The organism is Planctopirus limnophila DSM 3776 (assembly GCF_000092105.1).
Taxonomy (GTDB): Bacteria; Planctomycetota; Planctomycetia; order Planctomycetales; family Planctomycetaceae; genus Planctopirus; species Planctopirus limnophila.
In genome coordinates this window covers 700,172-757,842 of record NC_014148.1, presented here as the reverse complement: position 1 = coordinate 757,842, position 57,671 = coordinate 700,172, and the positions used below count along the sequence as shown (strand labels likewise).

The 57,671-nt window shown below is 55.8% G+C and carries 26 protein-coding genes and 1 tRNA gene (1 of these 27 cut by a window edge); 12 read left to right on the top strand and 15 right to left on the bottom strand.

Annotated features, from left to right (window positions below; all coding sequences use genetic code 11):
• Positions 1 to 210: 210 nt before the first annotated feature.
• The 7 genes from PLIM_RS03115 to PLIM_RS03075 all read right to left on the bottom strand — a co-directional run bounded on the left by PLIM_RS03115 (position 211) and on the right by PLIM_RS03075 (position 6,321).
• On the bottom strand, positions 211 to 693 hold the full coding sequence (locus PLIM_RS03115; RefSeq protein ID WP_013108866.1) for a hypothetical protein: 483 nt from the start codon (positions 691 to 693) through the stop codon (positions 211 to 213).
• Between the two features lie 193 nt (positions 694 to 886).
• Complete coding sequence (locus PLIM_RS22310; protein WP_148226956.1) at positions 887 to 1,357, bottom strand: hypothetical protein; 471 nt, start codon at positions 1,355 to 1,357, stop codon at positions 887 to 889.
• 954 nt (positions 1,358 to 2,311) lie between these two features.
• Positions 2,312 to 3,139: a HEAT repeat domain-containing protein gene (locus PLIM_RS03100; RefSeq protein ID WP_148226955.1), complete on the bottom strand. Its 828-nt coding sequence runs from the start codon at positions 3,137 to 3,139 to the stop codon at positions 2,312 to 2,314.
• Between the two features lie 436 nt (positions 3,140 to 3,575).
• Positions 3,576 to 3,995, bottom strand: a complete 420-nt coding sequence (locus PLIM_RS03095) for a hypothetical protein (RefSeq protein ID WP_013108862.1) — start codon at positions 3,993 to 3,995, stop codon at positions 3,576 to 3,578.
• A 116-nt stretch (positions 3,996 to 4,111) separates the two neighbouring features.
• The gene (locus PLIM_RS03090) at positions 4,112 to 4,531 is read right to left on the bottom strand and encodes a hypothetical protein (RefSeq protein ID WP_013108861.1); all 420 of its coding nucleotides are present in this window, start codon (positions 4,529 to 4,531) and stop codon (positions 4,112 to 4,114) included.
• 783 nt (positions 4,532 to 5,314) lie between these two features.
• Positions 5,315 to 5,680, bottom strand: a complete 366-nt coding sequence (locus PLIM_RS24505; RefSeq protein WP_041401019.1) for a hypothetical protein — start codon at positions 5,678 to 5,680, stop codon at positions 5,315 to 5,317.
• Positions 5,681 to 6,234: 554 nt separating this feature from the next.
• A tRNA-Ser gene (locus tag PLIM_RS03075) sits at positions 6,235 to 6,321 on the bottom strand.
• 360 nt (positions 6,322 to 6,681) lie between these two features.
• Here PLIM_RS03075 and PLIM_RS03070 point away from each other — a divergent pair.
• On the top strand, positions 6,682 to 7,080 hold the full coding sequence (locus PLIM_RS03070) for a hypothetical protein (RefSeq protein WP_013108858.1): 399 nt from the start codon (positions 6,682 to 6,684) through the stop codon (positions 7,078 to 7,080).
• A 311-nt stretch (positions 7,081 to 7,391) separates the two neighbouring features.
• Positions 7,392 to 7,952: a hypothetical protein gene (locus PLIM_RS03065; protein WP_013108857.1), complete on the top strand. Its 561-nt coding sequence runs from the start codon at positions 7,392 to 7,394 to the stop codon at positions 7,950 to 7,952.
• A 126-nt stretch (positions 7,953 to 8,078) separates the two neighbouring features.
• On the opposite strand, the gene PLIM_RS03060 is transcribed toward PLIM_RS03065, so the two are convergent.
• Positions 8,079 to 9,107, bottom strand: coding sequence for a zinc-binding alcohol dehydrogenase family protein (locus PLIM_RS03060; protein WP_013108856.1), 1,029 nt, complete (start codon positions 9,105 to 9,107; stop codon positions 8,079 to 8,081).
• A 346-nt stretch (positions 9,108 to 9,453) separates the two neighbouring features.
• Here PLIM_RS03060 and PLIM_RS03055 point away from each other — a divergent pair, with 346 nt between their 5' ends.
• The gene (locus PLIM_RS03055) at positions 9,454 to 9,738 is read left to right on the top strand and encodes a DUF493 domain-containing protein (RefSeq protein ID WP_013108855.1); all 285 of its coding nucleotides are present in this window, start codon (positions 9,454 to 9,456) and stop codon (positions 9,736 to 9,738) included.
• A gap of 169 nt (positions 9,739 to 9,907) precedes the next feature.
• On the opposite strand, the gene PLIM_RS03050 is transcribed toward PLIM_RS03055, so the two are convergent.
• Positions 9,908 to 15,478, bottom strand: coding sequence for a protein kinase domain-containing protein (locus PLIM_RS03050; RefSeq protein ID WP_013108854.1), 5,571 nt, complete (start codon positions 15,476 to 15,478; stop codon positions 9,908 to 9,910).
• Positions 15,479 to 15,691: 213 nt separating this feature from the next.
• On the bottom strand, positions 15,692 to 37,408 hold the full coding sequence (locus PLIM_RS03045; protein ID WP_013108853.1) for a beta strand repeat-containing protein: 21,717 nt from the start codon (positions 37,406 to 37,408) through the stop codon (positions 15,692 to 15,694).
• Between the two features lie 615 nt (positions 37,409 to 38,023).
• Between PLIM_RS03045 and PLIM_RS03040 the strand changes: the two genes are divergently transcribed.
• Positions 38,024 to 39,040 carry a hypothetical protein gene (locus PLIM_RS03040; RefSeq protein WP_013108852.1) on the top strand — a complete coding sequence of 339 codons (1,017 nt, stop codon included), beginning with the start codon at positions 38,024 to 38,026 and terminating at the stop codon, positions 39,038 to 39,040.
• 218 nt (positions 39,041 to 39,258) lie between these two features.
• Positions 39,259 to 39,714 carry a hypothetical protein gene (locus tag PLIM_RS03035; protein WP_196349519.1) on the top strand — a complete coding sequence of 152 codons (456 nt, stop codon included), beginning with the start codon at positions 39,259 to 39,261 and terminating at the stop codon, positions 39,712 to 39,714.
• Positions 39,715 to 39,790: 76 nt separating this feature from the next.
• On the opposite strand, the gene PLIM_RS03030 is transcribed toward PLIM_RS03035, so the two are convergent.
• The 4 genes from PLIM_RS03030 to PLIM_RS03015 all read right to left on the bottom strand — a co-directional run bounded on the left by PLIM_RS03030 (position 39,791) and on the right by PLIM_RS03015 (position 46,715).
• Positions 39,791 to 41,344: a sulfatase gene (locus PLIM_RS03030; RefSeq protein WP_013108850.1), complete on the bottom strand. Its 1,554-nt coding sequence runs from the start codon at positions 41,342 to 41,344 to the stop codon at positions 39,791 to 39,793.
• A 70-nt stretch (positions 41,345 to 41,414) separates the two neighbouring features.
• Positions 41,415 to 42,740, bottom strand: coding sequence for a hypothetical protein (locus PLIM_RS03025; RefSeq protein WP_230849381.1), 1,326 nt, complete (start codon positions 42,738 to 42,740; stop codon positions 41,415 to 41,417).
• Positions 42,741 to 42,817: 77 nt separating this feature from the next.
• Positions 42,818 to 44,176: a DUF1552 domain-containing protein gene (locus tag PLIM_RS03020; protein ID WP_013108848.1), complete on the bottom strand. Its 1,359-nt coding sequence runs from the start codon at positions 44,174 to 44,176 to the stop codon at positions 42,818 to 42,820.
• Positions 44,177 to 44,258: 82 nt separating this feature from the next.
• Positions 44,259 to 46,715 carry a DUF1592 domain-containing protein gene (locus PLIM_RS03015; RefSeq protein ID WP_013108847.1) on the bottom strand — a complete coding sequence of 819 codons (2,457 nt, stop codon included), beginning with the start codon at positions 46,713 to 46,715 and terminating at the stop codon, positions 44,259 to 44,261.
• A gap of 442 nt (positions 46,716 to 47,157) precedes the next feature.
• Here PLIM_RS03015 and PLIM_RS03010 point away from each other — a divergent pair, with 442 nt between their 5' ends.
• The 4 genes from PLIM_RS03010 to PLIM_RS02995 all read left to right on the top strand — a co-directional run bounded on the left by PLIM_RS03010 (position 47,158) and on the right by PLIM_RS02995 (position 53,757).
• Positions 47,158 to 48,240 (top strand): NADH:flavin oxidoreductase/NADH oxidase, encoded by a 1,083-nt coding sequence (locus PLIM_RS03010; protein WP_013108846.1) that lies wholly within the window; start codon positions 47,158 to 47,160, stop codon positions 48,238 to 48,240.
• A gap of 63 nt (positions 48,241 to 48,303) precedes the next feature.
• Positions 48,304 to 49,335, top strand: a complete 1,032-nt coding sequence (locus PLIM_RS03005) for a zinc-dependent alcohol dehydrogenase family protein (RefSeq protein ID WP_013108845.1) — start codon at positions 48,304 to 48,306, stop codon at positions 49,333 to 49,335.
• A gap of 185 nt (positions 49,336 to 49,520) precedes the next feature.
• Complete coding sequence (locus PLIM_RS03000; protein ID WP_041401015.1) at positions 49,521 to 51,590, top strand: hypothetical protein; 2,070 nt, start codon at positions 49,521 to 49,523, stop codon at positions 51,588 to 51,590.
• A gap of 151 nt (positions 51,591 to 51,741) precedes the next feature.
• Positions 51,742 to 53,757, top strand: a complete 2,016-nt coding sequence (locus PLIM_RS02995) for an ArnT family glycosyltransferase (protein ID WP_013108843.1) — start codon at positions 51,742 to 51,744, stop codon at positions 53,755 to 53,757.
• 75 nt (positions 53,758 to 53,832) lie between these two features.
• Here the strand turns inward: PLIM_RS02995 and PLIM_RS02990 are convergent, their stop codons facing one another.
• Positions 53,833 to 55,173: an HD-GYP domain-containing protein gene (locus PLIM_RS02990; RefSeq protein WP_013108842.1), complete on the bottom strand. Its 1,341-nt coding sequence runs from the start codon at positions 55,171 to 55,173 to the stop codon at positions 53,833 to 53,835.
• Between the two features lie 324 nt (positions 55,174 to 55,497).
• Here PLIM_RS02990 and PLIM_RS02985 point away from each other — a divergent pair, with 324 nt between their 5' ends.
• The 3 genes from PLIM_RS02985 to PLIM_RS02975 all read left to right on the top strand — a co-directional run.
• Positions 55,498 to 56,484 carry an adenosine kinase gene (locus PLIM_RS02985; RefSeq protein WP_013108841.1) on the top strand — a complete coding sequence of 329 codons (987 nt, stop codon included), beginning with the start codon at positions 55,498 to 55,500 and terminating at the stop codon, positions 56,482 to 56,484.
• A gap of 168 nt (positions 56,485 to 56,652) precedes the next feature.
• Entirely contained in the window at positions 56,653 to 57,243 is a 591-nt protein-coding gene (locus PLIM_RS02980) for a putative metallopeptidase (RefSeq protein WP_013108840.1), read from the top strand.
• Between the two features lie 40 nt (positions 57,244 to 57,283).
• Positions 57,284 to 57,671 carry the 5' portion of a CoA-binding protein gene (locus PLIM_RS02975; RefSeq protein ID WP_013108839.1) on the top strand. 2 nt of this gene lie beyond the right edge of the window, so the window shows 388 of its 390 coding nt (coding positions 1-388); it begins with the start codon at positions 57,284 to 57,286; the stop codon is cut by the window's right edge — 1 of its three bases falls inside, at position 57,671.

Below are 57,671 nucleotides of genomic sequence, written 5' to 3'. Positions count from 1 at the left end.
GCCAGCGAGTGACTTACGTGCCAGAGGGAGAGCAGGCTTTCGTAACAACCAGCACGCCCTGCCCGTTGCTCGCATGAAAACATTCCTGATTCACAATTGCGGCAGGGCAGGAAGAATATCCCTTGTGGCTTCACCACCCTGGTAGAAATCAGATCTTCAACCGGGGCCACCCTGCGTCCACTTCAAAAACGCCGGATCGCGTGCTCCGGTTCACGGCTTGGTTCTGCCTTCAATCAGTGCGAGCCTTTCAGTTTCTTGGTCAAACCATTGAACCAGCGAGGCACAGGCATTCTGAAATCTAATAGTACTGCAAGTCGCGACAACAAATGGCCCCGGCTCTCGTTGACGTGCAAATGCGGAATGCGGTCGATGCAGAATCGTCGTTGTTTCTTCATCTTCTTGGATTATCACAGATGCAAATCCGTCGAATTGCTCACCCCAATTTGTGAGGAAATCAAAACGACGGTATCGCTGCGAGTCTTCGAGGATCGCCGACATGGTCCTGTCATCGTCCCCATAAATTGCATTGCGAACGAGATCGTGGATCTGCTCGAGAGATAGCCCATCAAATGATTCGTCCCATAGTCGAGCGCTCGTGTTGAGCAGTTCTTTGAACCCACAGTAAGCGCCGTACAGTCCACAATGTTCGTCCGAGAAATCCCCTAGCGTAACATCATCAATATGCAGACACATTCGGCTCCACACGGCCGACGGAGCTATCAAATGCGGTTCCGTCATTGCCTCGATCGCGAAGTCTTCTGGATTCCCGAAAATCATCTGGCGATTGGTATCCGATACTACTGCCGAACGACAGCGTTCACCCGGCCGCGGCGAATGACATTGATTTCAGAAACCGCGCGGCCTGCGGCTGCGGTTGAACCGATTGTTATGCGATGTGATATGTTTGTTTTGCGATTGCAGTCACTCGCTCTTGAGCATCGTCAAATGTCTCGAACAAGAGAGCTTCGGGGTTGCCCCGCATCTCCTCTTTTACGAGGCTGGTGAGTCCGTCTCGGTTTAGGTCGGAAACGATAGCGGCAAAGGGAAACTCAACTTCTTCATCGTTCATTGAAATGAGCTCATGCGGCGGCGCGAAGATCGCGGTCATCATGTCGCCCCATTCGTATTTCAGGCGTCGCAAATCAAGAATGAAGCATGAGGGATCCCACGCCTTAAATCCGGCGGCAATCATTCCGTTCATGTAGCAGGCATCAGCGTTGCTGCCCGAACCAAAGCCACATTCCCCGCTGAACTCGACAATGAGCGTTGGTAGGTGCTCAAGTCCAGGAATCTCCGCCATGAAGTACCGACAGCGGACGTTGCTGAGATCCTCAAGTCGAACTTCTGTGGTCTTCATGATATGTTCGCATAACATGTATTCGACCGCCGAAGTGCGGTAGAATTTTGCCGTACTTCGGCGGTGTAGTATGAATTTGTCGAAATTGATTTGTCACACCGCGAAACAAGTTACAACGGAGCGCTGACCGGATTCCCTTGCTACACCGCTCTAGACATATATGCTATGCCGCACTTTTGATAATCGCAATCGGAAACTCAGTGAGCTACACCGTTCCTCGCCAACCCGCCTGAATCAGAATTGCCACGAAGAGGAAACCAAACCTCTTTCTGCTTCACCACCCCGATAGAAATCAGATCTTCAACCTGGATTACTGGCTAAAACCAGGTTTTAAAACCCGCATCAGCTATGAATCCGGTTTACCCCTTGGTTCGGCGGTGTGGGACTCTGCGGCCTCCCTGACGGCTTTGCGGTCGCGCTTCGTTCCCCTCCTTGCCCGGAAGAGTGGAACTGCGACGGCAGCGCACGGGATCAGGAGCAAGGGGGACAACGCATAACCAGGAGGGACAACCTTCAGCGACATGAGCAGCAAGGTTAAAGTGGCAGCGCACAATAAGCTATAGAAAACACCCACCAGGGCGTCTGCGAGTACGGCAACCGGACGGAATCCAAACAGGTAGTAGATACCCAACACCAGAAACGCGATGCATAACCCGGATGCCAACGCGGCCGCCGTGCAGACCCACAGAAGTCGTCCGATGGGATCGGCTAGACCGACCAGTCGGGTGCTGGCAAGCAGACCAACGATTGCCGCCGGGATGACGGCGAAGGTAGCGATCTTTCGAGCCGCCTGATCTTCGGTCGGCCGGCCGTCTCGGGCCTCGAACAACTCTCGCAAGTCCATCGGATAAGTAATGTGTCTACCCTCCTCCGCTGAACGAAAACTTGAGAAGTTCGCAGCCAACAATCTCATCATATCACCGATCGCTATCGCGATTCTGCTCCAAGGCTATGTTATGGGGAATGACCATGCCGAAGGAATATGTCAGGTTTGCTCCGCTGAGTGGCGGTGTCAGCCATAAAGTCATCCCCTTTTTCCTTCCACCACTTCCGCCACTTTGCCAATTCTTCGCCTTCCCGTGGCTCGTACTCTTCCCACTGCGGACGATCCACATCGTCGACTGTATGCGTCAGACAAAGTACCGCCCACCACCGCACCCTCTTGTCCGGATCATCCAGAAGTTTCACCAATTCCGGAACGCACTCCTTCCGCTGCACCTTCCACGGGACACCGAAGAACATGTACAGCGTTTGATCATCCTTGCGTACCCACTCCTTTTTGATTCCCTCCCGCACGTATGTCGCGTAGTCAAAGTCCGGCAACCCGCGCTCCAGGAAAGTGTGACCCGCATCGCGACGCCAGATCTTCTCTCCCTTGTCGTCCTCCTGTGGCTCGCCGGATTCCTGATACCAGACCTCCATAATCTGCTCGTTGAACAACTCCATTACCCGCTTCGCATCCGGGGCGATTTTCATGCGATATAGCGCGATGACTCCAGCGCGCGCGGTTTCCGCATCCTTATCCTTTGCCGCCGCGATCACTTCTTCGCTCACCCGCCTGTCCCGAATTATTCCCATTTGCTCGATTGCCGCGATGCGCATTTTCGGATCATTCGACTTCCACATCGCCACCAACTCTGCTAACAACCGTTCCCCTGGCCTGGTTCCAAATGTCGGTTCGACGACCGCGTCTACCGCCTTAATCACTGCGAACATCTCGTAGGGCGAAGTCTTACCACGCAACATCACAACGTAGACTTCGCCTTCCTTGACCGTATCCATACCTGGATTATGTGGCCCATTCGCATGATGCCTGAACGTAATCTGCACCTGCTTCCCCAGATGGCCCTTTAAAGTCGCGAGTACGCTGCATGTCGCGTCACACAGTGTCCCGGAAGGTGAACCAACTTCCCGCTCGGTGATTGAGCCCATTTTCAGCTTGCACGCCAGTGACGCGTGCGGAAACTCCGCTGCTTCTTCAGAAGACCGCAGTACCTGACCCGATATCGATGCTGCTGACCCGCCCAACACAGCCGCCACCACAACCAACCCAATACCGACGTGTGTGCACACTCTCATAGATCCTCCTTACGAGGAACGGGCTCTCACCAGCCCCATAACACCAAAGAATACCCGGCAGCGTCCAGAACCTTTGATATCAGAATCCGCCCGATCCGCCGTTCGGTTTAACTGCCTTGTTCGCCGCACTCGAGAGCGACTATTTGTGTGTCGCACCGACCACCCAGCCAAGGAACCCACCGATCAGCATTGGAATCGGCAGAAGAACCAGTGTTGCAATCAGCAGCAGCCCAAGACCGATATTAGCACCACCGCCATTGTAATTCAGAGACGAGTACCAGATCGCCCCATACGGAATGGAAACGGCGAACAAGCCTCCGACGTATGCTCCGATCGTCACACGAAGTGGAATTCGCATTACGAGCGACAGGCCTGCCAGAATCACAAACGGCGCACCAGGAAGTATCCCCCAGGTAAGGATCGGGCCACCAGGACTCAGCTGATACGCCCATGCCGACATCCCGATTCCAATCACCGCAAGTAAAACGCAGGCAATAACGCGAGTGGGATTCTGAAAAAATGTCGTCGATGGAGCGTCGGCAATAGATCTATCGGACATTCGCATTTCCCTTTTTCATGCAGCTGACAGGCTCAGGGCTCGTGAATTCATGGTTTCTCTTCAGCTCACATTTCTGATGCCGAAAGCGATCTTGCAGACTCGACTTAGGAGACGATTCACTCCTTCGAGTCTTGAAAATCCAATGCGTGTCGCTGGCGTTCTATCAATCCATCGACATCCTGATCCTGAGTCCACTTTTCTTCTCGATTCGAGCGTTGTGAATCAAGCAAATACATGTTTTTCGCGGCCCTGCATTTTGAACAATAGGTGACCATCGCCATTTCGCCCTCAGAGTATGGATCGTCGAACGCACAGGGAAATAAAGCGAGACGGATTTTGTAGTATGACGGCATGTAACTTCCGCGTTCAAAATCGACGCTGTTTGTGGCCTCGATCAGCGGTTCGTCGTGAACAGGACAGCGTTCGATATCGAGGCGAATGTCGGAGATGATCGCGGGCCGGATCTCTTTCTGCATAGTGCACGAGCCAATTGTGAGCAGCGTAAGTATCAAAGCAAGTTGGGCGAGGCGTGGCATCGGGAACTCTGTTTCTCGCGGCTTGGCAACATAGCAATTGTTCGACCGCCGAACGGCTGCAGAGAATTAACTTACTTGGTCGGTGGGGATTGAACTCTTCAATTTTGATGAGTTCGACAATCCAAGGAGTTGCGACGGATCATCGAACGAACCTCCACACCGCATTGCACTTTTTGACACTACGCTAAGCCGCAATTTTGACAATCGCATTTTGGAACTCGCGGAGAGCGATCCTGTTGCTCCCTTACCAGTCTGAGTCAGAATTGGAGTTGCCCGGAAAGCATACCAGCTGTTGCTCCACCATTCCGGTCGAAATCAGAATTTCAACCGGGGCCAAGGCTGCGGCGACTGAGACGATTACTCAAATGGGAAGATCACTCAACCGAGAGGACCACTCAGCAGAGGGTCACTCCAGCACTCTGAATGAAGACCATCTCTTGGGGAATTGAGTCGCGAAGGCTTTGAACAGAAAGAAAGAACGTCCAGAACAGGAGAGGATCAGTGAACTGCAGTGGAGCAATACTCCTTGTCAACTGATCAACTGCTCTCATGCTCCACTGATCTGCGTTTTCGGCCGTGTGGGCCGAGAAAGCGGAGAGGACAGGACGCCAATTGAACTTTTTATCGCTGGGGTTCGGGGGTGGGAAGCCGATTGGCGGCGAGTCCTCACGGCTCCTGAGGAAGAGAACTGAACCATACGAACGGATAAGCACGGAAGTGTTTGTTTGGCCTGTGTCGCCAACGCCACCCATAGCGCTTCATCGTGGATGCGGGTTTGAGGAATCATCGCTCGTCTTCAAATTCTATTCCGACCATTCTGATCACCTCTGGTGGCGGGCGCATCCGGCTGATCACCGATTCAGTCTGATCGTTTAAAAGGCCAAACCCTCGTGTCACTTGCTTGAAAGGGCACCCAATAACTGCTGAGATGACTTCGCCGTGCTGGATACTCTGGCTGACCAGCACGGGTTGACCGGTGCACAGGATTACGAAGACCCCGCGATCATTCCCCTGATCCGAGTGCGCCGGAAGGTCGTAACAGGCGACTTCCGTCACGTCCGTCAGCGGCAACGTCCACTCGACGCGATCGAACCGCCATCGCTCGCGAAGGCAAGTCAGACTGCCGTGTTCGCGGTCAATCCAGAACACCCGTCGGCCTTTCTGGAGAAAACTAACTGCGAACAACGCAGGTAAGAACCCTATGCATGTGCAGAATAGGCCGGAAGATGCACCCTGGTCTGGAACCCTGCGTTCGAACGCGCTAACTGCCAAACCCAACGCTGTGGAAACGAACACGACAGTCCACAGCCCGACAACGATCACCAGAAAAGGGTACAGGAAGCGAGGACGCACAGACGGAGAACACTTGAGTACCGGCGAATTGCTGAGACTCATTCACGAGTTCCCTGAACCCACTCGCCCTCCCGGGGGCGCACGCCTTGCCTCCGTCACTGAATTTCTAATGAATCGATCCGCGGACATTGACGAGAACAGTCGGCACCCGCGTGTCAATCTACATTGGGCCATCGGATTGCGTTGAATCGACCCCGCTTTCAGATCTCTTGGTGGTCGTCAGGACGCAATTCTCGGCAAATGCGGTCAACATCGCCTTATGGAGCCCACGTCGTTTGATAAGTTCAATCGTACCTCGCCCCCGAAATCAACGCGGTCGCAACATGAACCCAATGCCACTGCAATAGGAGCGGAGAGGGGGGGATTCGAACCCCCGGTACCCTTGCGGGTACACCGGTTTTCGAGACCGGCACAATCAACCGCTCTGTCACCTCTCCACCGCGAAGGATATCTCAACAGTGAGAGCAGCGCCAAGTGTGACAGGCGGTTATCTTCGGAAGGTCTTTTTTTCCACGCCGCTGATCTCTTCCCAGAAACATGAGTTCGTCGACAAAGGTGTGCTTATGGCTCTGCACAGGATTATTCACAAATAATGCTTTTTGGTTTTCTGCGGGTTCACTGGTACAATCCCGAGGTAACTCCTGTGTGCGTGATAACGATCTCTGAAACCAAGACCGAAAAAGACTCTACCCCCCACGGCGCAAGTCTCTTAATTACAGTCACTTAAGGCGGTTTATCTGCGGTAGCTTAAACCCTCTTCATGAATTAATCCCGTTCCTTTCCCTTCGGAGTGAGCCATGTCAGATCAACAGAATCTTCCCACAGACGACACCTTGAGCTACGTGGAATCGCCCGCAGCCACGGCTCCCCGGAAGAGCCAGCCCTTTCTGCTCGTTCTCGCAGCCCTCGGGTTAGGTGTTGCAGGGACCTTGGCCTGGAGCGAACAGGCCAATATTGTTGCCGCCATCAGTGGCAAACCCGTTGAAAGTTCTCCCTGTTCCATGAAGAGCAGTGGCGGTTGCTGCCCACTGAGCCAGAACCACGAAGAAGCCATGGCCATGCTGGGGACGGCTGAAGAGCAGAGCTGCTGCAGTATGAAGGGCCGCGCTGCCGCACTGGCAACTGTCGAGATCGAGCAGCCAGTTTCGGCACTGGTTCCTGCCAATGCAGCTGCCACTGAATCCGTGACATTCTGAAATCTCGCTAAACTCCTGATCGAAAACACCTTACGAAGATCTCTCCTGAGATTTCGTCGAGTTTTTGTTCTTGAATCAATTTGGGTACGAAACGAGGGTCAGTCCCATAGGGGCTGGCCCTCGTTGCTTATGTGATTGAGCAGCCTTGCTTTGAGGTGATCTATCGAATTCCGCTTTGTTTCTCCTGGGAGATGCCTGCCGGTGGAACTCGTCTTGCTGGTTTTGGCCTTCTTTGCGAGATTCTGTGATGATTTCCCACAGTTCAGTCGCTTCGCAAAGGATCTGCCAGGCGGAAACGGAAATTGTTCAGCATGGATGCGACCAGATACTTCCTCGCGATTTGGGGTCTGCTACTGATTGCAGGCTGTGCTGGAGGTCCGCAGACAGCCGCCCAACCGATGGGCAATCCGCTGTTCGTCCGGGCTCAGAATGAAGAGCAGGCGTGGGAAACTACCGTCGATGTCGTACACGATTACCTGTTCGAAATCGAACGGGAAAGTCGTATCGATGGGGTGATTGAGACCAAATTTAAAACCGGCGCAGGGATTCTTGAGCCCTGGCATCGTGATTCGGCAGATGGCTACTCCCGCTGGGAAAGCACACTACAATCGATCCGCCGCAAAGCTTACATCAGCGTGACCCCTGCTCAGGGAGGTTATTTTATTTCTGTTGAAGCTTTCAAAGAGATCGAAGATGTCGCAGGGGCTGCGAATTTCGCAGGTGGCGCGACTTTCCAGGATCACACGCCTTTGCAGCGCGATCTGGATTTAGTCGTGGGTCAATCCTCACCCAGCGGCTGGATTCCTCGCGGCCGGGACGCTCCTCTGGAAAGGGCCATGCTGCTGTCGATCCAGAATGCCTTCCAGAGATAGCCGCCTGAATGGTTGTTCGTGGTGGTGGTTGATCCAGAGGGGAATTGGCACTCACGCCCCAGGTTGATCCAGACGCCAGGATTTTACAGCGCTCGGTGTGCCGTGCTGGCGGAAGCATCACTGGGATCAACAATCCAGATCAATCATGGCTTTGATTGCACCCGTTTCTGGCTTGGTGAAACGCTCAAACTCATCAATCACATTGTCAAACGGAATCGTGTGCGTGATCCAGGGCCGGGTATCAATCCGCCCAGCTTCAATATGATCAATAATGCGCCCAAAATCTTGAGGCATGGCATTTCTCGAACCCATGATCGTCATTTCCCGGCGGTGCATCAGGGGGTGCCCAAACGAGAGGACATCAGTCGTAATGCCTACATAAACGAGTCGTCCCGTATGCCCCACATACTGCAAGGCCTGCGACATCGATCGGGCTGAACCTGTCGCATCGATGACCGCCATCGCCAGATGCCCATCAGTCAGCTTTTCAAGTTCTTGCAGCTCTTTGCCATCCCCGGTGGATAGAATCGTATTACGAACTCCCATCACATCCCGGCAGAAAGCCAGCCGCTGGGCATTCATGTCCATCACAATCACACGCGCCTGCGACAGCTTCACAAACTCAATGACGGAAAGTCCAATGGGCCCGGCTCCAATCACCAGCACATCTTCCTGAGGCTGCGCCATCGAGCGATCGACCGCATGGCATCCAATCGCTAATGTCTCGACGAGTGCTAACTGCTCCCACGATAATTTCTGGGCAGGGTGCAACTTGCGGGCAGGAACAATAAATCGCCGCCGCAATCCGCCATCCGTGTGCACACCCAGAACCTTTAACTCTTCACAGCAGTTCCCCCGTCCTCGGCGACTGGCAAAACTCTCCGGGTTATTGATGTAAGGCTCGACCGAGCATTTATCCCCCGGCTTAACATTGGTGACACCCTCACCCACAGCCAGCACCTGCACACCCAGTTCATGTCCCGGTATGCGTGGATACGAAAAGAAAGGCATCTTCCCCAGATACCCACTCAGGTCTGTGCCGCAAATTCCCACACGATGCACTTCGACCACAGCTTCACCTGCACCCGGCTCTGCCACTTCAGGAATTTCAATGAACTGGAAAGCTCTCGGTTCAACAAGCTGGAGTGCGCGCATCATTCATTCCATTTCGTATTCAAGGTGTCAGTCGGCAGGAGGCATCTCAAAGTGAATCAGTCAAGGAAGACGAGGCCAGCAGCAGCCCTTCGCCCCACCTTCTATCGATGATCCATCTCAGGCGATCGTTCTTCGAAGCATGTTCGCATAGCCTACACCATGTTTGATTTTTACTGGAGTCTGTAAAATCAGAAATCATGGAAGTTCAGTATTCTGTTTTTCCCTTCGGCCTCGACAATAGAACGAAGGTCACCACAGGCCGAAACTCACGCCCGATCGAGAATCGCAGAGAACGGATCAACGGTGAGTGCCAGTGCCGCTTCGTTAGCAAAGGAAATCTGTACCCATGGAAACTTTTCCCGCTTTAGAGCTTCTGGAGGCGATGCACAGCTTTCCGTGCGTGTTCACCTTCAAGGTGATTGGCAAAGCCGATAATGATTTTCCCAGCCGTATTCTGACTGCCATTCAGTCCGAGTTGGATCATCCCGAGGTGCCCAAACATTCCATCCGGGAAACCAAACAGGGCCGACATGTCTCGCTGACTGTCGAACCTATGGTTCAAAGCTCTTACCATGTTCTGGCCATTTACCGGAAAATTCAAACGGTCGAAGGACTCGTCATGCTGCTCTGAGAACTGTGCAACCTGAAAAGCATGAGATGTCTCTCCTGCGTATGGGTGTCTGTCAGTACAAAAGCCCAGACACCATCACGAGGGGCGTCATGAACTCCGTCGCGGCATGCAACTGCACACTGGAGTTAGAGATCAGGCGCTGTTCCCTGCGTTGACCTTCAGCAAAACATCACTCTGCGGCAACCGTCTTGAGAAGTCCCTGTGCTTCTTTGGCTTCCATCGGTTGAGCAGTTTTTTCGATACCATTCTTCGCTTCATCTCGCCATTCACGAGCCAGCCAGATAATTGCAGTACCATCCCGGCTGCCCGTGAGAATCTGTCGGCCATCGGGCGAGAAGGCGACGCTCGTCACGTCCTGGGTATGACGTGAAAGCGTCAGAATCTCGTTCGAGGTGCGAGTATCCCACAGTTTGACGGTCTCGTCCTGACTCCCTGTCACTAGCCGGGTGGCATCTGGCGAAATATCGACGCTTGTCACGGGAGCTGTGTGCCCGGCCAGAACAAATAGTTCTCTCCCGGTGGCCACATTCCACAAGCGGGCGGTCTTATCTTCACTGCCCGTCAGCAGCAACTTTCCATCTTCACTCAAAGCGGCAGAAAGGACAGGCCACTCATGCCCCTGGAAGATCTGCAGACATTCACCCGTCGTCGTATCCCACAAGCGGGCGGTCTTATCGGATGATGTCGTCACAATGCGCGAGCCATCGTGGTTGAAAATGGCCGAGCGCACCCGCCCTGTATGCAGCCCCAGCACTTTGACGACCTTCGGTGGTGCGGCTTTCCAGTCCCAGAGTTTAGCAGTTCCATCGTCACTGGCTGTCAGAATCAGTTCACCATCAGGTGAGAAACTGGCCATATTGACGGCAGACGTATGCCCACCTTCCAACCTGACCATCGATTCGCCAGTCGCAGCTTTCCACACCTTCACTGAGTTATCCCAGCTCGACGTGACAATCCACTGATTATCAGGCGAGTACCTCGCTGAAGCCACCACTCCATTCGGGCTGAACGACATCATTTCCCGACCATCGCGCAGGTTCCATAAGCGGGCATCGGTGCCACCAATCGTCATTAATGTCTCAGCTTCCGGCCCAAAGGCGACTGCCCACAACAATGCCCCTCGCTTTTTCAGATCAACGACGGACCCTCCCATCTCCATGGGAATTCGCTTGAACCCAGGCAGTACCAGGATCTCGGCCTGCCGTGTTTCTGCATTCGCAATGGCCAGAAGACGCCCATCACGAGAAATTTCCAGCGAATTGACCATCCCTTCCGGCAGGCGATATTCACTTACCAGCTTGGCATCGGCCGTCGACCATAGCCTTAAAGTGTTATCTGCAGCACTGGTGACGAGCTGCTTGCCATCCGGCGAAAGTGCCATCGTCAACACTGATTCCGGATGCTTCATCACAGCCGGACGAATCTCTGCCATCGATCCCAGATCCCAGACCGCGACCGTGTTATCTGCACTGGCGCTGTACGCCTTACGCCCATCCGTCGCATAGATGATTTTCTGCACACGACGGGAATGACCATCCAGCTTTCCCAGAAGGCCGCCTGTCTCGCGAGACCACAACAGAATTCGGCCACGCAGATCCCCTGAAAGAATTGTCTTGCCATCGGGTGAGATCGCCACTGCTGTGGGCTCATGCTGATGACCGGTCAGCTCAAAGATTGTTTCCAACGTTGAAAGATCACGCAGTACGACCACTTTGCGATCACTTCCCGTGACCAGCCACTTTCCATCGGTTGAAATGTCAAAAGCGGCACTTCTCCCGGTGTGTTCGAGGAGCTTTGTCTGAGAACCGGTTTCGACTTCCCACAATCGCAATGTGTTATCGACTCCTGCCGTTGCCAGTCGTTTACCACCATCAAAGAAGATGGCCTTCGAAGCCAGGAACTCATGACCTTCTTTGAACTGCAACTGTTTATCGCCTGTTTCGACATTCCACGTACGCGCTGTTCGATCGCGACCGGCTGTGACAATTGATTGCTGATTGGGTGCCCAGGCGGCTGAAAGTACGGCATCTTCATGCCCTTCAAACACGCGACCATTCAGCACGCGAAACTCTTCGTAACGATCGGTACTCCATTCGCAAACAGTCGAATCGTAGCTGGCGGTCAGAATCTGCCGGTCACCCAGGCTGAAGTCGCAGGCCCGTACCCAGCCATCATGGCCTCGCAGCACGAGAGTGGCTCGCCCTTGCGGCAACTCCCATAACCTGGCTGTATTGTCCTGAGCACCACTGAGCAGCAAACCCCCATCTCTGGAAAAATGAAGTGCACGCACGGCCCCTTCATGGCCTTTGAGAATTTTCGCTTCAGAGCGTTGCTCGGCACTGATTTCGAGCACAGCTTTCTCGGAAGACTCCTGGACTTCTTCTGCCACTCGTCGAAAATCAAATGGCTGAATATTTTCCGGGCTCCAGAGTTGGATTGTGCGGTCGTAACCGCCACTGGCCACATAATTGCCCGTAGGATCAAATGTCGCGGTAAAGACCGGGCCCTCATGACCGGTAAATGGTGGCAAATGCCGACCACTCTCCACATCCCAAACCAGGACAATTCCATCCTGTCCTGCCGAGACAATCCGCTTCCCGTCCGGAGAAAATCGTGCGGACCACACCCACCAGTTGTGCCCTTCAAACGTTTTGACAACCTCGCCAGTTTCCACATCCCACAGCCGGATCGACTTATCGTACGAGGTACTCAAGAGCTGCTTGCCGTCCCGGCTGAATTCGACCGAGAGCACTCCATCGGCATGCCCTTTCAAAATGCGCACCCGCTCACCGGATTCAACACTCCAAAGCTGCAGATACGCTCCCGCTTCACTGCCACCTAAGGCGATCAGATCTCCCTGGGGCTGGAAGGCGACAGCATGTACATACTGACCCTGAGTTTTGAGAACATTCTTCGGAGCCCCATCTTTCAACTGAAAGATCCGTGCTGTTCCATCCCAGCCACCGGTGGCAAACAATCCTTTTTCATGCTGTATGTCCAGTGCATCCAGTGGCGAACCGGCTTGAATCTGTTTCGATTGCTGGCTGCATAAATGCATCAATCGCCCCCACTCCCAATTCCTCAGGTAGGTGGGGCAATCCAGTAACAATTCTTTGGCAGTCGCAAAAGCATTCTCATTGATCTTTGCCGAGGCCAGACCAATTCTGGCAATATAGGCTTCGTACTCTTCACTGGCCTTGGCCTTTTCGGCGGCCATGCGGGCTAACTCAGCTTTCGCCCGCTCCTTCTCCGAGACAGACTGAGCTTCACGGGCCTGCATTTCTGCCGTCTGAGCCGCTGTTCTCGCGATAATTGCCTGTTCTTTGGCCAGTTCCGCTTCTTTGCGACGAGCTTCGGCGTCGTCACGAGCCAGCTTCGCCGCCTCTTCATTCTTGACGGCCACATCCCGCTGTTTAGTGGCATCTTTTTCGGCAAGCATGGCTCGATTGGCTTCGGCTCGAATCCAGAAGAACGCAATGGTCACCACCACGACGACGGCACCCACGAGCACGCTGGCAGTGCGTCTCAATAAGCGAATGCGCTGCTGCCGACCTTCCCGCTCGGCCACTGCCTCGTCGATCAGTTTGATCAGCGGCTGATGTTCTGCTTCCGTCGGGTGCAAAAGCGACTTCGCGAGATCGTAATCACCCTTCTCAATGGCGAAGTTGGCATAAGCCAGACGGGCTTTCCGCTCGCCCTGTTTGGCCCGCAGGTTTCCATCCCAAAGCTCGACAGCTTCTTCAAATCCAAAGAGGGCTTTGGCAAACCCTTCATATCCCCCCAGGCGACCCGCTTCACTGAGATCATCTTCGGCCCGCACCGTCATCTGCACACTCTCCGAGTGTGACAGGTACTCGCGGATACTCGCCTGAAAATCCATCACCGACTGATATCGGTCATTCGGATCTGTCGCCATCGCTTTCAACGCAATGGCAATCAATTCCCCTTCCTGATCAGTCTCGACAATCTCATTTCTCGCTGCAGCCATGAGGCATTTCATAGCCGTCTTGCCTGCATGCGGCGGCATGTCAGTCAAGATTTCAAAAAGGATGGCTCCCAGCAGATACACATCGCTTTGGGGAGTGACTTTGGTGATCGGCCCTGTGGCCATTTCCGGTGCCATGTAAGCGGGAGTCCCGCCCATGGTCGTGTTCTCGACAATGCTGTCTTTCCGCCGGAAGGCCGCCGAAGGCTGTGCCAGCCCCCAGTCCATGACCAGCACTTCACCGAACTCACCCAGCATCACGTTTTCGGGCTTCAGGTCGCGGTGAATCACTCCCCGGGCGTGGGCAAATGCCACGGCATCGGCCACTTTGAGCAGGATCTCCAGATTCTCGATGAGTGACTTTTTCGAAATGACTTTCAGCCAGGGTGTCCCCTGAACTTTTTTCATCGAGTAGAAGAGCGAGCCATCTTTGGCCGATCCGACATCGTAAATCGGAACAATGTTCGGATGTTCGAGATCACCCGTAACGACCGCCTCAGCCAGAAACTTCTGCCGCTGACGCTCATTCTTGGCCGACGCTGATTTCAGCATCTTGACGGCCACTTCGCGATCCACCGAGGTCTGCCTGGCCTCGTAGACCACCCCCATACCACCTTCGCCAAGAATACGAATGACTTCGTACTCCGCCTGATCCGATCCAACTTTGGGCCCTGGCCCATGCGTCAACGAGCGATGTTTGATCACCAGCGTCTGGCGAGGACCAGGAATACGCTTAACTTCCCGACCCTTCAGGCTCGTCACAGGCTTAACGTCATTCCCGGAAGGTTCATCTCCCCAGACTGAGGCGATCGTTTTAATAATGGCCTCAGGAACATCATCCGAGACAAACGTCGCGGCGGTATCTCCTGATTCCAGATCGGCAAACTCCGGGCCCACATACGTCGCGCCCGCATCGGCCCTTTCCTGCTGAACTCGTTCTGCTTCATCATCAGCTACATACGTGGCCATGTAGCTGTCGTCGGCTTCTCCTTCCGGAGTACCAATCGCGAGCGTTTGAGCCGCCGGTTTTGCAGGCAGAAAATCGTCTGAAGTTTCACCATGAGCCGGGCCATTAGCCGGGTCTGGAAACTCATCAGAGATCATCGTCTGATCACCGGGTCCCGAAAGATCAACGGAGCCGGAAAGATCGATACTCTCTTCCGTCACCATGCGGACATCTTCATCGTCAGATGCCCGCGTCTGGCCGATTGAGGAACTGTCATCTGCAGAATCGCCCAGCGAACCGGAATCTTCTGGCAGGACGACAATATCTGCCGAGTCGGCAAAGAAGACCGAGCTGTCGGCAATCACCATCGTGCGACCGCCATTGTCAAACTCGTCGGGTGTCTCCCGTCCAGCCACCGGTGAACCTTGGGCTCCCGCATCTTTCTTCAAAGACTCAATCGGGGTAAATTCGACCGCACTGGCATCCAGAGTTCTTAACGGTGGCGAAATCGTTTCCCCTGGCAAAACAGGGGTCGCCATGGCCGAGTCCGATGGTTTTTCCGGCAGAGGTTTCTCAGGCTGTGCCAGCGATGCGGATGATGGGTGACCCGCTCCAGAAAGATCGAGCGAATCATCCGAGGCTGCCGCAGGCTCAACGATTCCCGGATCGGAAAGCATGGTGTCGAGAGTATCACTCTCAAGCTCAGAATGGTCGTTTTCATCACTCAAGCGGCTATGGCAGCGCGAACAGATCCCACTGACGAGATCTGCTCCCGTAACTCTCGTTCCACAGCTCGGACATCTCAACATGGCCCGCTAACCCCGGCTGATGATCTCGACCAGCATGATTCATTGAGTGGATCACCACTTGCGTAATGTGGCCTGCTTGCAATTCGATGCAACCTGGCCCTCACGACTTCCAACCACCATCTGAAATTACAATTCAGAGTATTCAGCGACTCTCAGGGAGTTTCCGTCACCTGAATCGCTTCTCTACTCAGGTTCTTCAGGACTCGAACTCAGCTATCTTCCCGATAATCTTCGCATGAGCCGACGACCTCTCGCCAGCGGCGAAACCTTATCAGTCAGAGAATTTGTGACAGCCACTCCGCCCAACATGATCGTACCGGCTATGGCGACCTGAGTGATCCAGTATCCTCCCGAATTTTCTTCCATACAGGCAATCTCGGTATCGATCTCCAGCGATTCCCTTCGTTCCATCGAGTCGAAATCTTCGTTCAGGGGAATTTCTGCCTCATTCACCTCCTTCATCAGAGGATCTGATACATCCGTTACGAGCGATAAAACCCTCATCAGCGAGGCATCACGGCTCGACTCACTGTTTTTGACTTCGAACAGAACATCCTGCCCTCGACCAGTCTCTTGCTCAACCGATTTCGCTCCCAAGGCTTCGTCCAGCCGGGATTGAATTCGCCACGAACGATATCCAAAACCCTGTGCGGCCTGCTGGTTTTCCTGGCCCTCTCTCGAGAACTGGGCCATCCGTTCACTCTCGCCAGCAGCACGATGGTTACCAGCCCCTGGCATATTCGCTTCCGGATTCACACCTGACGGGTTCCCTGTTTCCCGTGGGGGTCGGTCAAGATCCTGTTCCTGCTCGTTGACGATCCGTCCCTGACGCAATTCGACTTCAAGGACAGTTCTCTCAACAGGTTCACCCGGCTCTCGAACCACCACCTTGTATTGCCCGTCTGGCAACTTTTTGAAAATTTTCGGGAGATCGTCGAGCACACTCTCGTTCAAAGCCACGCTCTGGAGAACCTCTCCATCGGCACCAAGCACCTGGATCACAACCTGGATCTCATCGTCACCAACAGCTTCGCCGGCAGTACTTTCATCCTGCAGGACATCACTCAGACTCAATCCGACACTCTGCGATAAGAGCGCTTCATCAAGCCTTGTTTGCGCTGGTTCCGGTACGGGCCGCACCGGTGGCGTCAGATCGAACGGAATGCTTCCCGCCAATCCTTCGCCCGGCACGCTCGCGAAACTCGTAACCGTCGTCGTGTTCTGTTCCACCACGCGGGCTTCAAAGAAGCGGATGAGCGGATCCTGCTCGATCGTCACTGTAATCGGGATTGGTGAAGCCGGGTTGTTCGGATCCGGATTGCCGTTGTAAGTATGCTTGAACAGGAAGTTCCCCGGCTGATCAAAATAGAACGTCTCGACAGTCCCGTCGCCCCAGTCGACTGTGATGATGAAATTCTTCTCGCCCGGACGGCCAAAAGTCCCCGAGACCTGTGCCGAACCATCCGCCTGCACCTGTGGTGTCTGCACATTGATCAAGAGCGGCGGCACATCGGTCACCGCCCCCGTCTGGCTGGCCACCTGCACATTTGGTGCGAAGTTCACCAGACCACCGGCGACACCCACCACGCTCCCCGCTCCCTGAACTTCCACATCTGGCTGCGAACCCGTGTCGTTGAGATTGATATCCTCATCCGCATCCAGAGAGATCGAACCATTCCCTCCCTTGGCTGCCAACCGCTGGTTGAGAGTGATATCCCCGGTCAGCGAAGTGATCTCGATCGTCCCCCCCGCCGTATTGAGCACCGCCCCGTTGATGAAGACATCCCCTGACGTTACCAGCGACACCAGCCCGTTGGCCCCCGCGTTCGTGATTCCCGTCAGTCCATCCACTGTTGCGACATTCAGCCCAGCCCCAGCAGTGTTGTCGATCTGAATGCCACCGCTGGTCGTGTTCCGTGCAGCGAGCGTGGCGATGTTCGTCTCCAGGGCGTTGCCGGAACCAATACCTGTTGCGGCCCGCAGCACCACTGTCGGTGCGTCGATATCCACGCCGCCCGTGTCCCCCGCATCGGTGATCGCCCCCAGCCGCGAAGTGAGCGACACCGCCGCCCCCCCGGCATTCGTCGAGACGAGCCGGCTCACCGCGATGTTCTCGGCGGCGGAGAGCACGATCGTCCCCGCACCAGCATCGATCAACGAGCCATCCGCCAAGGCAATTCCACCCACGTTGTTGAGATCGCTGTCCGCCGCGATGACGATGTTCCCGCCCTGCGAAGCGATCGTCACATTTGCCGCTGCAGTGACATCCCCCCGCACGTTCAGGGTGATGTCGCCGCCGGTCGTGGAGACGTTGTTCAGCACCGTCAAATCCGCGTCGGCACCATTCACCGTGAGCGAGATGTCCCCCGTCTGGCTGCTGATCCCCTGACCCGCCGCGGTGATGATCGTGGCCCCGTTCACCACACCCTCGATCTGACCCGCTCCCTGTTGAGTCAGGCGTTCAATGTTCAGCCCCGTCGCTTCGCTGAACCGAATATCGCCATTGGTGCTGTTGATCGCATCCAGTCGAGCAACTTGCAGTTCCAGTGGTGCATCGGCACCGCCATCGGAAACGCTGCCGATCCCTGTCGCGGCCCTCAAGGTGACCAAGGCCCCTGCACTGTCGGCCTGAATATCAGCCCCACCACTTTCGCCGCTATCACGAATGCCACCGGTTTGCGAGGTGATCTGTACGGCACTCGTCGTCGCGTTTGTTGTCACCAGTCGCGAAATACTGACATCTCCATTAGCCGTCACGGCGATCGTCCCGGCTCCCGCATTCACCACCGAGCCGTTGAGCATCCGCACTGTGCCGTTCGTCGCCGTGATCCCGATGTTGCCGTTCGTCTGGATGGTCGTCACACCACTGAACTGCACATTCCGACCCGCTCCCAGCGTGATCGAACTCGTCGTCGTCGTGACCGAGCCGTTGAGCAGCAGATCGGCCGCCGCACCTGTCGCCAACAGCGAAACGAGACCGCTGGCGGCAGTCACATCAAAGCCCGTCAGCAGCGTCATCGTCCCAACCGATTGAACGGCGATGGCCCCCGGCCCCTGGTTGTCGATATCCTGCAGCCGCAAGGCATCGGTCTCGTCGATGCGGATGTCGCCGCTCGTGCGGTTGGTCGCCTGAAGCTCAAAAACCGTGGTTTCCAGGGCGGCATCGCTTGCCAGACCCGTCGCACTGCCGATCCCCGTGGCCGCATCGAGCCGCGTGATCGCCCCCGCACCGTTGGCGATCAGATCCGAGCCCCCCGTGTCGCCACCATCGATGATCGCGCCGTTTCGCGACACAACATCGATTGCCAGCCCACCCGTTCGACCGGAGATCACCTGACCGACAGTCACATTACCCGCCGCCGTGATCGTCACCAACTGCGTTTGCGATTCGACAATGGCGCCGTTCGTCATGGTGAACGAGCCGGCTCCATTCAGATCAGCATCGGCGGCGAGAGTGATCGTTCCACCCGTGCTCGTCACACGTCCCGCAGCCCCCATCGTGATGTTGTCGTCCGCGTTCACGACCAGCGCACCGTTCGTGGTGGCCAGCGTCCCGAAGACCGCCACATCGTCACCCGCATCGACCGCGAGTGTCCCCGTCCCCAGAACCGTCAGCGAGCCGTTCACTGTCACATCACCAGCCGTCAGCAGTTGCACCTCGGGTTGATTCATCGTCAGCGGAGCATCGGTGCCGACGGTGATTCCGCCCGTGTTGGTCGCCGTCCCGATAACGAGGCTATTTGAAAGAATCTTGTCGAGCTGGGCATCGGTGAAGTTCATCGCCGTGGAGGAGTTCTCCAGCCCGATGGCCGTCGCGTCGTCACGAGTCTGGAGGAACACAGTGACCCCGGTGGCTGTGATGCCATCGCCGTTCAGGTCGATATCGTTCGCCGTCAGTACGACATCCTGCCCGGTCGAGTTCAGCGAACTCCCCGCCAGCATGACGATCGCCTCGGCCGTCACATCCAGTCCATTGGCTGCGGTTGTGATCACATCACCAACAAAAGTGACTGTGCCTGAGCTGTCCGCAATACTCAGCAAATCGGCTTGAACATCGGTCAGCAACACATCTCCAGCCTCACTGATGACCAGATTCCTGAGAGGGTTAATGTCGCCCACGGAATTGTTGAAATCCACGCGGCCGTCATCCGTATCAATCGTCAGGTCGAATGTGCTGGCGACTTGCCCATTGATAGTGCTGTTGAATTCGAGATTCCCTCCGGCAGTCTCAATCGTGATGGAATCGGTCAAGGTCATGCCGCCACCGCCCGTAAGGATGTCTCCGCCATTCGTGAGTAGATCGGCACCCGTTGTGAGCGTCCCCAAAATGGTCAGGCCGCGTCCTGCACCGTTGAGTTGAACCACGGTATCGTTATCGAGCAGAACACTTGAGCCTTCGAGCAGCACGAAGCCGTCGGTGACCGTCAGCAGATCATCAACTCGAATCTCGCCGACAGTCGCCGTCACCACCACGACACTACCCGCGGTGACAGCCCCCACAAACCTCACATCGCCCGTCGTCGCCTTCACCGTGAGTGTCGTCCCCGCATCGAGCGTATCGCCGAAGACCGCATCGCGACCGGCGGTGACATCCACCAGTCCGCTGGTCGCCACCGCTCCATCAATCAGGACATCCCGCGAGGCATCGATTGTCAGCGAAGCGGCGTCAATTGTCTCCTGGGCCAGGAAGTCGTTCCCGGCAGTGGCGACAATCGCACCCGAGACATCCAGCGCCCGGTCGAAGTCGATGTCGTCGGCACTCTGGAGCGTCAGATCGCCGCCGGTGACCGTGAAGGTCTCTTGCGCGTTAATCGTCCCGCTGGTCAGTTCGCCGATGACCGCCGCACCTGTGATCTCCACCACGCCCACGAATGTCGTCGTTCCGTTGGCCAGCAGCTCCAACCCGCCGCTGACCACTGTGAACGTCGACTGGGCCTCGAAGTCGCCCGTCAGATCCAATTCCGACCGACCACCTGTTTCATAGGCACCGACGAATGTCGCATCGTTGGCCGTGATCGTGCTGGTCGTCCCGACATCGTAAGTTCCATTCACCAGCAGATCGCCCACCGCCGCGATCACGCTCGCATTGGTGACATCCACATCATCCAGCGTGATATCCGTCACGGCATCGAGATCCAGCGAGTCAGCCGTCAGTGGCCCCTGCACCTCAATCGAAGTTCCCGCGTCGGCTTCCAAAGTGCCGCTGGTCGTTACCGTCCCCAACGCCTGGATCAAACCACCGGCATCCAACGTGATCGAAGTCGGCGTCCTTGTGGCACCCACATTCCCCGCCAGCCGGATGTCGTCCGTATTGGCCGTTCCCGCCGTCAGGCTCAGTGCCCCGCCCACATCGAGCGTGCTGCCGAAGTCAATATCGTCGTCCGCCGTCACTGTCGCATTACCAACGACATCAGTAGCACCCGCCACATTGACATTCTGCCCCGCATCAAACAGCAGGTTTCCACCGACATCAACCGTGCCATCCAGATCAATGTCAGCCGCCGTCGTGATTGTCAGATCGCCTGCCACATCCAGCGCTGCCAACGCCTGCACCGTTCCGCTGTTCGTATCCCCGATGACCGCGTTGCCGACGACCGTGACCGTCTGACTAAACGTTGTCGTCCCGTCAGCGATGATCTCCAGTCCATCCGCGTCGACATCCAGCGTCGACTGGAACAAGACATTCCCCGTCGAAGCGATCTCCGTCCGTCCGCCCGAACGGTAGGTCCCCGTGAACGTCGCATCGCCGCTGGAGATGGTCGAAGTCGTCCCCGTGTCGAAGTCGCCACCGACAGTCAGCGTTCCTACCGATGTGAGGACTGTTGTGGTATCGACTGTCACGTTCCCCAGATCGATCGTCGTCCCGGCGTCGAGTTCCAGAGAACCCGCGTCCAGATCCCCCACAACTTCTATCGAAGTCCCGGCATCAGCCTCCAACAGCCCGCTGGTCGTGATCGAACCCAACGCCTGGATCAATCCCCCCGCATTCAGCGTGATCGAAGTTGGTGTCCGAGTGGAACCCACATTCCCCGCCAATCGAATGTCATCCGTATTGGCCATTCCCGCTGTGAGGCTCAGTGCGCCACCCACATCAAGCGTGCTGCCGAAGTCGATGTCGTCGTCCGCCGTGACGGTCGCAGCACCGACCACATCGGTGGCCCCGGCCACATTGACGCTCAGCCCCGCGTCGAACAGCAGGTTCCCACCAACATCGACCGTGCCGTCCAGGTCAATGTCACCCGCCGTCGTGATCGTCAGGTCGCCTGCCACATCCAGCGAGTCGAGTGCCTGCACCGTCCCGCTGTTCGTATCGCCGATGACCGCGTTCCCCGCCGTCACCGTGACACTGTCATTGAACGTCGTCGTCCCCCCCGCGATCGCATCCAAGGAACCGGTGTCGAACGTCCCGTTCACTTCGATGTTGCCGCCCGCCCGCAGCAGACTGCTCGTCGTCACCAGCACATCGTCCAGCGTGATGTCCGTCCCGGCATCCAGATCGAGCGCATTGGCCGTGAGCAGTCCCTGCACCTCGATCGAAGTTCCAGCATCGGCTTCCAGCGTGCCGCTCGTTGTCACGCGGCTCGAAGCCAGCACCTTGCCGCCGGATGTCAGTGTGATCGAAGTCGGGCTGGCCACGCCGCCAACCGCACCCTCCAGCAGGATCTCGTCGGTGGCGCTTGCCCCTGTTTCCAGTGTCACCGCACCCGTGGCATCCAGAGTCTGGGCAAAACGGATCGTGTCCCCCGCCAGCACATCCAGATTGCCATCGATCGATGCCACACCCAGCACTGTCGTCGTCGTCCCGCTCGTCAAATCGGCGGCAGCCCCCGTGGTCAACGTGCTATCCAGCGAGATCGCACCAGCGGTCGCCGTCGCGCTGAAGGTCGCCCCGGCATCGACTGCCCCCGTCACGTCGATATCCTGACCGGCGGTGAGCACCATCCCGCCGACCGTCGTGACCGACCCGTCGAAGAGGATGTCATTCCCCGCGTTCGTATTCAGCGAACCCGCCTCGGTGGTGCCCCGCACCGTGACATCACCACTGACACTATTCATAACCACAGCCCCGGTGACATCCATTCCATCGGTGAGCAGTCCATCTCCAATTGTGATGTCGTCAGCTGAGCGGACTGTCAGATCGCCCCCGACTGTGACGAGATCGTTGATCGTCACCGCCCCGGAAGTCGCCGCCCCGATCACCGCGTTATTCGTGACATCGACTGTCCCCGCGAACAGCGAAGTCCCGTCGGCTACTGCATCGAGGCTGTCTGCCTCCAGGTTGCCATTGATGTCGAGGTTCCCTGCCACCTCCAGCAGCACGGCCCCCGTCGCGTCGATGTTCCCCGTGGTTGTCCAGTTCCCCGTCTGCGAAGTACCGTCGAGCGAGGCGACCGTCAGTGCCTGGGTGGAGACGGCAGCCGCTTCGATGACGAGCGCGCCCAGTCGGGTCGTGTTGCCGACAGCCCCGCCCAAGGTCACATCACCCACCGCGTCGAGTGTCAGGTCTTCCGCACCGGCTGTTGTGCCGTTGATGGTCTTCTGGAAGGTGATCGTGCTCCCCGAGGTTACGACCACATCGCTCGTCAGCACCACATCTTCAGCAAAGTTGACCTCACCGCTGGTCGAAGTGATGTCCCCATGCAGACTCACATCCCCCGTCCCGATCTGCACCACTCGGCCTGCTGCTGTAATTCCGGCGGGATCGAGGATGGAGAGCAGCCCACCGTTGTCCAGTTCGACTTCGCCACTGCTATTCACCGCTCCCGCCAGCCGCATCGTTGTGCCACTGGTCAGAAGGATGTCGCTCCCCGCACCCGTCGTCGTGACCGCCTGATCGAAGTTCAGCGAAGTCCCGGCATCGGCCGTCAGAATTCCCCCCGCCGCCACCGTCCCCGAAGCGTCGATCAACCCACCTGCATCCAGCGTAATCGAAGTCGGCGTCCGCGTGGCACCCACATTCCCTGCCAGCCGGATGTCGTCCGTGTTGGCCACACCCGCTGTGAGACTCAGCGCCCCGCCCACATCGAGCGTGCTGCCGAAGTCAATATCGTCGTCCGCCGTGACCGTTGCACTTCCCACCACATCCGTGGCACCCTCCACATTGACGTTCTGCCCCGCATCAAACAGCAGGTTCCCACCGACATCGACCGTCCCATCCAGATCAATATCAGCCGCCGTCGTGATCGTCAGATCGCCGCTGACATCCAGCGCTGCCAAGGCCTGCACCGTTCCGCTCGTCGCGTCGCCGATGACCCCATTCCCCGTCGTCACCGTGACGGCTTCATTAAACGTCGTTGTCCCAGCAGCCACCGCATCCAGCGAACCCGTATTGAACGTCCCGTTCACCAGAATCGCATCGCCCGCCCGCAGCAGACTGTTCGTCATCACACTCACATCGTCCAGCGTGATGTCGGTAACGGCATCGAGATCGAGCGCATTGGCCGTCAAGAGCCCCTGCACCTCAATCGAAGTCCCCGCATCGGCTTCCAACAGCCCACTCGTGGTCACCGTCCCCAATGCCTGGATCAACCCACCTGCATCCAGCGTGATCGAAGTCGGCGTCCGCGTGGCACCCACATTCCCTGCCAGCCGGATGTCGTCCGTGTTGGCCGTTCCCGCCGTCAGGCTCAATACCCCACCCACATCAAGCGTGCTGCCGAAGTCGATATCGTCGTCCGCTGTGACCGTCGCATTACCCACGACATCAGTAGCACCCGCCACATTGACGTTTTGCCCCGCATCAAACAGGAGGTTCCCACCCACATCGACCGTGTCATCCAGATCGATGTCACCCGCCGTCATGATCGTCAGATCGCCTGCCACATCCACCAAGCCCACCGCCTGCACCGTGCCACTGTTCGTGTCGCCAATGACCGCGTTGCCAACGACTGTGACGGCCTGATCGAACGTCGTCGTCCCGTCAGCGATGATCTCCAGTCCATCCGCGTCGACATCCAGCGTCGACTGGAACAGCACATTCCCGGTCGAAGCGATCTCCGTCCGCCCACCCGAGCGGTAGGTGCCGACGAACGTCACATCGCCGCTGGAGATATCTGAGGTCGTCCCTGTGTCGAAGTCGCCGCCGACGGTCAATGTCCCCACACTCGTGAGAACCGTCGTGGTATCGACAACCACGTTCCCCAGGTCGATCGTCGTCCCCGCATCCAGTTCCAACGAACCCGCTTCCACATCACCCACGAACTCGATCGAGCCTCCCGCCTGCACCAGCAGGTGATTGGTGACATTCGTCGCACCGCTATTCGTGAAGTTGCCGTCCAGATCGAAGCTGGCACTGTTCGCTGTCAAGCCTCCCGCACCAATCGTGACATCACCTGTGATCGGCCCGATGTTGATCGTGTCGGCCGTCAGCGAACCAAACGACAGGCTATGAGCCTCTTCAATCACCAGATCGCCCGTCGTCCCCGTCACATCCCCCACCGAGAAATCACCGTCCGGCCCCGCGTCGATTGTCAGTGTGAACGTCGCCAGGTCGATATCGCCGGTGACCGTCACATCGGCCCCGGTGCCGGTGTTCGTGCTGTCGCTGTCGAACAGCACACTGCCCGTCAGCAGCACATTCCCCTGCACCTCGATCGGCTGATCGTCAGTGACGAGATTTGCCGCTGTGGTCAGATCGCCAATGATCGTGATACCGCCAGCCGTCGATGTCACATCCCCCGTCGCATCCAGTGTGATGCCGCCAGTTCCCGCCAGTGTCACCGCTCCACCCGATGTCAACGCCTGTCGCAGACGAACGGTGGAACCTGACGATGTGATCGAGGTCGTGCCCGTAATCCCCTGCGTTCCCTGAATATCGATCGCATTCACGGCATCCACATCGAGCAGGCCGCCGACCGTCGTGTTTCCTGTCTGCGTGAATGCACCCGCACTCGTCACCAGCAGATTCCCGTCCGTCGTGGCCGTTCCCAGCGAGAGATTGCCACCGGCGGTCGTCGTCAACGACAGCTGACCATTCGTCCCCAGGACCATCGCCGCTGCAACAGTCAGATCTCCCGCATTCGAAATCGTCGCATCGCCGCTGGTCGTCGACACATTCGTCACACTCAGGCTCTGACCACCCGTCTGCACGAACGAAATGTTGCCGCTTGTCGTTGCCTGCAGATTGCTCGCTGTCACAGCTCCCGTCGTGATATTGGAGGCGTTGGACAGATTCATGCCGCCATTTGTGCTGGTAGCGCTAATTGTCTTGCCGCTGAGTTCGAGCGTTCCCGCCGCCCCGCCGGTCGTGCCGATTCCCGTGGCAGCGGCGAGCGTGATCGAACCCGCCCCGGCGTTCAAATTGACCGTGCTGTCGGAGACATCCACATCCTGGATCGAACCACCCGTTGAAGTGACCTCGATCGTCCCCGCGACAATTTCCGCCAGAGTGACGTCCCCCACTGCCGTCAGTGTCGCACTGGTCGCCGTGATGCTGGTGCCGCTGGCCATGCCGATGGTCGCATCGCTTTCCAGCGTGACTGTCTCACCGGTGGCGTCGATATCGGCCTGCTGGCTGATTGCACCCACCGCATCGATCAGTACGTTGCCACTGCTGGTAATCTCTTCGGTGATGGTCACACTATTGGCGGCAGTGATCTCCAGGTCGCCACTGCCGTTCTGGGTGGTTCCCGTCACCGTCGAGGCCTTGAGGTTCACTTCACCCAGCGTGAGCGCCCGGTTCCCCTGATTGATGGTCACGCTACCCGACGTCCCGTTCCGCAGCGCCAGTGTATCGACCCGTGTGGTGAGGTTAATGCCTGTCTGCGCGACCAGCGCCAGGTTGGCGACGGTAATCACACTGGTCAGGTTCTGCTCAATTGAGCCGTTGGTGATGATCGCCAGCGTGGTGACATTCAGCCCATCGATATCGCCAACGCTCACATCTCCCGTATCAGCCCGGCCCACTTCCAGCGTGCCGGCGACAATCCCCTGCAGTTCAGCCTGCGACAAGTTGATCCCCGCCGCCGCACCGTTCAGGCTGATTGTCCGGCCCGCCGTGTCATTCTGCAGCAGAACCGTCTCCGTCCCTGCGTTGATTCCCGCGCCCAGCACATATTCGTCGGCCCGCAGCCTAATGTGACCGACATTCGTGGCGATCTGTGCCCCGGCCAAAGTGGTGAGCGTGTTGGCCGCCACTCGCAGATCGATCGCACCGCCCGCCGTCTGATTGACCAACCCACCGACGACCAGATCGTTGGCGATGGTGAGCCCCCCAGTGGTATCGACCAGCACGATGTCGCCACTGGTGCGATTGCGAGCAGAAAGACTGTCGGCATTCACCTGCAGATTAATCCCTGTCGCTGCATCGAGCACCAGGGTCGGCGTGGTGATGGCGAGCGTCGAGCCCGCATCCTGAGTGATCGCGCCGTCGGTTGTCAGGCGGGCTTCCTTCCCCGCGCCGCTCCAGCTCACATCCCCCAGTTCGATCCCCGCGTTGGTCTTGGTGGCCGATCCGACCAGCAGCCGGTTGGCTGTGATCTGATCCAGTTCCGACTGCGTCACTTCGTAGCTACCACTTCCCGAACCCAGCCCGAATGTCCCTGCGGCGGTACTGGTGAGGAGCTCGACCGTCCCCAGACCGACATTAACAGTCCCTGCCACATCCAGGTCGGCGGCGCAAAGTGTGATGCTGTCAGTTGCCAGCCCCGAAGTGACGGCCACATCCGCACCACTGGCAATCGTGATCTCGCCGTTGCTGCTGCCATCGGCATCGGCCTCGATGACGAGGGTGCCCGTCGCCAGCGTTACATCGGCGTTCACCGTCACATCGTCATCGGCCATCAGTGTCAGACTGTTCCCGCCCGCCACGATGAGCGAGTTGATAATCAGATCGCCCGTGTCCCCGCCCAGCGCTTCGATGGTCGTTTGCCCTGTCCCCGTCTGCACACCGGCGACCAGCGTCCCGCCGACCGCTTCAGCCAGCGAACCAATCGTCAGGCTCCCGGCCGTATCCTGCAGCACATGTCCCGTCACCGCATTCCCGGCACTTAACGCCAGCGTGGTGACATCGAAGTCGAGCGCCACCTGCCCACCGGCGACAATGGCCAGTTGACCCACTGAGACATCCGGCGAGCCATCGACCGCCCCCGCCACATTCCCGTTTGTCAGCAGCACCAGCGTCCCGATGTGCGGGGAAAGATTACCCGCTGCTGCGATCGATACATCGCCACCATCTGTCCGCCCGACAATCAGTTGATTGGTGGTGATATTGGCCAGTTCGGCCGCATCCAGTGAAAGATCCCCAGCGGCCAATCCCAGACCAATCGTCGCTGCAGCCGTCGATTGGCGGATCTCGACAAAACCAACTGGAGCGTTATTCGGGCCAAACGTTCCGGCGCCGCTGGCTGTCAGCGAACCAGCCAGCATGACATCACTCGCCGTGATACGAATCGCTTCGGACGTTGCTTCCACCGATCCGGTCGCTGTCACGTTGAAGACACCGTTAGCGTCGGCATCGCTGTCAGCGTCGAGAAGGATCGTGCCACCGGTGGAAAGGACATCTCCCGAGATTGTGATGCCGCTCGTGGCGTCCAACGTGATGTCGTCGGTCGTGTTGACGTTGCCGCTCACATTAAGCGCACCAGCGACGACGTTGACGGTCAGATTGACTGCCGACGCTCCCGTGAAGCTCTCGAACGTCACTCCGCCGATTTCCAGATCGCTGGCGTTCTCCAGGAACACATCGCCGCTCGTCGAACGGACGGCCAACCGATTCACATCCGTCTGGAAGAACTGCAGCCCTGTACCAATATCGCCTGCCGCGAAGAGGCCCAGATTGTCCGTGGTGATCGTGGTTCCCGCCAGTTGTGTGATCGCACCGCTGGTCGCGACCACCAGCACCGACTCACCCGCTTCGATGTCGCCACCCAGATCGACCGCATCGCCCCGCAGTTCAATGGTCGAAGAGAGTCCCGAAGTGGTGATGGCCTGCGTCGTCACATTGCCACCGGGCAACGTCCCATCCGCATTCGCAACCATCTTCACACTCGTGACGGCGGTCACATCGCCATTCAGCGTGACATCTTCATTGGCGGAAAGATCGACACTCTCGGCATCGATCGCCTGCTGGAATAGAATGTTGCCACCAGCCGCCACATCGATGAGGTCGTTCACAGTCGCGGTGCCGTGATTGGTGAAGTTACCCACCAGATCGATGGTCACCGTCCCCGCGGTCAAGTTCCCCGTGCCCACCGACGCATCCTGGGCATTCGTGATCACGAGTGCGCTCAATGGCGTCCCGGTAACGAGATCCGTCGCGAAGTCACCGACAAACCCGGCATCGATGGTCAGCGTGAACGCGCCCAGGTCAATGCCCCCGGCGCCACTCACGGTGATATCCGCCCCGCCACCCACGCCGTCCGATGAGTTGCTGTCGAACTTGGCGTTCCCCGTCAGCGTCACATCGTCGTTGATCAGGATGGCCCCATTATTGGTGACCAGATCGCCAGCCGTGGTCAGGTCGCCCGTGACAGTGATTGTGCTCCCCGCATTCGTTGCGGCCACATCACCATTGACGCCAAGAGTCACGTTAGTGCTGCCAATCAACGTGATATTGCCACCTGCCGAAACAGCCTGCTGAATCTCAATGGCATTGTTGGTCGATTCCAGGTCGAGCGTGGTGCCAGCTGTGACTGTCCTCACCGTGAGCAGAAGACCATTCGACTGAATGTCAATCAACCCGGCCGCTTCAACGTTCCCATTCTGGGTATAGCTCCCCACAGTCGTGACTCGCACATCGCCGTCGGCATCGATGGCTCCAACTTCGACATTACCTGTGGTGAGGGTGGTGAGCGTGACATCTCCACCCGCCGAAGTGCTGGTTGTGCCCGTGATGGTGAGGTCGCTATTGGCAGTGGCTTCGACTTCAGCGGCGTTGAGGTTCCCTGTCAGTGTGAAGCTGCCCGCTGCGATGACCTTCGCCAGACCGGTGATGTCCACATCTCCCGTGGTATCCCAGTTGCCGCTACTCGTCGTCTCACCATCCAGGGCGGCAGCTGTGATCCCGGCCGTCGTCACCGTCGTGCCATCGATGGTCAGCACACCGAGTCGCGTTACCGCTCCGACAGCCCCGCCCAAAGTTACCGTCGTGGTGGCATCAAGCGTCAGGTCTTCACTACCGGCAGTGGTCCCGTTGATTGTCTTCTGGAAGGTGATGCTGCTACCAGAAGTAACAACCACATCGCTCGTCAGCACGACATCTTCAGCGAAATTCACCTCACCACTGGTCGAAGTGATGTTCCCATGCAGGCTGACATCTCCTGCCCCCGCCTGCATGATTCGGCCAGCCGCCGTGATGCCTGCCGGATCAGTAATCGACAACAGGCCGCAGTTCTCCAGCCGCACTTCCGCCGAAGCATTGACCGGCCCAGTCAACGTCATTGTCGTACCGCTCGTCAGGAACAGGTTGCCGCTCAGCCCCGTCGTGGTGATCGAGCCAGCAACATCGATCAGGTCACCCGCTGTCAGCGTGATGCCGGTGGGTGTGCGAGTAACGCCGATATCCCCACCAATCACCAGATCTCCCGTCCCATCCCTGCCGGCATGAACCACCAGGTCGCCACCCACATCCACCGTGTCATCGAGCAGCACGTTGTCCTGGCTGTTGATCGTGAGCCAGCCCGTGACATCGACTGGACCCTGGGCCTGGACTGTCCCACCGGTGAGGGAATCTCCAATCAGGGCATCTCCCACGACAGTCACTGCGGCGTAGAAAGTCGTCGTCCCGGTGGCGAAGAGTTCCATTCCCCCGCCATCGACATTGAGCGTCTGCTCAAAGAGGACATCACCTGTCGATGTGAGTTCCGTACGATTTCCCGAACGATACGTCCCCGAGAACGTCGCACTCCCCGTGTTGATCGTCGTCGTGGTCCCCGTGTCGAAGTTCCCGGTGACTTGCAGAGCACCGCCACTTGTGAGACTGGTCGTGGTATTCACATCGACCACACCCAGTGTGATGCTGTCGAGGGCGGTGGTTCCCGCCGTAAGATCGAGGGCGTTGGCGGTGATGGTGCCGTCGATCTCTATCGAGGTCCCCGCCTCGGCCTGCAACAACCCGTTGGTCGTCATGGAACCAATGGAGTCGATCTTCCCGCCGGCAGTCAGGGTGATGGAAACTGGCTGATTTGGTCCACCGGCCCCACGCAGATTTCCGCCAAGGATGATGTCATCCGCCGTGGTCGTCCCGGCGGTGATGACGATCGTGCCGTCGGTAATGATCTGGTTAGTCGTCGTCACACTCTGAGCACTGATGATGGAAATGGCACCACTGCCGCCACCAGAACCGACAAGACCGGCCGTAATGCTGCCGGATGTCGTTGTTAAGAGTGATATACCACCTGACGACGTCGTAGTATTATTCGCGTTCAAATCAGCGCCGTCGTTGGAGAGCGTGATATTGCCGACAGTCGTCGTGGCTGAGGTGACTGTCAGCTCTTGACCACCCGTTTGGGTGAACTGAATGTTTCCGCTGTTTCCCTGCAGGATAGCCGTCACTCCGCCTGTCAGTACAGAGGAGTCATTCACCAGGAAGATGCGGCCGGAACTTGCTTTCGCATCGATATTGTTCGATGCCACCTGAATGGTCGATATGGTGCCAATCCCTGAAAGTGCATCCAGTACCAATGTGGGTGATGTAATCGTTCCGGCTGTTTGATTGATGCGGTCGCCAGCAAAAATCGACACCAGAGATCCGGCATCGATATCGCCACCCAGGCTGATGTCTTGCCCATTGATACGGATTTCGCTCGTCAGGCCGGTCGCAGTCAATACAGCTGTGGTAATGTCGCCAATAGTACTTTCAATGGTGATGTTGCTGGCCGTTGTGACACTTCCCGTCAGTAGAATGTTACTTAGGGCCTGCAGATCAACATTTCCATCGGCCTCGACCGCCTGCTGAACTTCGATGCCGCCATTGGTCGATTCGAGGTTGATCGTGGTACCAGCGGTGACTGTTCCCTGGGTGAGCAGCAGATCATCCGACTGTATGTCAACCAACCCGTCCGCCTCGACATTGCCACTTTGTGTATAGCTCCCCGCGCTGGTGATGTTCAGGTCGCCCGTCGCATCGGCAGTCCCCAGTTCCAGGTTGCCCGAGGTAATGGTGCTCAGGGTGATGTCGCCATCCGCACCCAAAGCCTCGGCCGTGGTGACCGTAAGGTTCGCCCCCGTGTTCGAGATCACGATATCGCCGTTGTTGGTTTCAGCGCTCGTGATCGTGAGGCCTTGGCCACCCGTCTGCACCAACTGGATATTGCCGCTGGTAGTGGCCGTGAGGGTGGCGGTCACGGCTCCATTGGTGACCGTCGAGAGGTTGGCGAGGTTGATGCCGCCGGTGTTGGTCGTGGCGGTGATTGTCCGGGCACTAGTGTTGACCACGCCGGTCGTGCCGATGCCTGCTCCCGCATCCAAGATCAGCGTCAGCGTGGTGAATGTCCCGCCAGTCTGGTTGATTGCTCCTGTGTTGGCCGTGATCTCAATGCTGGTCGCGGCTTCCACATCGTCCGCGAAATCGACCGACGCTCCGATAACCTCGATGGTACCTGTGACACCATTCGCAAAGAGATGGCCTCCGAAGTCGACAGCCCCCAGAGAAGTGACTGTCACATTGCCGGCACTCGTCACGTCGTCCTGGAAGTCGATCGCCCCGCTTGTGGTCGTGCCGACAATCACATTGCCGGTCGTGGTCGTGATGGTGCCGGTGAAGAGTGATGTTCCCGTCGCGACAGCCTGCAGGCTCCCCGCACTGATACTGCCGATGATCGACAGACCGCCAGTGGCATCCAGTTCCATCGCCGCCGTGATGGTGATGTTGCCCGTTGTTTCCCAGGGGCCGGCTGTCGTTGTCCCATTCAATGTCGCCGCCGACAGCGAAAGCGTAGTAACTGAAGCTCCCTTGAGGACCAGATCGTCCACCGCAGTCACCGCGCCGCCCAACTCCAACGAACCTGCCGCTGAGTCAATGCTCAAGTCGAAACCGGCACCAGTAACAAGGCCATTGAAGAGGATATCCCCCCCCGTCGAGCCAACATTGATTCCCTCAGTGAGTGTCGTGTTCCCTGTGATCGTGATATCGCCGCCGGTCGTGAATAGATTGGCACCTGTCGTTAGCGTCCCGGTGATCGACAGGTCATCGCCGGCACCATTCAGCTGCACGATGGTGGCGTTGTCCAAGAGCACGGTGGCACCCGTCAGCGACGCTCCGCCTGCGGTGACCGTCAATAGGTTGTCGAGCCGCAGTTCCTGATCGGCGGTGAGTTGCACTTCGCCCCCGGCCGTCACGGTCTGCACGAACCGGACATCGCCCGCCGTCGATTCCACGGTCAGCGTACCGCCCGTATTGAGCGTACCGCCGACAGTCAGCACCCCAACACTCGTGAGGACTGTCGTGGTATCGACAACCACGTTCCCCAGGTCGATCGTCGTCCCCGCATCCAGTTCCAACGAACCCGCTTCCACATCACCCACGAACTCGATCGAGCCTCCCGCCTGCACCAGCAGGTGATTGGTGACATTCGTCGCACCGCTATTCGTGAAGTTGCCGTCCAGATCGAAGCTGGCACTGTTCGCTGTCAAGCCTCCCGCACCAATCGTGACATCACCTGTGATCGGCCCGATGTTGATCGTGTCGGCCGTCAGCGAACCAAACGACAGGCTATGAGCCTCTTCAATCACCAGATCGCCCGTCGTCCCCGTCACATCCCCCACCGAGAAATCACCGTCCGGCCCCGCGTCGATTGTCAGTGTGAACGTCGCCAGGTCGATATCGCCGGTGACCGTCACATCGGCCCCGGTGCCGGTGTTCGTGCTGTCGCTGTCGAACAGCACACTGCCCGTCAGCAGCACATTCCCCTGCACCTCGATCGGCTGATCGTCAGTGACGAGATTTGCCGCTGTGGTCAGATCGCCAATGATCGTGATACCGCCAGCCGTCGATGTCACATCCCCCGTCGCATCCAGTGTGATGCCGCCAGTTCCCGCCAGTGTCACCGCTCCACCCGATGTCAACGCCTGTCGCAGACGAACGGTGGAACCTGACGATGTGATCGAGGTCGTGCCCGTAATCCCCTGCGTTCCCTGAATATCGATCGCATTCACGGCATCCACATCGAGCAGGCCGCCGACCGTCGTGTTTCCTGTCTGCGTGAATGCACCCGCACTCGTCACCAGCAGATTCCCGTCCGTCGTGGCCGTTCCCAGCGAGAGATTGCCACCGGCGGTCGTCGTCAACGACAGCTGACCATTCGTCCCCAGGACCATCGCCGCTGCAACAGTCAGATCTCCCGCATTCGAAATCGTCGCATCGCCGCTGGTCGTCGACACATTCGTCACACTCAGGCTCTGACCACCCGTCTGCACGAACGAAATGTTGCCGCTTGTCGTTGCCTGCAGATTGCTCGCTGTCACAGCTCCCGTCGTGATATTAGAGGCGTTGGACAGAAAGACGCCTACCGTTGCCGTGGTGGCGCTGATGTCGCTGGTGCTGATTTCCATCGCGTCAGCGGCTAAACCGATACCGTTCTGGGCATCGAGTTCGAGGATCGGCGAGGTGAGGGTCCCGGCGGTCTGGGTGATCGAATCAGTAGCAGTGATCGTCGCCCGGCCAGAGGCGGTGATATTGCCACCCAAAATGACTTGGGTCCCTTCGAGAGTGAGTTCCCCCGAACCGCTGATCAGCGCCGAGTTGAGCGTCATAGTAGCGTTGTTGGTGAGGTTCGCGTTGCCGCTGGTGGCAACGTTGGTCAGCGTCAGCGACTGGCCTCCCGTCTGGTTGAAAAGGATATTGCCTGTTGTCGCAGTGAGAGTCGCTGTCGTCGCTGTCGTCGCGGCGTTTTCCACTTGCATGCCGCCGGTGTTGGTCTTGGCGGTAATCGTGCTGGCACTGATCTCCATCGCACGGGCCACCATCGCCGTCGTGCCGAAGATTCCTGTCTGGGCATCGAGAATCAGTGTTGGCGACGTGACGAGGCCACCTGTCTGTTCGATTGATCCTGCAGTGGCCGTAATATCAACAAGACTTCCCGAAGTCACATTTCCTGCGAGTGTAACCGATGTTCCCGTGATCGTGATCTCGCTGACGGCATCAGTGGCCTCCAGCAGTTCCGTCGTCACTGTTCCGCCAGTGCTGGCAATGGTGATATTGCTGGCTGTGGTTAAACTGCCCTGTTGAGTAATGCCGTCGCTGGCTTCGAGCCGAATGCTGCCACCACCGGCCGTATTGTCGACGGCAGCGTTCATGTCGATCGTGCCTGTCTCGACGACCAACTCAAACGTTCCGGCTACAAGAACCGAACCCAGTGTCGTATCCGCATTCCAAATCAGTGCGTCTGCGCCAGCACTGTCAGCGTCGTCCATGGTGACGAAGATGTTCGCCCCAAAGGCGGCGTCCAGCGAACTCGCTGTGAACGTATCCGTCCCATTTTGCACGGTGATAATCAGCGTGTCGGTCGGATTGAGAAACAAAACCGATTCACTGAGCGATGAATCGATCAGGTTGTAACCAGCCGCTGCGTCGTCAGTGAGACTGATCGTCTCGTTTCCGCCAGTGAAGATGAACTCGCGCGTGGTCGCCGAGAGGTTATCGACAATTGGTTCCAGCCCGGTGTAAGAGATGCTGGTGGTTCCATTACCGATGACTTCAATCGAACCGTCATTCTCACTGACGAAAGTGTGTGTCACTTTCGTGAAAGTCTGGCTGCCGTTTAACTCAATGGCGTCGTTTCCATTCCCGCCATTGAAATGCAATCCGCCCGCGAGATCGATCTCGCCATTGGACAGATCCATCACCAGAGTGTCGTCGTCACCTGAGCCGTTGATTGTGAGGCTGTTGGTACTCGCATAATCCTGCTGGAAGGCGAGCACACCATTTACATAGACTTCGAGAATCGAGGGGTCGCTGTCACTGCGTTTGACCAGCCAGTTGTCGGCGACGTTGTCATCGGGATTCTGCGCCACAATGACCGCATTGGCTTCAACCAATGCGCTGTAGTTTTCAATGCTGGCGTAGGTGACGTCCTCCCTGTCCGCAGCAGTCAACGCACCAGCCCCGGCAATCATCCCGTCGGGCGTATTCGCAAACCCATAGAGCCCGTAGAAGTCGGCTTCAAGCGTATCGACTCCATCTCCTCCATCAATCAGGATTGTCGTGCTGGGCTGGGGACGCACAAAGATCTGATCATCGCCATCACCGGCGTCAACTTCCAAAGTATCCACGGTGAAATCGAGTTGGTCGATTATCAGCAAGCCACTGGATGAGATACCACTATCGTTAATGGTGAACACATCATTCGAGGCTCCGTCACTGATCAATATCAGTTGTGTGCCTGTGATGGTTGCCGGACCAGTCGTGGTGATATTCGTGAGTGTTGTCGCATCAATGGCACTTAAGTCCAACGAATTCACACCTGAGAACGTCAACTGTTCGAGCCTGATGTCAGCTGCGTTGCTCGCTGAAAACGCTGTTCCTGTGGAGGAGAAAATGGTGGTGGTGCTGGCGCTCTCGCCAACGAGCGTGAGAGATTTTCCAGTAACGACGACCTCTTCGTTATAGCTGGTGGCATGGGCGGCGACATTGACCAGACCCATATCTGCCACTTGATCGACACCCTGCTGAACGAGAGCAAAACTGTCGTAACCAAACATCACTCTGGGCCCGGCAGGATCATCGCCATTCAACAGTGCGGCAAAGTCGTCATCGACCCAGACGGTGGTCGGCGAAAGGATCGTCAGTGCGACATCGTTACCATCTCCGCCAGCCTGAGAGTACTTGTAACGCACCCCTTCGCTATAGAATTCATCCCCTTCTGAGCGGTTGGAGAAATTCCCGGTGATGCTGCTGCTGGAGTCGGCCAGCGCAATCACCTGAAACTGATCCCCGACAACAGCCAGATAGCCGGGCTCTCGGGTAAACGTAAAGTCTGCATTCCCCAGATCGACCACACGGTTGGCACCCGTTACCAGAAACGCACTTCCCGTGGTGTCATAGTCACCATTCGGCGTACTCCCCGTGAGAAAGAACTGATCGAAACTGAAACCATTTCCGAATGTCAGATTCCCATCGACTGTGGTCTGCCCCGCAGAAGCCGGTGCGTGAATATCGCCATTCAGGAACAGCGTTCCCGAAGGCCCGAGGTTAAACAGATAAGCCCCACCCGTCGAAGAGTCTGCATCAATCGAACCGTTGAGTTCAATATCGCCCAAAGTGGATGTAACAGCCAGATTGACGATTCCGCTCGTCGTAAAGGCGATGTCACTGGCGAACGTGATCTGATCCTGTGCCACCACTTCAATCTGATCGCCCGCAGTCAAAAATCCCGCATGGATATCACCGGCATCAGAGCGAAGCTCAATCTTTCCAAGTGTCGTCAGTGACGAATCGGCAGCCAGATTAACTTCTGTTGCGTTCGTTCCGCTCAAAGCAAGGAGCGAAATTCCGTCATCTGCGGATACGATGCGATTCGTGCCAACAAAAATTGACTCGCCGACAGTCAGCGACAATTCCCCTGTGAGGTTCAAATCGCCATTGATACTGATGATCTCAATATCATCACTTGAAGTCGTGATGTCGCCCGCCAGATTCAATGAGGTTGAATTGTCGAAGACAACTGTCTGCACCCCACTATTCGCACCATCACCAATCAAACTGATCGAATGAAACGTGCTGTAATCGAATGAATCAATCAGTGTGTTGGTTTGATCGTATACCTCTAGCTCGTTATTCAGATCGTCAGTTCGCAGATAGGCGGTGTCTCCGTCAGCATCGAGAGTGATCTCCAGTACGCTTCCATTCAGCACGGGGGTCACACTGAAGACGCGACGTTCCTCCAGCGGCTCGACCTGCAGGAGGGTCGAGCGCAGACTGCCTGGTTTCAGACAGGTCGCCACATCGCGTTGTTTGGAGGCCACAAGATTCTGCAGCCATTGGGTCACTGACATGAAAAACCTCCGGGCCTTAAGCGACGGCAGGAACTCCGTATCCTGTCCTCAGTCATGGCCCCATCACTTACAAACTAGGTCATCGAACCACATCGCGGCCCTCCCTCAGAGGCACGAACTCTACGTGAGGGAAAAACCCGAAGGGGTTGGCCGGTAACTCGACATTACCGGTCGTAGGAATTCTTCTGGATATTCAGGAGCCATCACTTGCGCACAATGCACGAGTCTGAGGCAGAATTCCGCCCGACTTCTCGCGTTTGTTTCATTTTGCACTCATGGGTAGGCATGTACGAGAAAAAATCCTTCAATTGCACGGATTGTGCCGTCTTCTCGTAAAAACTGACGAGTTACCCATTCCCAACCTTACGACTCGTCGATTTCCAGAATATTCCTGCGTACAACCACCAAATCTAAAATCTGGGTAATCTAGGAAAGACAGGCGCCGTCAGTGGACTTTCTTTGAAACAGCTCTCGGGAGAGAACATTTTGGCCTTGAGAGTCGTCTCACCTGACGACGAAGAGACGAGAGACGCCTGTCTGTGCTCACCGATTTTCCACTGACATTTTTTCTGCTGGCAAAATCGAGAGGACGACGCTCGGAGGGAGCCCTGGTCAATGCGTCGAATTGATCTTCCAGATTCACCATCGTCACCGGATGACCGACATGCTCGCAGCCTGTCGCTGTCTTGTCGTCCCGTGGGCCTGGGCTGGGTGTTCACTTTGATTTGCTGCTGCACACTGGTGACTTCGGCCCCTCTTTTCGCCCAACAGATAGCCGCGATTTCCGGGGATGCTGTTTCGGGTGCTGAGGCTGATAACAAGCCAGTGCCGCCCTTCGATCCAGTCGAAGAGTCGTTCCTGGTTCCTCCCCAACCGGTGGGTTCAACTCCCGGAGAACTCCCGCCGGCATTCGACAGTGACGATGCTTTCGAAGAGTGGGCCAGCGAAGTGCTGCCTGTCAGCAATCAGTCGGCTCCCCAGTCCCCTCTTCCGCTGCCTCCATCGACTCAGGTCAATACGCCTGCTGCTGAACAAATCCAACCACCATTGCCTCCCGCTCCAGATGCCGGAAAAACTGCAGGAACAACTGCTACTGAAGATCCGAATTCTCCCGTTCCCTGGGCGGGAAATGACCGACCTGTTGTTTCTCTGAAAGCCTCCATCGCACTTCCAGCAGGAGAGATTCCCCGCAATCGGGCTCGTGAGATGGCTTCCACACTCCCGACACAAGTGATGGTCACCGGAATCAGCCGGCCGTGGATGTGGCAGGAAGTGGAATGGGAAGCGGCGGCCACGAGGCACTTGCCGCTCTACTTCGAAGAACCCATGCTCGAACGACTGGGCTACACTCATGGCTGGGGCCGCGAAACTTGTGACTACTGTGCCACAGATTGTGATCGGATGAAGGCGGAAGCCTTCCAGCCGTTTGTCTCTGCGGCAGCTTTCTTTGGTCGAGTTCCCATTCTCCCCTACCAGATGGGTGTCGATCTCCCCTGGGAACCGATTTATACCCTGGGTGAACCACTTCCCGGCTCGCCAGCCCCCTACGAAAAGCGGTTAATCCCCTGGAGTCTGCGCGGCGCACTCTTTCAGGCAGGTGCCACAACCGGTGCGGTCTTCATCGTTCCCTGATTGAACGAACCTGTCGTTATGACGCAATGGTGAAGACACCACGCTCGTGGTCATCAGACGTTGAGCCTATCTTTGAGTGATCGAGAATCAATTGCTCGACTCTCCCCGCGACTTTCCATGAGTGAGTCGATTCGACAGACGTTTTTCGCCGATAACTTCCATCAGCGGTATTCTGTCTTTCTGCATTTTGCCCTGGGAACCCGGCAATGAAAAGCTTTGTGCAATTCATCCTTATCGGCGTGGTGCTACTCGCCATCGTGGGCTTTTCGAGGCAATGGTTCGCAGTTGTCACGACCAATCGACCTGAGGAAGGGAAGGTCGATCTGCACCTCGAAGTCAACAAGCAGAAAATCCAGGAAGACGCCAGGCAGGCTCGGACGGCTTTGCAAAGTGCAGCCGATCGCACCATCCGCCGCAATTCTGCCAATCAGCAACCACAGGATGATCAGTTCTCCCGCGATTGGCCTGAAGAACAAGGTAACGTAGAACCTCCTCGTTCGTCAGCAAATCCGAACTCGACAGTGCGGGATGGTTTTCGGAATGGAAACGACCAATGGTCAGCCCCGAAAAACAACGATTCCAACTCCGATGGTGACGCTCCACTCTTTGTTCCACCGACACGCAGAACGGCCCAGCAGGAGAATGATCTGCTCGACGCCGCTAAGCCTCAATGAAGAGGCTACAAGTCGAGTTAGTTTGAGCTTACAAATCACAAAAGGTTCTCAGTTGACAGGATTCGTTCGAGTGGAATCAATCTTCGGAGGAAGCAGCTGCTTTGGCTTTTCCCTTCTGTGATTTTTTCTGACTGGCTCTTCCCTTTCTCACACCATTGTTGCTCTCGGAAGGTGAAGCATTTTTCGCAGGCATAGGGGCTTTAATCTCCTCGCGCCACGCTTTGAGCCTGGACTGCAATTCGTTCACCTTGTCAGGATATGTGGCTGCCAGATTCTTTTGTTCCCCCACATCGCTGGTGAGGTTGTAAAGTTCCAGTCGCCCATCTTCCAGAAACTCCATCAGCTTCCAGTCACCACTTTGAATCAAACTCACAGGTGTGGTTCGCCACTGGTTCTGACCCGAACCCAGATAACCGGGAAAGTGCTGGAAAATGGCCTCTCGATGGAGCTTTGCCCCGGGGTCTTTGATCAACTTCACCAGACTCTCACCATCGAGGGGATGCCCGGGGTGCTCAGCCGAAGTGATCTCCAGGAACGTCGGATAAAGATCGACATGGATTGTCGGCGTGCGGCACTCAACCCCTGCGGGTGCCACGCCAGGCCAGCGCACAATTAAAGGTACACGAGTTCCACCTTCGTACAGGCTCCCTTTACCACTTCGCAATGGTGCGTTATCGGTCACATCATTGGCTTTGTGCAAACCTTCCCGTTCGTAGCCTCCCACTCCACCATTATCACTGGCAAAGATCACCACGGTCTTGTCGGCGAGTTTGAGTTCGTCCAGCTTATCGAGGATTCGCCCGACACTTTCATCCACACTGGCGATCATCGCGGCATACACCGGGTTCCTATGGCCACCCACGCCCGGCTTGTTTTCAAACTTCTCGATCCATTCCTTCTTCGCCTGAAATGGTGAATGCACACCAAAATGGGGCAAGTATAGAAAAAATGGTTCCGACTGATGCCGCTCGATAAAGTCGATGGCGCGATCTGTCAGGTAGTCGGCCAGATACTTTCCTTCGGTATCTTTCTGCGCTGGAGTGGTTTTGAAATTGAAGTGCTGGCCAGAAGATTCGACCGCTTCATGAAAGCCGCGTTGCGACGGATGGTAAGAGCCATTCAGCCCCAGGTGCCACTTCCCGAACATTCCGGTTTGGTAGCCGCTGCGCTGCACCTGCTGTGCAATAGTTGCCGGGTCGAGAGGCAACTTCTCCACATTCTCGACAGGCCGCAGAGGTCGGCTTTGCCAGTCGAACCGGTCAATGCTTCCCACGGTGTAAACACCCGTTCGGGGCCCATATTGCCCGGTCATAATGGCGGCCCGAGTGGGTGCACAATTCTGACAGTGATGGTGATTCAGGAAACGGACGCCTTGCCGGGCCAGTTGATCGATGTGAGGCGTTTCATAATATCGGCTGCCAAAGCAACCCAGATCGGTATACCCCAGATCATCCGCCATGATGAAAATCACATTTGGACGAGTGGGATTTTTCCCATCCTCTGCTCGGACAGCCTGCGAGTTAACAGCGATTAAGCCTAAACACAGGAACTTGATCCAACGCCATAAACAGTTCTCTTGCGACACGACATTTTCCACTGAAGCAAATGATTCTCTTGCCAGAATAAACATTTGGAGAGCGTATCACACAGAGATCCAAAGCGCGAACAAAACTTGCAGCAACTTTTCTTTCTTTGATCGACTAATACTTTGGAAAGATCGCTGGTGTCGGGAAGCGATCTTCGTGATTGAGCGAACCATCTCCCAGATACTCTTCCCGCGGAATATCGACCAGTGGCCAGTTGCCGGGCCGAACACGCACGACTCGCCCGGGCCGAATGCCTTCAATAATTAGATCCGTTTCAAAACGAATCTGAATGCCACTACTGCCGACTGGCGGATGGGGCGATGTGTTCACTTCCAGAATGGTTCCACGCGAGGCCATGTGAGCCGGGCCATAAGAACCGCCCGCATGCTTGAGTGTATTCTCTGCCGCATTCATCATGGCGCTGGCTCCTTTCTGAAAATCGGCATACAATGCAGGGTCCATCCTGCCAAAGAGTGTGGCCGTCACCGTTGCCCTGCCGAATTTTCCATACTCCACGGCATCCACAAACGCTGGCATCCAGCGTGTGCGAATGAATGCTTTATGAACCTCCGCCTGATGACGGGCCGCATGCTGAATTGAGGCTTCATCGAGCCAGATGTCCGAAATATGAAACCTGGTAAAGATCCCATCGGGCGTGGGTTTCCAGGTGATACCTAACTGCACGGCCATGCCTGCCAGCGATTTCTTGCCACTCGCAGGCCATACGCCTGCAGCAATCAGATCGGCCACTTCCAGACGTTCTTTGCCACGCCAGATCCGGGTCGCCCCGTCGAAGGTCAACTTCTCCTCTGGAATTTGAGTTCCGGAGTTCTGCGCTGCTTCCTGGCTGGACTTAGGTTCGCAAGTCGCGACGATCATCCCTTCGTGATTCTGCATGTCAATTTCTTTGAGCTTCCAGATCTTGCCTTCGCGAAGGCAATGGCTCACTTCATCTTCGAGCAGCAGCACATGATTCTCAGCCGGCGCAATTCCCGCTCCACGATTATGATTTCCGTCAATCGCTTTATTATTCACAGGCAATACAGGAACTGCCGACGTTTTCGGGTCGGGTGGCAAAAACGCATAGACGTGCAGGACTGTTCCCAGCGGTATATCTCTCAGATCCGCAGGGGCATTGTGATAGCGAATTTCTGCATAAGGCAACATCGCCACCGGGTGGGGATCGTTGCGAAAAAACATGCCCGACGCCTGCACACGAATACTCCCCCGGCGGTTGGGATGATCGACAAACACCAGTTCTCCCCGGTATTTATAGGCCTTTTCCAACGGTGGGAATTTGCCGACCTCCGGTCGAAATGGTTCTTCTCCACGAACGGACTCAGTAAAAACACAACTGAGAACCAGGCAAAAAACAATCAACCAGAATGCCATACCTTGACTGATAGTTTTTGAGCTCAATGGATTGGATCGCGTATTCATTATCGAGAGATCTTTATTGGCAAATAGTCGTAGGTAGCACGAGGTCAACTTCAAAACCACTACTTGGAGATCAGCCTTTACAGAGCAATGACTTGATTGCTGTCGCCAAACTTATCTGTTTCGACCCCCATCCGCTGAGCCATCAACAGCAACAGATTGCTCATATGAGCATTTGGATTCGCGGGACGACTACAGAGCGAATAATGCTCGCCCGGTTTATCGAGTCGATACCCACTGAAATGCCCCTGATTAAAATCGAGATGGCTGCCATGTTTGAGCCCCAGATCTGACCCACCCGCCAGCACCAGCGGTAAATTTGCATTGCCATGGCTATGTCCATACGACATTCCACTTCCAAAGAGGGCCATTGTCGTCCCCAGGAGTGATTTGCCGTTGAGATCTTTCGTCTCTGCCAACCTTGTCAGGAAGTAACTGAACTGTTCAATAGCAAAGGTGTCGTACTTGGTCAGCTTCTCCATATACCCCGCATCACCACCGTGATGACTGAGTTGATGCCGCGATTCGGTAATACCAATTTCAGGAATCGAAAAGGCGTCCCCTTCACCTCCCAGGCTGAATGTTGCCACGCGAGTAACATCCGTCTGGAATGCCAGCACCATTAGATCGTAGACCGTGCGGAAGTAATCACCGGCCATTGTGGCCGCTACATCGCGATTGGTGCGTTTACGATCTTCCTCGGAAAGTGCTGGTAAAGGTGTATCCAGCCAGGCATCTGCCCTTTTCGTGCGGATCTCGGCTTCGCGTACCGAGGTCAAATACTGGTCGAGACGACCTTTATCCGCAGCTCCCATCGCCTGTTCGAGTTGACGTACTTCCATCAGGTTGGCATCCAGGACACTCGCTTTGCGTCTCAATGCTCTCCGTTGAGTGGCTGTTCCTCCCTTGGGTTCGGCAAATAGCGAAGCAAAGATTTCACTGCAGCGCCGCATGGAAGGCAAGCGGACTCCGTCAGCCGTCCATCCGAGAGATTCGCCGGTTAATGCCACTTCCATAGATGGATAGCGCGTATGAGGTGCGGTGATCTCAGCGATTTTCTGATCCACCGAAATTGTATTGCGATCCGACGGACCCAGCTTGCCGCCCGTCAACCAGACAGAAATACAATTGTGATGATGACTCAGAGCCCCCGGATGATGTAGACCACTGATCGGGGTAATCACCTCTCGATGTTTCTCCAGAGGTTTCAGCGAGGGGGAGAACTGATAGTCTTTTCCTGGCGTCGTAATCTGATAGTTCAGTGAATGCACCCCATTGGCGAGATAGATAAACGCACTTCGCCTGGGTGTGGCTGTCACTCCTTCGGCAGCTTTCAAGGGAACCATGCATTCCAAAAACGGCAACGAAATGCAGGTCCCGAGCGCACGAAGTGCATGCCGCCGGTCAATCAACCAGGATTGCGAAAGAAAGTTGCTCATCGAGAGATCACCTTTAGCAGGTACTGTTCTATACTTAGTGACTGTAGCGTTTATCTATAAATGCGATTCAACGGAGGACGATCTACCGTTTTCTCATCATTCCAGAAAGTGCGACGGCTCGAATGATGTCTTTCACGCGGTAATCACTTTTCTTCGCTTCGATTTCAATCGCCTTCAAATCGTCCTGATCATCGACGGTCAAGACCCTGCGAAGAGCATATGTACAAAGGTGCTCAATAAAGGCTTTCGCGACTTTATCTCGATCTTCCAGCAGCAGTTGGCGGAACTCGACAGCATCTGCAAAAGATCGACCATCAGGGAGAACACCGGAAGGATCAATCTGCGGATCTTCGCCAACCCCCTTTTCAACTCTTTCGCGAGTGCGCCATTGGCCAATCGCATCGTAGTTATCCCAGGCCAGGCCCAGTGGATCGATCTTGGCGTGACAGGCCGCACAACTGGCATGATTGCGATGTGCTTCGATCTTCTGACGCAATGTCGCTTTGGGACTCTCTGGAGGACTGGGCTCAATGGCACTCACATTGGCTGGTGGTGGAGGGGGTGTTCTGGCAAAAATCGCTTCGCTTAACCACACACCTCGATGCACGGGACGATGGCGGGTTCCATCCGATGTCAAACTAAGAATTGCCCCCATCGTCAGCAGGCCGCCGCGATGATCTTCCGGTTGGAGTGTAACACGTTGAAAGCCTCCTTCTCTGGGCTCTGGCAATCCGTAAAAATCACACAGCCTGGCATTCGCCATGGTCCAGTCTGATTGAATTAACTCGTCAATCGGGAGATTTTTGGAGAACATCTCACGGAAGTATTCCACTGGCTCGGCTCGCATACTTTCTTCCAGCCAGTCGTCATAGTTTTTATAAAGTTTCTTATCGGGTGGAAACATTCCTAACTTATGTAACTGCAGCCATTGGCGAGTGAAGTCGTCAACAAAACGGTTGGCTTTACTATCTGCCAGAAGACGATCAACTTCTTTGCTTAAAACCTCTCCCTGAAGCTGATCATTTCGAGCGGCTGTCAATAATTCTTCATCGGGCATTGAACTCCAGAGAAAATAGGAGAGTCGCGAGGCGAGTTCGGCATGAGTGAGCTGCTCTCTAGGCGTGGGCGATCCCTCGACAAGGTAAATAAAATGCCGTGATGTCAATAGGCCTTGCAGTGCGACGCGATAGGCTTCAAAGGTTTTCTCCCCTGCAGCCAGTTCTTCTAAATACGACTGGAGATATTGATCGAGTTCTTCGGGCTTTACTGGTCGCCTCCAGGCTCTTTCGGCAAAGCGCTGCAGATATTCAGCTACAATCTGGGGAGAGGCACCATCGGGTGGTATGAGATTGTCGCGGCGCGACTTTTCGGCTTCTGTAACCAGCGGCCCTTCCCACTCAATCCAGTCGAGCAATACAGTCGAAAACAGGCCATTTCCTTGACCATCGAACATCTGTGGAGCGTTGGGGTTTAACAGCCGGGTCTCACTACTATGGGTAAACATATAGGAGGGGCTGGCCAATGCGTTGCGAAAAGCAGCACCGCCTCTGCGATCAATCACATCAGTCGCCACCACACAGAAATCCAGGCTGATCGGCATCTCCAGAAAGACTTCAAACTCGAAGACCTGCGGGCTGTCTTCCGAAGCAGTCAGGTCGAATTCAATGAGGCCATCAACGGTTTCTTCCCCGGTGGCTTTGCCAATACTCAGATGGGCAGGTTGACCACCTGGCGGCCTGATGCCACTGGCCTGTAGACGTAAGCGATACAAACCACTGTGCTCTGGGCCTGTTTTTCCAAACCAGTTGGGAGAGAGTGCATTTTCGACACGTCCCGGGAAAAGCAGATATCGCAGCGGCCTTTGGATTCCCAGTCGATCCATCGCGGCCTGCTGCTCTTTCCCGCCGCGATATCGAAGATCGACAGCCGTTTTGCGAACTTTTCGTGCTTCGACTGTGGTCGCAGGAAATGCTCGATCAAGAACCGTTCCTGCCGCCTTGTAATAGCGGTCGATATGCGAAGGTGAAAGAGTCAGTTCTGACCCGATCCTCTCGAAACCGTGCCATAATGTATCTTCATTGAGTTCTTGCGGCTTCGCTGGATCGTAGCGCACGCCCAAAAGATCGTAGACCGTGTTCTGGTACTCTTTGCGACTCAATCGATAATGCGTGACAGCTGCCCGGGCAGCCATGCGCGAAGCTCGACCTTCTTTCAGTCGTCCATCAAGAGCGGTGACAAAGGCTGCAATCTCTGCCTGAGTCGGTTGAGGCTCTTCTTTGGGCGGCATTTCGCCGGTGTTCACCTTATCCAGAGCTTCAGCCCAGTGGTGCGAATCCAGCCCTGCTTTGAAATCCCGAGAGAGCTGATCGATCCGGATATCTCCCTCTTCCTTCTGTGGGCCATGACATCGAATGCAGTGCTGGGCAATAAAACTTTCGATGGCATCTGCCGCTTGAATCGATCCCTGAATTTCGAAACTCAAGACAACCGTCAGCACGGCTGAAAGGAGAGCTGAGTTAAAAGTGACTACCGACTTCATGAGCTGTCTCGACTTGGCTTTGTCGTTTTCGATGGCGATCACACTTCAGCGTATCGGAGATCATTTATGGATGCGAGACAGATCCTGCCACTTCAACACTAGATTTTCGTCCATAACCCCTAAAAGGTTGCCCCCACAGGGAGAAACACCTATTGAGAACATGAGTCCTGGAAGGTCATAGCCCCAGTTGATGTTTTGCCGGTACTTTCTCATGGCAAATTGAAGAACACACACTCGGCGGGCAGCATCGCCAGACAATCGAACAACAAGCTGAGTTCAGCCTCGCTGTACGGCTTGTAAGACTCGCTTCCCGCCAGGGTACTTCCAGCAAGCTCGAAGTCAGAAACCCAATGATCAATCCGTTTTGACTATGGTTTCTCAGCATGATTTCACATGATCATCAGAGAAATTACGGCGTCCCAGCAGGAGAGGTTCTTTTCTCATGAGTCAGTTATTCAGCACTTATCAACTGAAGGATGTCAGTTTCCGCAATCGCATTGCGGTCTCGCCCATGTGTCAGTATTCATCTCATGATGGACATGCGGATGACTGGCATCTGGTGCATCTTGGTGCGCGGGCGGTGGGTGGTGCCGGTCTGATTGTGGCTGAGGCGACGGCGGTTTCACCCGAGGGTCGAATTTCTCCGGGTGATGCGGGCTTATGGACAGATTCGCAAATTGAGCCGCTGGCTCGTATCAATCGATTCATTAAAGCGCATGGTGCTGTTGCCGGGATACAGATTGCCCATGCAGGGCGAAAAGCGAGCGCTGACCTTCCCTGGCAAGGTGGTGGGCATCTTGCGAATGATCAAGGTGGCTGGGATGTGATCGCCCCATCTGCAGAAGCCTTTGGAGACAATCTGACAAAAGTTCCTCAGGCGCTGTCGATCGAGGAGATTCATCAGGTGCAGAGACATTTTGTCGCTGCGGCCAAACGAGCGATCGAGGCTGGTTATCAACTTCTCGAGCTACATTTTGCCCATGGTTACCTGGCTCATGAATTCTGGTCACCACTCTCCAATCATCGGACGGACCAATATGGTGGTTCGTGGGAAAACCGGGCTCGCTTTCTCGTAGAAACACTTGATGCCGTTCGTGCCGTATGGCCTGAACATCTCCCTTTGATTGCGCGGCTTTCTGTTACCGACTGGATCGATGGCGGTGTCACTGTGGATGAATCGATCGAACTGGCTGCTGTATTGAAAAAGCGAGGACTCGATCTGCTTGATGTCAGCCATGGGTTTGTGACACCAGATATCTCTCATGTTCCGTGGGGGCCGGGCTTCCTGGTGCCGATTGCCGAAAAGATTCGTCGAGCCGCCGAGATTCCTGTGGCTGTAGGCTGGATGATTACCGAACCGCAGCAGGCGGAAGCGATCATTGCCCATGGCCAGGCTGATTTCATCATGCTGGCAAGAGCTTCATTGGCAAATCCCCACTGGCCTTATGTGGCTGCCCGAGAACTGAGTGTCGAGCGCCCCATGAATGTGTTACCCATCCAGTATTCCAGCGCATTGAGAAGGTAATCTTCAAGGGGTATTTCCTGTAGCTAGTTTTGCAGTTCAATTTGATCAATAGAGCAACCTCTTATGCATGACATCGATGTTTTTGAGTATGCACCCACGGCAGACAAGTACCGCCTCGAGCGTAAGCGTCGACCGATGGCAAAATTGGGTTTCCATCAGGTGCGAGTGGCTGTCAAAGCTGTCTCTTTGAACTACCGGGACCATATCGCATTGCACAACCTGGCTCGCCGGCAGGTGGGTGGCCGCATTCCCTGCTCGGATGGTGCGGGTGTTGTGGAAGAAGTGGGCGAAGGTGTCACTCGCTGGAAAGTGGGCGACCGTGTGATGGGGAGTTTCTTTGCCACCTGGGGAAAGGGACCATTCCAGATGGCTTACCACCAGCATGATCTGGGTGGTACGGTCGATGGGATGCTCGGGAGCTTCGTGACACTTGAGGAATCGTCTCTGGTGGCCACTCCTGGGTATCTCTCGGATCTGGAAGCCTCAACCTTACCTTGTGCAGCATTAACGGCCTATCATGCGTTGTTTGTGCGGGGCCAGCTCTCGGCTGGACAAACAGTCCTGTGCCTGGGGACTGGAGGTGTTTCTGTCTTTGCGTTGCAGTTCGCTGCGGCAGCAGGTGCTCAAGTCCTGATCACTTCCAGCAGTGATGAAAAACTGGCACGTGCTGTGGAACTGGGAGCAACTCACACCATCAACTATCGCTCACATGCAGAATGGCAAAAAGTGGTTGATGAGCTGACGGCCCATCGGGGCGTGGATCATGTTGTCGAAGTGGGTGGGCCGGGGACGTTCGATCGCTCGCTGCAGTCTGTGGCTGCCGGGGGACATATTGCGTTAATCGGAGTGCTCACAGGGTTCGGGCCACCTACCGGCAGTCTCTTTCCACTCGTGGCCCGTAACATTCGATTGAATGGGATCTATGTCGGCAGCCAGGAAATGTTTAAAGAAATGAATCAATTCCTGGAGTCGCACCAACTGCATCCGGTGATCGATCGAGTGTTTCCTTACGATCAATCACGCCAAGCCTTTGAGTGGCTGGCATCGGGGCATCATTTTGGCAAAGTCGTCATCGACCTTTCGGCGACCCACTGAAGCTGCGGCGGAGCGAAGCTGACGTTTTCGCAAGTTTTTTTTGAAATTCGCGTGACAAGATCGGCAGGAATGGCCGGTTTCACCTTTTCTCAACTTCTCATATTCCTTAAAACGAGCATGTCATTCAGGACGATTCAGGCTGGATACGCAGTGGAAAACCTTCGTTTTCCATCCATGAATCCTGAATGTCAGATCGTTACCGCAAAAACATTCTCAACAGTCGTGGAGGATTTCCTGTCCTCCAAACAGAGAATACTGGCAACCAGGGAATGGTGGGAATCGTGTCATCGATTCGAGAGCAGGATGCACCTCGGAAAAGCCAGGATGCACGGCGACAAAGACTGTGCCGATCACTGGAGACGAACACAGAGATCGCTCCTTCCACCGCAGATCGCTTAGAGCGTGCTTTCAGACCTCAGCCAGTCGTCAGTCGCCGCCAACATCCACTCATCCAGCGGCTCGTACAACTCACGAGACAACCGCTGGCTTACTGGATCTGGGCGACGGTATTGATCGGGATCTCGCTGCGATTTCTTCGTTTTGCCATGGTTCGCCCTCTCTGGTGCGATGAAGCTTATCTGGCGACTTCAATCCTTTCCCGTGACTTCAAGACTCTCTTCACGCCACTCGAATATGGCCAGATCGCTCCCAGTGGATTCCTGCTGGGGACATGGCTGAATGTGGCCACCTGGGGTGCTTCGGAAGTTTCACTGCGTACTCCCGCGATCATCATGGGGGTGGCGGCACTGGCTTTTTTCCCCTGGGCGATCCGTCCTTTGGCCAAACGGGAAGTCTGCTGGGTCGCGACGGTGCTCCTGGCTGTCAGTATTTTTCCTGTCCGCCTGGCCAGCGAACTCAAGCCTTACTCCATCGATCTTTGTCTTTCCGTATTGCTTCTGGGCTGTGCAATCCGGTCTCTTGCAGATTCGTCGGTCAGACGAACGTTGATCAAACCGCAGCATCGAGGGAACCATACCTGGTTCTGGTTTGGTCTCTTCGTGATCTTGTGTGTGGCCACCCCCTGGATCTCATTCCCGGGCGTTTTTGTCGCTGGTGGAATGATTGTGGGACGCTTTTTCTGGCAATTGTCGCCACCGCTTCCCAGACTTCCCGCAGGCTTGCTGTTGCAGATTCCCGTCAATGATCGATCCACAATTACGCGCATTCTGCCTTATCACTTCGAATCCCGCTCCCTCCGCCTGCAACGGGCCTTGATGGGCGGTTTTCTGGTTGGCATCCCCCTGGTACTCAGTACGTTTCTCATGTGGAACTGCTTTGGAAAGTCCGCTTATGAGCATGGCAATCAAGTCATGAATCTCAAGGTCTTCTGGCAGGATGCGATGCCCCGCAGTTTCTCTGCTCAGGAAATTCTGCGCTGGCTGGCTGAAGCTCACACAGGCAGCATGGTGGCGTATCCTGTGGGTGCAGAGCATGGTGGGAGTGCTGCGACCTCGATCTTTCTGGTACTCGGGATCGTTTTACTGGCATTTCGACAGCGGCAGATTCTTCTTCTGCTTGTTTCGCCGTTTCTACTGACAGCACTGGCCGCTGCACTTCAGAAGTATCCCTATGGGGGATCAGCTCGCATTGCCCAGCACCTGGCCCCGATGATTTGCCTGCTGGTGGCCTGGGGTGTGATCGCCATCTTCCCGAGAACAACAATCACTGGCAGACGACTTTGCCGCCTGCTGGTGGCTGTGATCGGCCTGGGTTTTGTTGTCGGACAAGGGATTTATTTCATTCAGAAGCCCGCTAAAGATCCCAACGATACTTCGATAAGAGAAACACTCGCCTCGATCTATTTGCAGACTCCTATCACGCAATCAATCCGCTGTGCCGCTGATGATCATCATGTGGCTTTTGCAGAGCATCAACTCTGTTCTGAGCAAGGAGCCAAGTTCAGGGCTAACCGCTTACTTGAAGAAGCCAATCGCAAGCAGCAGCTGAATTCCGTCGTTCCCACCAGTGAAAAAGTGCTGTTCTTCAGCCATCAGCCGATCCATGAACTCTCTCCTGAGATTCAGCTCGAGTTAGCACAAGCCTTTCCATCGACGATCTATACACCATCCCGGACATACCCTCTGGTGCATTCGAATCGTGATGGTCGGCATGCGGGCTATTTCTTCACTTTTGAAAGAGCACTTTCCGAATTGCAGCCACCTGCCGTCGATCACCCGTTGCCAGAAAGCCATCCATCGTCTGGGCAGGACAATCTGGATTTTGTCAGCAACAGCAACTTCCCCCGTTTGCCCTAACTTACTCTGTGGAATCGAGTTGGGATTGACCTTTGCCTGTACGTTCTGCTATTGAGCCCGATGCTTGAATCGATTTCTCGGGCACGGATTCTCTCCTGACGGGTCATGTTTTTGATAATGGCCCGCAGGTGCTTTTGCAGGTATCAACGGAATGAACCTTACTGGTCAATGCTCTTCTGCTGGTGGTCAAACCAGTCCGATGCGCCGCTTTCCTGATTGGATGCTGGAATGGCCTCTATATCTGCTGCTGGCAATCGTCGGGATCGTCTACTTCAGTCGCATTGAGTATCCCCCGCTGCGTGGTGAAGAAACCCGCCGCGCGCTGGTGGCGATCAATATGCAGACTTCGGGCGACTGGGTTGTTCCCCGCATGCAGGGAACACCCTATTTTATGAGCAGCCGCCCGCCAGTTCATAACTGGATGATCGCCGGCAGCATGGCCTTGAGAGGTTCCGAAGACATCACTTCGATTCGGCTGCCTTGCCTGCTCGCGGTCGCATTGCTTTCAATCATTTTATACGGGTATGCCCGGCAATCGTTATCGCGTGTCGGTGCTTTCGCGACGGGGCTGGCTTATGTCACCATGATTCAAGTCATGGAACTGGGCCGCACGGGAGAGACAGATCTTCCTTTCACGTTGTTTCTCTCATCGGCTCTGCTGTTGTGGCACACTGGCTGGCAGAAACAATGGTCGGCATGGATCATCTGGCCCGTGGCTTACTTACTGCTGACTGGCGCCATCATGACCAAAGGCCCACAGGCTCCTGTCTACTTCGCCGCGACTATCGGGCTGTATCTGCTGATCAATGGCCGTGCTCGATTCGCACTCTCCTGGGCCCACGTATCTGGCATTGCGCTATGTGCCAGCCTGATTGCGATGTGGCTTGTGCCCTTTTACCTGCAATTAGGAATGCCTGGTCTTCGCCATGTCTTTACCGGTGATGTGGTTCTTTATGGTGGTGATCGAACGATCTTTACCTATTTGAAACATCTGACGGAATTCCCAATCTCGCTGGTTGTGGGTTGCTGGGCTCCCTGGTCATTATTGCTGGTCAATCTGTGCTCGAAAACATGGCGTCAACGCATGGCACCTTACCATCAGGTGATGCTGTTTGCCGGTCTCGCTCTGGTCACATCGTTTCCGACAGTCTGGCTGATCACTGGCACCCGCACACGCTTTCTGATGTCTGTGTACCCATTGGCAGCGGTGCTGATCGGTGTGACAATCGAGACGCTCTATCAGTGGGTCAAAGCCTCGAAAGCCGTTGAGCTATCCTTAGCCTCCACGTCATCAAGTCGACAGGAAAATCTCAGCGACAATCCTGGGCCGATTCTGCCGCTCTCCAGGTTTATCGGCACCTTTGCCATCCTGGCCTGGATTGCTGGTGGAGTGATGGCATTGCTGACGGTGGCAACGGCGCTTTCGCTCCCTGTAGGAAATCTGTCAGTCCCACCTGTGTATGGCGTCTTTCTGATGATGGCTGCGGCGCTATTGGGCAGAACCATGTGGGTGTGCCGATCGACAGCCACCGAAGCGCGATGTATTCAAGGTCTTGCGGCCCTGGGATTGTTCGTTGGTGGAACATTCGTGACAGCTGTGGTTGACGATTACACTCGGCGCAGCTCGCGTATCGATCTGGCAGTCGAGAAGTTGCTTAAAGATCTGCCCGAAGGAGCGGAACTTGTCAGTTTGGGAGAAGTCCACCACAATTTTGAATACCAGTACTATCGACGCACTGGTCGCTTTATCCGACGGATCGATCCAGAGCCTGTTCAACCTCAATCCATATCGAACAGCGTTGAATCAGCAGCAGGTGCGGCTTCGATCAATAACAATCAGCGATCTATCATTTCCCGTTTCTCGCCTGAGCAACTTTCAGGGCTAACCTATCTCTGCACCTCGTACCCCAGGTATCTGGAGAGCGATTACCTGCCAGTCGCCTGTGAGCAAGTTTGCGTTGTGGCTTGTGGTCGTTTTCTTGGTAAAGACCCAGATATGGGAGTTGTGGTGGCGCGTTTGCCAGTCGAGCATCAACTCGCCCAGGAATTGCAGAACAGCACTGGCTTGCCAGCGCAGATTCAGAAAAGCTCGCAGCCATCAGGTGCGATCAGCGAACCTGGTACGATTCTGCCAGTCTCAGCGACTCAGGAATCCATCCCCAAGTAGACGTTGCCTTTACAGAACCGATGGCAGAGTGCCTGGCCTGTCGCTAATGAGTCCGTGACCTTGGGGAAAAACGATTTAACGCAGCGTCCTGTTAATCATCACATAGGGCTCACACCACGTTTCTTCCTCTGAGCCCGGTGTTGCGATCGCCTGAACGACTTCGAGTGGACTCATCATTAAATCGATCGCGACCCGGTTTTCCAGTGGCACAGGCTGCCCGTCGGCAGTCTGTACGACTTCGATGATCGGCCGGTCATATTGATTCCCATTCCGGCGGATCACCTGCGCAACGCTCCCATCATTGAGTGCCACCAGACTCCCGATCGGAAAGAGCGACATGACCTTGAGCAGAGAGCGTGTCACATCGGGATCGACATCGCGAGTTCGAGCCATCCTCAAGATGGTTTCCATCGCTGCATACGGTGTTAATGCCGGTCTCCAGGCGCGGGGTGAGGTGAGTGCCGTATAAGTGTCGGCGACATTTAAGATTCTGGAGCAGATGTTGATTCGTTCGCTGGTGCGTTGCTTAGGATAACCACGACCATTCGGCCGCTCGTGAACCTGGTAAGCGATGACGGCTGTCTGACTGGGCAACCCGGTCGTGCGGTCCAGAATCTCTGCTGTGTACTGAGAATGTTTCTGGATTTGCAGATGATCACCCACACTTAGGATGCGATCGGCGTTGAGCAGTTCGTCGGGGAGTTTGTACATGCCCCAATCGCAAACCAGACCCGTAACGCAAAGTCGGCGGCTGTTATCTTCGTCCAGTCCCATCTCGATACCAATCGCCATGGCAAGAACAGCCATTTTCAGCGAATGGTCGGCGAGATCGGGTTTCTTGGCAGCTTCCAGCACTACCGAGAGCACGCAATCGGTGTCTTCGGTCGATTGAGCCAGAAATTGAGCGGCCATCTGAGCGACGGCACCACCGGTATCATTGCGTCCCTGGAGTGCCTCTTTCACCAGATTGGAAAGTTCAGCCTGGGTTTCGCTGCGAAGCTCCGAAACATCTTTTTGAAGTTCTCGATCAAACGATGTCGCCCCATGCTGACGCACTCGATCGCGAACCGCAGGCCCGCTGTTCTGGATCTGAAAGAGACCCTGCTCGACGACATGATCCAGCTTGGCGGAAATTTCATCGTGGCTGGCCAGGCTCGAAGCAGAACGGAGTTCGATCTGATTCAGATTTTGAATCATGGAATCCGCAGCATGGGCACAGACACGATGAACACCCAGGCTTTTCAGCCGACGTTTGGCCAATCTTGTCAGTTCCTGACCGGCTGCCAGAAGCAGCCTTCCCCGTGTGTCATTCACAGGATAGGTAAGTGGCCTTCCGACGATCAGGTCGTCAATCGAGACTTCCCGTGTCTGGTCTTCATCGGTCGGGGCGGCTTCGGGGGCTGAGGCCGTAATCACGTGGGAACTCCAACTCCGGGTTCGTCAGCAGGTCGTACCTGCACAAAATGACCATAACTAGTCCGTATCAAAACATACCTTGCAAAAGGCGGCCAATGACGAACAAGGCTCCCGCTTTCAGAGATTTGAGGTGTTCGACTCTTCCAGATCATTCTGCCTTTAACGATTATGACCAGAATTTTGCATAGCAGTTTTCTCTGGCGGAGAGTTCAGTCACAGTGAGGAATCCGCTACGCTTTCCCCGACAGGATTCCTCTGGGGAATCTGTAACAACCTATCGCTGACTCGCCGTTGCGAGTGGGCGGATGCAGGCAGGCTGAACGCATGAAATTTGATGTTTACGGTGTGGGCAATGCGATCACAGATATCCAGGCCCGAATCTCGGATGAGCTACTGGAGAAAATCGGTTTCACCAAAGGGGTGATGACGCTGGTCGAATCCGACAAGCAAGGCCATGTCCTGGCAAGTCTGGAAGGTCACCCGGTGAATCGCTGTGCGGGTGGTTCTGCATCAAACACGATTGCTGGTATTGCCGATTTTGGCGGAACTGCGGCTTATGCCGGCAAGCTGGCCGATGATGAAATTGGTCGCTTCTGGTTGAGCGATATGCAGGCACTGGGGGTGACGGTCGACACACCGCTCGGCACGGGTGTTTCGGGGACGTCGGTCATTCTGATTACAGAAGATGCCCAGCGAACCATGCTCACTCACCTGGGAATTTCGGCCACGCTTGGGCCTGAAGACCTGAGTGAAGAACAGATTGCGGCATCGCAATACGTCTATGTCGAAGGGTATCTGTTCACGGGGGAAAGTACACGAGCTGCCGCTTACCGAGCGATTGAACTGGCCAAAAAACATCAGGTGAAAGTGGCATTCACGGTTTCCGATCCGTTTTTGATTCACCTCTTTCGAGATGAGTTCCTCAAGTTGATCGCAGGCCCGGTGGACCTCTTGTTCTGCAATCTCGAAGAAGCGCGCAGTCTCACTGGGAAGACCGAGCCTGTCGATTGTGCCCAGCAACTGCATCATCTGGCGGCTGATGTGGCACTCACACTGGGTGGCGATGGCTCACTGATTTTGCGGGACAATCAGGTGATTCCTATTGAAGCGACTCCCGTTCGCCCGATTGATACGACAGGGGCCGGCGATATGTATGCGGCTGGCATCCTGTATGGATTGTCCAATGGTCTTTCGTATCGGCAGGCAGGCCATCTGGCTTCGCAGGCGGCTGGTCGAGTTGTCTCGCAACTGGGGGCACGATTGTCGCGGAAATTCACACCTCAAGAAGTGGCTCGCTTTGCCAGCCTGTAGAGCAAAAGATTTTCCCCTCAGTGGATCCTGAGGCAGTGAATGACACTTCCTCATGATCTACAAGAAGTTTGCAGATGGGTTCTTGCATCTCAACTCCTGGCAGAGTTTACTGCGAGGAATGAGTGGTGAGTTCCAGCACGAAAGAGTGTGCGAGAAAGGAATCTCGTCGTGAAGGGTGCTTCTTTCGATTTCTGCCACGCCATCAGGCGACTCTGCGATGATCTCACGATTCGTCTGCCAGAGTTTCGGCATATCGATATGGATCAGGTGGCGATTGGTTTTGCCCAGGCCAGGCGAAGTGTCCCCTATGGTCTTCAGGCTAAGCTCACACCCATGCGGTTTGAAAATGGCAATCTCGTCACTCGACGCGGGCGGCACAACTGGACAATTCGCCGCCTCTTCGCGGGCGAGCAGGAAATCCTTTACATTCTCACGTTTTACCTGCCCCGTTTTCAGGAGCAGACATTCCGTGAGAAACTCATCACCATCTGCCACGAACTGTATCACATCAGTGCCGACTTTAACGGGGACATCCGCCGGTTAGGTGGTCGTTATCATGTGCATAGCCATAGTCAGAATGAATATGACCGTCAGATGGGCGAGTTTGTCGATCAGTATCTGAAGCTCAATCCCCCGAAAGAGCTTTGCCACTTCCTGAATTTCAATTTTCGACAGCTCGAACAGGAGTATGGCTCAGTCGTCGGACTCAAGATTCCCATTCCCAAAATGCTGAGAATTCCCGACCTGCGCACAGCATGATCGTTAACAGCAAGCGTCGTTACTGAGAAAGAGTTTCTGCATGACCAAGCCCCAGCCGACTGTCGCCATTGTTGGAGCGAGTGCTGACCGCACGAAGTATGGCAACAAGTCACTCCGCGCCCATCTGGCACAGGGTTTTCAGGTATTTCCCGTCAATCCGAAAGGTGGCGAGATTGAGGGTCTGAAGGTGTATTCGAAGCTGAGTGAGTTACCCGGGCCTGTCGATCGAGTTTCGATGTACGTCCCGCCTGCTGTCGGGCTTTCGATGATGGACGAAATCGCCAAGCTTAAGCCTCAGGAGTTATGGCTCAATCCCGGGAGTGAAAGTGACGAACTCTACGAGAAAGCCACCGCCCTGGGGCTGAATGTCATCATCGCCTGCAGCATTATCGACATCGGCACCACACCCATGGCGTTTGGCGATGCTT

Excerpts from the sequence above, each read along its gene's own strand:
- PLIM_RS03115 (WP_013108866.1), bottom strand. The coding sequence starts at position 693 with ATGTGTCTGCATATTGATGATGTTACGCTAGGGGATTTCTCGGACGAA.
- PLIM_RS22310 (WP_148226956.1), bottom strand. The coding sequence starts at position 1,357 with ATGAAGACCACAGAAGTTCGACTTGAGGATCTCAGCAACGTCCGCTGT.
- PLIM_RS03100 (WP_148226955.1), bottom strand. The coding sequence starts at position 3,139 with ATGGATACGGTCAAGGAAGGCGAAGTCTACGTTGTGATGTTGCGTGGT.
- PLIM_RS03095 (WP_013108862.1), bottom strand. The coding sequence starts at position 3,995 with ATGTCCGATAGATCTATTGCCGACGCTCCATCGACGACATTTTTTCAG.
- PLIM_RS03090 (WP_013108861.1), bottom strand. The coding sequence starts at position 4,531 with ATGCCACGCCTCGCCCAACTTGCTTTGATACTTACGCTGCTCACAATT.
- PLIM_RS03070 (WP_013108858.1), top strand. The coding sequence starts at position 6,682 with ATGTCAGATCAACAGAATCTTCCCACAGACGACACCTTGAGCTACGTG.
- PLIM_RS03065 (WP_013108857.1), top strand. The coding sequence starts at position 7,392 with ATGGATGCGACCAGATACTTCCTCGCGATTTGGGGTCTGCTACTGATT.
- PLIM_RS03060 (WP_013108856.1), bottom strand. The coding sequence starts at position 9,107 with ATGCGCGCACTCCAGCTTGTTGAACCGAGAGCTTTCCAGTTCATTGAA.
- PLIM_RS03055 (WP_013108855.1), top strand. The coding sequence starts at position 9,454 with ATGGAAACTTTTCCCGCTTTAGAGCTTCTGGAGGCGATGCACAGCTTT.
- PLIM_RS03050 (WP_013108854.1), bottom strand. The coding sequence starts at position 15,478 with ATGTTGAGATGTCCGAGCTGTGGAACGAGAGTTACGGGAGCAGATCTC.
- PLIM_RS03045 (WP_013108853.1), bottom strand. The coding sequence starts at position 37,408 with ATGTCAGTGACCCAATGGCTGCAGAATCTTGTGGCCTCCAAACAACGC.
- PLIM_RS03040 (WP_013108852.1), top strand. The coding sequence starts at position 38,024 with ATGCGTCGAATTGATCTTCCAGATTCACCATCGTCACCGGATGACCGA.
- PLIM_RS03030 (WP_013108850.1), bottom strand. The coding sequence starts at position 41,344 with ATGTTTATTCTGGCAAGAGAATCATTTGCTTCAGTGGAAAATGTCGTG.
- PLIM_RS03025 (WP_230849381.1), bottom strand. The coding sequence starts at position 42,740 with ATGAATACGCGATCCAATCCATTGAGCTCAAAAACTATCAGTCAAGGT.
- PLIM_RS03020 (WP_013108848.1), bottom strand. The coding sequence starts at position 44,176 with ATGAGCAACTTTCTTTCGCAATCCTGGTTGATTGACCGGCGGCATGCA.
- PLIM_RS03015 (WP_013108847.1), bottom strand. The coding sequence starts at position 46,715 with ATGAAGTCGGTAGTCACTTTTAACTCAGCTCTCCTTTCAGCCGTGCTG.
- PLIM_RS03010 (WP_013108846.1), top strand. The coding sequence starts at position 47,158 with ATGAGTCAGTTATTCAGCACTTATCAACTGAAGGATGTCAGTTTCCGC.
- PLIM_RS03005 (WP_013108845.1), top strand. The coding sequence starts at position 48,304 with ATGCATGACATCGATGTTTTTGAGTATGCACCCACGGCAGACAAGTAC.
- PLIM_RS03000 (WP_041401015.1), top strand. The coding sequence starts at position 49,521 with ATGTCAGATCGTTACCGCAAAAACATTCTCAACAGTCGTGGAGGATTT.
- PLIM_RS02995 (WP_013108843.1), top strand. The coding sequence starts at position 51,742 with ATGAACCTTACTGGTCAATGCTCTTCTGCTGGTGGTCAAACCAGTCCG.
- PLIM_RS02985 (WP_013108841.1), top strand. The coding sequence starts at position 55,498 with ATGAAATTTGATGTTTACGGTGTGGGCAATGCGATCACAGATATCCAG.